Source organism: Bradyrhizobium sp. CCBAU 45321 (genome assembly GCF_028128975.1).
GTDB classification, from domain to species: domain Bacteria; phylum Pseudomonadota; class Alphaproteobacteria; order Rhizobiales; family Xanthobacteraceae; genus Bradyrhizobium; species Bradyrhizobium yuanmingense.
Genome location: NZ_LFKZ01000017.1, coordinates 1 through 55,866, shown reverse-complemented (window position 1 = coordinate 55,866; position 55,866 = coordinate 1). Strand labels below are relative to the sequence as shown.

Genomic DNA, 55,866 nt, shown 5'->3' with positions numbered 1-55,866 from the left:
GCCCGAACGCGGCTGCCGGCATCGCCGCCAGCTTCAGCGCGCACATCACCAGGATGCTCAGCTTCTCGCCCTTCACCTCGAAAGCGGGGCCGGTTGATGCCAAGCGATCAGTGCGGCTCGAAGGGGGGCATCCGCAACGTTGCTCAAAGCCGGCTTTGTCCGCGGCCACCGTAGCTCCTCCATTCGCAATGCGCTATCGGTAGCGAGCCAATGACGTTTGATGGACAAGCAAGCAGGCGGAAAAGATCGTGAGTTTTTTCGAGCGTCTCAAGACGGCCGCGTCCACTGAGTGGCGGGCCTATACGGAGCATCCCTTCACGAACGGATTGGCGGACGGCTCGCTCCCCGAAGCGGCGTTTCGTCACTACCTCGTTCAGGACTATTTGTTCCTCATCGAGTTTGCTCGCGCCTACGCGCTCGCGGTCTACAAGTCGCCCAGGCTTGCCGACATGCGTGAAGCCACGGCCGGCCTGTCGGCCATCCTCGATGTCGAGATGAACCTGCATGTGAAGCTCTGTGCCGAATGGGGCCTGTCCCCGAGCGACCTTGAACAAGCCCCTCCGGCGGCCGAGATGCTGGCCTATACGCGCTATGTGTTAGATGCGGGAATGCGCGGCGATCTGCTGGCGCTCAAGGTCGCGCTTGCTCCTTGCGTGATCGGGTACGCGGAGATCGCAACGAGGCTCGTCTCGCGCCCCGATGCCGACGCCGCGACGAATGCCTATCGCGTCTGGATAGACGAATACGCCGGCGGGCCGTACCAGGAGGTCGCGGCCAAAGCGCGGACGCATATGGAGCATCTCGCCGATCTCTACGCCACGCCGGCCCGCGAGGCCGAGCTGATTGCGATCTTCAAGGAAGCCACCCGCCTGGAGGCAGACTTCTGGGAGATGGCCTGGCGCGCCGGCAAGGCTGTCGCATAGCGGTGTCGGCCGCCTACTTCCCTCCCGCCACCACCCACACCACCACCGGCAACGTCAACGCCGCCAGCAGCGTCCCGAGCGCCACCGCGCCCGACACCGGGTTTACCAGGCGCTGATACTGCACCGCGAAGATGTAGGCGTTCGCGCCGGTCGGCATCGCCGCGAACAGCACGACGACGCCGGCGGCGATGGGTGGCAGGTCGAGCAGTCTGGCCAGCACGAACGCCGCGGCCGGCATGGCGAGCAGCTTGAGCGCGCACATCACCAGGATGCTCAGCTTCTCGCCCTTCACCTCGAAGCGGAACAGGTTGATGCCGAGCGCGATCAGCGCCGCCGGCGAGCCCGCCTGCGCCAGCAGCTCGATCGTCTTGTCGACGACGGGGGTGAGGCCGAGTCCGGCAAGGCGCCAGACCACGCCGAAGCCGATCGCCAGCATCAACGGGTTGCGTGCTAGGTCGGCGATCACGGGCCAGATGATCGCGAGCGGTGAGCCCGTCTGCTTGCGGCTGACCAGCTCCATCTGCAGGATGCCGCAGAGCCAGAGCAGCGGCGTGTTCACCGACAGAATCAGCGCCATGGGTCCCGCCGCCTCGTTGCCGAGCGCGGAGAGCACGAGGGGAATGCCGAGCATCACGATGTTGCCGTAGACCGAGCCGATCGCGAACACGACGCCGTCCTCGCTGCTGCCGCGCCGCCCGCGCAGGAGTGCGGAGATCATGAGCGCCGCGATCCAGGTCAGCGCCAGCGCGCCGTAATAGGCGCCCCACATTCGCCAGGGGCTGACGTCGGGGAATTCCGAGACGACGATGGTGCGGAAGAGGAGGGCAGGGATCGCGATGCTGAAGGCGAACTCGCTGATGCCCTTGTGAGCGCCCTCCGAGACGAAGCGAAACAGCACAGCGGCATAGCCGGCCGCGATCAGCGCAAACACCGGCGCGACGATCAGCAAGGTGGCCATGCGCCTCTACGACCCCAGCCCAATGATCCTCCGCGCCATCCGCACATTGGCATAGTCGATCATCTTGCCGTCCAGCGTCACCGCGCCCTGGCCTTGCGCTTCGGCTTGCTCCATCGCCTCGACCACCCGCCGCGCCTGGGCCAGCTCCCCGTCCGAGGGCGTAAACGCGCGCAGCGTCGGCTCGATCTGGTCGGGGTGGATCACCTGCTTGCCGTCAAAGCCCATCGCGGCGGCCTTTTGCGCGCTGGCCTCGGTCAGCCCAGCATCGCGGAACGCGCCGCAGGGGCCATCGATCGCCCGCAGGCCGTGCGCGCGGGCGGCGACCAGCAGGCGCATCATGGGATAGGCGAACAGGTCGAGCGGCGCTGTGGCGTAGCCGCTTTGCGCTGAGCCGACGTGGCGATAGCCATCCGGCGAGATGCCGATGTCGGAGGTGCGGGCGCCGAGCGAGGCCGCGAGGTCGCCGACACCGAGATGCAGCGCGGCCACGCTGTCGTGGCACGCGGCGAGGGCGTCGACATTGACGAGGCCAAGCGCCGTCTCGATCAGCAGCTCGAGCGTAACAGGCGCGGCGCGATCGGACGCGGCTGCGCGCAGCTGATCGGCCATGGCGACGATGTCGCTCACCCGCTCCGCCTTCGGCACGATCACAGCATCCAGCCGGGGCAGGGCCGCCAGAGCGCGGATCTCCTCTGCGATGAACGGGCTGTCGACGGCATTGAGCCTGACCGCGACATGCTTGCTGCCCCAGTCGAGCGAGGATAGCGCGCGGGCGGCCTCCGCCAGCGCAACGCCCCTCTCGGCGGGCGGCACGGCGTCCTCGAGGTCCATGAACACCGCGTCCGCCAATGATGCCGCAGCCTTGGCGACGAGACGGGCGCGATGCGCGGGAACGGCGAGATAGGCCCGCGTCGGCCGGAGCGAGACCATTGTCACGCCTCCTTGCTGAGGCCGAGTTCGCCGAGGATGGCCTCGTTGTGCTCGCCGACATCAGGCACCGGATCCATCCGCGGCGTCACGCCGGGAATGGTGAGCGCGGGCAGGAAGCTCATCAAAGGTCCGCACGGCGATCCCACGCTTTGCACCCGCGCGCGGGCATGAAGCTGCTCGTGCTGGAGGAAGGCCTCGACCGAGTTCAGATGCGCATTCGCAATCGCGGCCTCATCCAGCAACCGCAGCACCTCCTCGCCGGTCATGGCTGCAAAGCGCTGCTCGATATGCGCTTGCAGCTCGTCGCGGTTCTGCATGCGTAGCGGATTGATGCGGAACTTCGGATGGTCGGCGAAGTCGGCGTCGCCGAGCACGATCCGGCACAGCGACCGCCATTCCCGATCGTTCTGGATGCCGAAAAAGATCGTGTTGCCGTCGCCGACGCGGAACGGGCCGTAAGGCGCGATCGTCGCGTGCTTTGCGCCGGTACGTGGCAACGGCCGGCCGGTGCTTTGCGTGTAGAACGCGGGATAGCTCATCCAGTCCGTGATGGAATCGAACAGCGAGGCCTGGAACGCCGTGCCCTTGCCGGTCCGTTCGCGCCGATACAGCGCCATCAGCACGCCGTTCAGGATGTACATGCCGGTGGCGATGTCGACCACGGAAAGCCCGACCTTGGCCGGCTCCGCCTCGGTGCCGTTGATGGCGAGCACGCCGGCCTCGCACTGCACCAGGAGATCATAGGCCTTCTTGTCGCTGTAGGGGCCGCCGGTCCCATAGCCCGAGACGTCGCAGGCGATCAGGCGCGGGTACTTGCGCAGCAGCGAAGCGGCATCGAGGCCGAGCCGCTCCGCCGCGCCGGGCGCGAGGTTCTGGATGAACACGTCGGCTCGCGGCAGCAGCGCGTCGAGCACCTTGCGGCCCTCGGGACTCTTGATGTCGATCGCGAGGCTTTCCTTGGAACGGTTGGTCCAGACGAACTGGCTCGACATGCCGTTCATGACGTGATCGTAGTCGCGGCAGAAATCGCCGCTGCCCGGCCGCTCGATCTTGATCACCCGCGCGCCCCAATCGGCGAGGTGCCGGCTCGCCAGCGGCGCCGCAATCGCCTGCTCCAGCGAAACCACCGTCACACCCGACAGCGGCAGCTCCGCTTCATTCCCCGTCATGTGATTGTCCTCCTCGTGTGCGCTTTTCGACCAGCGCAGGAGACAGGCCGGCCACCCCACGCGCATCTTTTTGAGGGTGACATGATGCCCCTGTTTTGCCCGACAAGTCAAATTTGGCTTCGAAAAATCCTAAAATTTGGCTACGTGAGTGTTTGCAATGACTTGGCTACTGTGCATGGGGTTGTTTTCGCACTTTTGGTTTGGGGCCGACAGCGGCGCCTTCGTTTCGTTTCCCGGAACTGCCGGGGCTCCTGACCTGTTGCCGAGAGCGCACACGTGCCGGCTTTCGCACTTGCCCTCGGTTGCCAACGAACTGCCGTTCACCCACTATTCGCACTGACTCGTGATGTGGGGGGATCGATGCCGGCGTTTCGCTTCAAGTCCTTTGCAAAGCCCTTGGCCGTTGCAAGCCTCGCGCTTGCCCTGGCCATCCTGGCGCTGCCGCGCGCCGGTTTCGCCTACACCCAGGAGGAGCAGCAGGCCTGCACGCCGGATGCGATGCGGCTGTGCGGCGAGTTCGTCCCGAACGTCGACGCCATCACCGCCTGCATGATCAAGAAGAAGGCGCAGCTCTCGCCGCAATGCGCGGTGTTCTTCCGCCGCGGACCGGCGCCGCGCGAGCAGCGCGCCGGCAAGCCGACCCAGATCGCGCCCAAGGCTGCGAAGAAGACCGCCAAGCCGGCGCCGAAGAAGAAATCCAGCCAAGGCTGAGCGCCCAGCGACCAAAAGGCTGAGCGCCCAGCGACCAAGGCTGAGCGCCCGGCAGCGCGTTCCCGGTTTGAAACTCCGAGGAAGGCGCGCAATCGCGCGCCTTCCTCGTTCCGGCCCTGACATCGGCTCTGCGGGCAGCCAGCGGACTCGTTTTGTTCGCACGACGCGCGGGCTTGCGTCGATCGACGGGGCCGCCTGAAAAGATGCGCGGGCAGATTTGCGCGGCAAGGTTGCATTCCACTTTGTCCCGCGCGTTGCTCAAAAAACGCACAGACGCGCGCACGAGCGGCATTTCGATGCGGCCCGTGTCTCCGTCCTGCGAAGCAGTGTGACTCAAAAGCCAACACGTCTTGTTATTTCGTGGCTGTCGCGCAGCTCCCGACAAATTTTTCTTTCACGAATCAGCGCACTGATTCATTTTCGCGGCCTGGGGTCAATCTGGAGGCGGAAGGTATGAACGTCATTGTTTTTGCATCACGTAAAGGCGGTTCGGGCAAGAGTACCCTCGCCGCGCATCTCGCCGCGCAGATCAAGGCGAGCAAGCAGGTCATGCTGGTTGACGCCGATCCGCAGGGCTCCCTGACGCTGTGGCACAAGCTCCGCGGCACCAACGAGCCCCCGATCAAGGCTGCCGTCAACTCCGTCAGCGGCATCGTCTCCGCAGCCAAGCGCGACGGTTATGAATGGGTGTTGATCGACACGCCGCCGAACCTGTCGGCCGTCGTCGACGACGCGATCAAGAATGCCACCATGGTGGTCATCCCGGCGCGTCCCGGCGTGTTCGACGTCAACGCCGTGCAGGAAACCATCCAGATGTGTCGCGCCGCGCGCAAGCCCTACGCGGTCGTGCTCAACGGCGCCCCGGCCAAGCGCGACGAAGCCGAAAGCCCGATCGTCACCATCGCCCGCGAAGCCCTAGCGAAATTCCGCGCTCCGGTGTGGGGCGGCCAGATCACCAATCGTTCGGATCTGCTGATGGCGCTCAGCCACGGCGAAGGCGCGCGCGAGTATCAGGCCGAGAGCCGTGCGGCTCAGGAAATCGCCAGGCTGTGGGCGGCGATCGAGCGTTCGGTGAAGGCTATCCGTGGCACCGCGTCGGCCTCCGGCGCAATGCACAAGCAGGCAGCTTAATTTTCATTGGTCATTCCGAACGGCGAAAAACGCGCGGGAATGTCCGCGCGTTTTGCGTTTCTGGGCTTGTCCTCACGCCACCATCAGCATGTAGAACACGATGACCGGCGACAGGGTCAGGATCACCGACCAGATGCCGACGGCCCAGAGAATGTCCTCGGTGCTGAAGCCCTGCTGTTCGGCGTCGAAATGCGACGCCATTTCATTCTGACTATTCACAAACGCCCCCGCGATTTCTTCGCTATGGGCGTCGGTGATAGCAGCGATGTTTTAAGATCCGGATCGCATCTGCCCGTGCATTTTGAACACAGGTGCTACCACGGATTAACCATCCGGTACGCCGGCCTCAGCCGACCAGCCAGACGCGAAACAGCAACACCGGCATCAGGCCGAGCATCACGGCCCAGAACCCGAACGACGAGACGACGAGAATTCCCTTCAAGAGATCGGCGGGCGCGAACTGGCTCGCGGCCGTTGGCCGGGTGCGATACCCCATGGTCATTTCCCCTTCGGTAACTTTGGACAGAACGATAGGCGCAGTCACGTAAACGAGACGTGGATGCGGATTGCGGCAGCTGCGAAGGCCGTTGGGGCGCGGTTAACCACGCGCAGCGCTCTCCCGCTCCCGCCGGCCGTCATTCCGGGGCGCGCGCAGCGCGAACCCGGAATCCATTCATGGGCGCGCGCGCCCACCAACTCCGCCGCGCCATGGATTCCGGGTTCGCGACTTCGTCGCGCCCCGGAATGACACGGAGGTGGCTTGAAGAGAAAGCCACTACGCCGCGATCGTCATCCGTCGCTCGATCTCGCGATCGATCGTTGCCGCGAGCTCGCTGCTCACTTCCACCATCGGCAGGCGCACCTCCGGGCTGTCGATCAGGCCGGATCGCCACAGCCAGTACTTCGCCGGCGCGGGGCTCGGCTCGGCGAACAACAGCCGCGTCAGCTCGGCGACCTCGTCCCAGCGCGCCTGCGCCGCATCGTGGTTGCCGCGCTTGTGCTCGCTATAAATTGCCGCGAAGGTCTCGGTCTCGACATGGGCTGAGAGCACGATGCCGCCGTCAGCGCCGTCACTGAGCGCCTCGAAATAATTGGCGTCCTCGCCGGTGAGCACGCGAAAGCCCTTCGGCCGGTCGCGCAAGAGCGCGATCGATTGCTCCCGGCTCGCGCCGCAATCCTTCAGGCCGACGATGTTCTTGTGCTCGGCAAGGCGCAGCATGGTCTGGTTGGTGATGTTGACGGCGCAGCGATAGGGAATGTTGTAGAGCGCGATCGGCCATGCCGCGTGGTCGGCGAGCGCCTCGAAATGCGCCAGCAAGCCGCGCTGCGACGGCCGCACATAATAGGGGCTGGCGATCAGGTAACCGTCGATCGGCCAGTCCGCGGTCTCGTCGAGGCGCTCCTGCAGACGCGAGGTGTCCGCGCCCGACAGTCCGAGGCAGATCGGCAGGTTGCGGCCGGCGGCCGCCATCTCCGCCCGCACCACGGCGACGAGACGTTCGAGCTCGGCTGCGCGCAGCGTCATGCCTTCACCGGAGGTCGCGCCCAGGATGAGGCCGTCTGTGCCGTGCGCGCAATAGTGCCGGGTCAGCCGCCGCAGCGACCTCTCGTCCAGCGCGCCGTCCTGGAACGGCGTCACCAGCGGCAACCACAGCCCGTGCAAGTGATCTCGTAGTCCGGTCATGTTTCCATCTCCTTCTCGGGAAAAATGCCTGAGACGGAGGGCACATGAAAAAACCCCGTCCAGGCGGCGGGGTTTTCGAAGATTTGCAGCGATGACGAAGTCGGCTAGCGCGCGCAAAAATCCGAGGCCCCGGGATGGGGCCCTTTTTTCGAGACGATGGCCTCGAACGAGATTGCGCACGACTTCGTGATCATAGGCCAATGATGCGGGGTAGGCGTGGAACTGTCAATACACGCGCAGGGCGAAGCAATATTTTGACGAAAAAAAGCCGGACCCGAGGGCCCGGCTTAGGTATTGGCCACGTGAGGCCGACACAATCACCTTCCAAGAGGGATTACTGAACTCCCGCGCCACTGGAGGAGGGGGACAAATGCGCAACGCGAAGGCTCAGCGTGCAAACATTATGAGCTTGCCGAGTGCCTTGCAGCAACAGCCGAGGCCGCATGTCAGTCATGCGGAAATCAGGACGGCCAGCGTTGCGCCTTGCTCACCACGAAGTCACGGAACACCTGTACGCGCGCGACCGTCTTCAACTCCTCGGGATAGACGAAGTAGGTGTCGAGCTGGATCGAATCCGACTCGCCGAACAGCTGCACGAGCTTGCTCTGCTCCTCGACGAGGTAATCGGGCAGGGCGGCAATGCCGAGGCCCTGCGCGCAGGCGCGCACGAGACCGAGGATGTTGTTGACCTTGAAATAGGCCTCGCGCGGACCCGAGCCGTTGCGCCCGGCTTCGATCAGCCAGTTGCGGTTCTGCAGGTGCGGCGCGAAGTTGCCGTCCGAGAGCGTGATGATGCGGTGGGAGTCGAGCTCCTCCAGCGTGCGCGGCGTGCCGAAGCGCTTGATGTATTCCGGCGAGCAATAGGCGTGGAAGCCCATCGCGAACAGCTTGCGCTGGATGAGATCCGGCTGCGTCGGCTTGCGGGTGCGGATCGCGACGTCAGCCTCGCGCATCGACAGATCGAGCTCCTCGTCGGTGACGATCAGCGAGATGCGGATCTCCGGATAGAGCGCGGTGAACTCGCCGAGCCGCGGGATCAGCCAGTTGATGCCGACGCCGGGCGTGGTGGTGATCTTGAGATCGCCGCTCGGCCGCTCGCGGCTGTCGGTCAGCTTGGCGCGCGCCGCCTGCAGCTGCATGAACACGTCATGCGCGGTGCGGAACAACAGGTCGCCCTGCTCGGTGAGGATCAGCCCGCGGGCGTGGCGGTGGAACAGCGAGACCGAGAGCTCCTGCTCCAGCGCCGAGACCTGGCGCGACACCGCCGATTGCGACAGGCCGAGCTGCTCGCCCGCATGCGTGAAGCTGCCCGCTTCCGCCGCGGCGTGAAACACCTTCAGCTTGTCCCAGTCCATATCCGTAAATCCGTCGCGTGTTCGGGGCATGATTCTATTCCGCTGCCGCGCGCTCGCTGGCGCGAAGGGCCAAGAAACGTTCGGCTTCGAGTGCGGCCATGCAGCCGAGGCCGGCGGCCGTCACGGCCTGGCGATAGGTTTCGTCGGCGACGTCGCCGGCGGCGAACAGGCCCGGCACCGAGGTCGCGGTCGAGTTCGGGGCGACCTCGATATAGCCGGAGGGTTTCAGCTTGACCTGATCCTTGACGAGCTCGGTCGCCGGCGCATGCCCGATGGCGATGAAGATGCCGTCGGCCTTGACGTCCGTCAGCGCGCCGGTCTTGACGTTCTTGAGACGGACATGGGTGACCTTATTGGGGTTATCGGTGCCGCAGATCTCGTCGACCGCGGCGTCCCAGATCACCTTGATCTTCGGATGCTTGAACAGGCGCTCCTGCAGGATACGCTCGGCCCGGAAATGATCGCGACGATGCACGATCGTGACCTGCGAGGCATGGTTGGTGAGGTACAGTGCTTCCTCGACCGCGGTGTTACCGCCGCCGACCACGATCACCTCCTTGCCACGGTAGAAGAAGCCGTCGCAGGTGGCGCAGGCCGACACGCCGCCGCCCTGGAACTTGGCTTCCGACGGCAGCCCGAGCCAGCGCGCCTGCGCGCCGGTGGCCAGGATCACGGTCTCGGCGAGATAGACGTCGCCAGAGTCGCAGGTGAGGCGGAACGGCCGCTGCGCCGTCTCCAGCTTGGTCACCAGGTCGGAGACGATCTTGGTGCCGACATGGACCGCCTGCTTCTCCATCTGCTCCATCAGCCAGGGGCCCTGGATCACGTCGGCGAAGCCTGGATAGTTCTCGACGTCGGTCGTGATGGTGAGCTGGCCGCCGGGTTGGATGCCCTGGATCAGGATCGGCTCAAGCATCGCGCGCGCGGCGTAGATCGCGGCGGTGTAGCCAGCCGGGCCGGAGCCGATGATGACGACCTTTGCATGAACAGGAGCGGACATTTCGATGGACGCCTTTCACGGGGGATTTGCAGCGCGGGCGCGGAATGTGCCGGGAGGCCTAGCGGAGGCGCTGAAATATCAGAGCTAATCTAAGCAATCTGGCGAGCCATGCAAGAATTGCATTCCCTATCGGCGGATTTTTCCAACAGGGAACAAAAGTCGATTGCGCTGCACGCGCAATAAAATTGCGCCGGCGGTGAGGATTGCGCTATGAGGATTTCGACAAATCACCCAATACCGCCGCAAAGGCCAGGAGTTCCAATCACGTGTCGCGGAACCTAGACGAGATCGACCTGAAAATTCTCACAGAGATTCAGGCCGACGGTCGAATCACCAATGTCGAGCTGGCCAAGCGCGTCGGCATCTCGCCGCCGCCCTGTCTGCGCCGCGTCCGGGCGCTGGAGGAGGAGGGTTACATCCACGGCTATCGCGGCCTCCTGGACGCACGCAAGCTGGGCTTCGACGTCACCGTTTTCGCCGCCGTGCACCTGTCCAGCCAGGCCGAAGGAGATTTGCGCGCGTTCGAGGAGTTCGTCCGCGCCGAGCCCCTGGTGCGGGAATGCTGGATGCTGTCCGGCGAGGTCGATTTCATCCTGAAATGCGTCGCCCCCGACATGGCGACCTTCCAGGATTTTGTCACGCACCTCACCGCGGCGCCGCATGTCCGCAACGTGCGCACGTCATTGGTGCTGCACAATTCGAAGTACGAGGCGGCCGTGCCGCTCGAGGTGAAGGGACGGCGGTAGGTCGCGCGAACTCGTGCCCCGGACGCAGCGCAGCGCTTCTTCAGCGGTGCGCTGCAGAACCGGGGCCCATCTCACCGCGTGCCGTGCTGCCTTCTGGGTCCCGGCTCTGCGCAGCAACGCTAAGGGCGTTGCAGCGCGTCCGGGACACCAGACGCAGAAACAAAAAGGCCGCGCACTGCGCGGCCTTTTCGAAACGTCAGCAGGCGCAGCGGCAAGTCCTTACCGCCACTCCACCTTGGTGATCTCGTACGCCTTGGCGCCGCCCGGCGTGTTGACCTCGACCGTGGCGCCCTTCTTCTTGCCGATCAATGCGCGTGCGAGCGGCGAGGTGATCGAGATCCGGCCCTTCTTGGCGTCCGCCTCGACCTCGCCGACGATCTGCCACACCGTCTTCTTCTCGGTGTCCTCATCGACCAGCGTCACGGTGGCGCCGAACTTGATGGTATCGCCGGAGAGCTTGGAGATGTCGATGATGTCGGCGCGCGCGAGCTTGTCCTCGAGCTCGGCGATGCGGCCCTCATTGTGCGACTGCTCTTCCTTCGCGGCATGATATTCCGCGTTCTCCGACAGGTCTCCGTGCGAGCGCGCCTCGGCGATATGCTCGATGATCCGCGGACGGTCCACGGACTGGCGCTGCTTCAATTCTTCCCCGAGCGCGACAAAGCCGGCCTGGGTCATCGGAACCTTTTCCATCGTCTCTCTCGTCCTTCGATCGTGCGCCCCAGAATGCGGATGGGCGCCGCAACCTTGATTCGTCAGTCCTCCAGAGCCCAAAGAGGGGCTGCCGGACCTTGACAGATATGGGCTTTAGCGCCGGAACAGAACTACCACCTGGCCGGACAGTTCCTCCGGCCATTGTGGCTTCATTGCCAATCACTTAGCGGAAGCTTCGCTGCCGCTAGCGATCAGGTTTCCGAAAAGTAGCTCTGCAGGGTACGAACCTCAAGGTCCCCGCCCAAATAGGCGCGGATGCCCTGCGCGGCCGCCACGGCCCCGGAAAGAGTGGTGTAATATGGCACTTTATGCAAGAGGGCCGCGCGCCGCAGCGAGCGGCTGTCGGCCAGCGCCTGCGGGCCTTCGGTGGTGTTGAAGACGAGCTGGACGTCGCCATTGGTGATGGCATCGACGATGTGCGGCCGCCCTTCCAGCACCTTGTTCACCTTCTCGGTCGGGATGCCCTGATCGGTCAGGAAGCGCGCCGTGCCCGACGTCGCCAGCACCTTGAAGCCGAGCGAATGCAATTCGCGCACGGCATCCGCGATGCGCGTCTTGTCGCTTTCGCGCACCGAGACGAACACAGTGCCCTTGCGCGGCACCCGCGTGCCGCCGCCGAGCTGACTCTTGGCGAAGGCGACCGCAAACGAGCGGTCGATCCCCATGACCTCCCCGGTCGAGCGCATCTCGGGGCCGAGCACGGTGTCGACGCCAGGGAAGCGCGCGAACGGGAAGACCGATTCCTTGACGCCGACGTGCTTGAGCGCCGCCTTCTTCAGCTTGAAATCGGCAAGTTTCTCGCCGGCCATGATGCGCGCGGCGATCTTGGCGACCGGCGTGCCGATCACCTTGGCGACGAACGGCACGGTGCGCGAGGCGCGCGGATTGACCTCGAGCACGTAGATCTCGCCGTCCTTGATGGCGTATTGCACGTTCATCAGGCCGATGACGTCGAGGCCGAGCGCGAGCTCGCGGGTCTGCCGCTCCAGCTCCCCGATCATTTCCGCATCGAGCGAGTGCGGCGGCAGCGAGCAGGCGCTGTCGCCGGAATGGATGCCGGCTTCCTCGATGTGCTCCATGATGCCGACGATGAAGGTGTCCTTGCCGTCGCACAGGCAGTCGACGTCGATTTCCGTGGCGTCGGACAAATAGCGGTCGAACAGCAGCGGGTTCTTGCCGAGCACGGTGTTGATCTGCCCGGTCTTGTCGTTGGGATAGCGCGCCTTGACGTCGGCCGGCACCAGCTCCGGCAGCGTGCCGAGCAGATAATCGTTGAGCTGGTTCTCCTCGCGGATGATCTGCATCGCGCGGCCGCCGAGCACGTAGGACGGGCGCACCACCAGCGGCAGGCCGAGATCGGCGGAGACGAGGCGGGCCTGCTCGACCGAATAGGCGATGCCGTTCTTCGGTTGCTTGAGGCGCAGCTTGTCGAGCACGCGCTTGAAGCGGTCGCGGTCCTCGGCGAGGTCGATGGCGTCGGGCGAGGTGCCGAGGATCGGCACTTCGGCGGCTTCCAGCGCACGCGCCAGCTTCAGCGGCGTCTGGCCGCCGAACTGCACGATCACGCCGTGCAGCGTGCCCTTGCTGCGCTCCTTGGCGATGATCTCCAGCACGTCCTCGGCGGTCAGCGGCTCGAAATAGAGCCGGTCGGCGGTGTCGTAGTCGGTCGACACCGTCTCCGGATTGCAGTTGACCATGATGGATTCGTAGCCGGCGTCATGCAGCGCGAAGCAGGCGTGACAGCAGCAATAGTCGAACTCGATGCCCTGGCCGATGCGATTGGGACCGCCGCCGAGAATGATGACCTTCTTCTTGTCGGACGGCGCGCTCTCGTCCGCGGGCAGGCCGGCGAACGGCGCCTCATAGGTCGAGTACATGTAGGCGGTCGGCGAGGCGAACTCGGCCGCGCAGGTGTCGATGCGCTTGTACACCGGGTGGACGCCGAGCGCGTGGCGCTTCGCCTTGACTTCGGCCTCCGTCGTCTCGGCCAGCACGGCGAGCCGCGCGTCGGAGAAGCCCATGGCTTTCAGCGTGCGCATGCCGAAGGCGTTGCCAGGCAGGCCGTTCTTCCTGACCTTGTCCTCCATCTCGACGATGCCGCGCATCTCGGCGAGGAACCACGGATCGATCTTGCAGGAGTTGAAGATGTCCTCGTTCGACCAGCCGAGCCGCATGGCCTGGGCGACCTGGAGGATGCGGTTCGGCGTCGGAGTGCCGAGCGCGGCGCGGATCGCGTTCTTGTCGTCGTCGCGGCCGAGGCCCTCGATCTCGATCTCGTCGAGGCCGGTCAATCCCGTCTCGAGCCCGCGCAGCGCCTTTTGCAGGCTTTCCTGGAAGGTGCGGCCGATCGCCATGACTTCGCCGACCGACTTCATCGAGGTGGTCAGCGTGGTCGAGGCGCCCGGGAATTTCTCGAAGGCAAAACGCGGCACCTTGGTGACGACGTAGTCGATGGTCGGCTCGAACGAGGCCGGCGTCGCGCCGCCGGTAATGTCGTTGGCGATCTCGTCGAGCGTGTAGCCGACCGCGAGCTTGGCGGCGACCTTGGCGATCGGAAAACCGGTGGCTTTCGAGGCCAGCGCGGAGGAGCGCGACACGCGCGGATTCATCTCGATGACGACCATGCGGCCGTCTTCGGGATTGACGCCGAACTGAACGTTGGAGCCGCCGGTCTCGACCCCGATCTCGCGCAGCACCGCCAGCGAGGCGTCGCGCATGATCTGGTATTCCTTGTCGGTCAGCGTCAGCGCCGGCGCGACAGTGATGGAATCGCCGGTGTGCACGCCCATCGGATCGAGGTTCTCGATCGAGCAGACGATGATGCAATTGTCTTTCTTGTCGCGCACCACCTCCATCTCGTACTCTTTCCAGCCGAGCACGGATTCCTCGATCAGCACTTCGTTGGTGGGAGACGCGTCAAGGCCGCGCTCGATGATGTCGAGGAACTCTTCCTTGTTGTAGGCGATGCCGCCGCCGGTGCCACCCATCGTGAAGGAGGGGCGGATGATCGCGGGCAGGCCAATCTCAGACAGCGCCATCATGGCCTGGCCGAAGGCGTATTCCTGGTAGCGCTTGCGACGCTCGCTCTCGCCGAGCGTCCATTGCCGGTCGAGCTCTTCGAGCTCGGCGCCCGAAGCTTTTGCGCGCGCCGCCTGATACTTCTCGCGGAACGACTTCTTCAGCTCGGAGGCGTTGGCGAGCCGAGACTTCGGCGTCTCGAGCCCGATCTTGGTCATGGCCTCGCGGAACAGCTGGCGGTCTTCCGCCTTGTCGATGGCATCGGCGGTGGCGCCGATCATCTCGACGTCGAACTTCTCCAGCGTGCCCTGCCGGCGCAGCGACAGCGCGCAGTTCAGCGCGGTCTGGCCACCCATGGTCGGCAGCAGCGCGAAGCCGCCGGGGACGACGTGACGTTCCTTCTCGATGATCTTGGCGACGATCTCGGGCGTGATCGGCTCGATATAGGTCGCATCGGCCAATTCCGGGTCGGTCATGATGGTGGCCGGGTTGGAATTGACGAGGACGATGCGATAGCCCTCCTCCTTCAGCGTCTTCACCGCCTGGGTGCCCGAATAGTCGAACTCGCAGGCCTGGCCGATCACGATGGGACCGGCGCCGATGATCAGGATGGTCGAGATGTCGGTTCGTTTGGGCATCACCGCTCACGGGCTGGGATCTGGGCACAAAAAAAGGGCGCGCTTGCCGCGCGTCCCCATTTGGCGAGAGCGCGGGGTCTCCCTCGCGCGCGGGTGGGTCTTAAACCAGTTTTTGGAGCGGCGAAACCCCGAAAAACGCCCATCAACCGCCAATTTTCAGGGGTTGGGACTCTGCCGAGCGCGCCCGGCTTCGCCCGTTGGGCTTCGCTGCGGCAGCCTTCGCTACGAAGGGCTTGCCGAAGCCGAAGCTGGCGAAGCCAGCGAAGGCTGGAGACCCGGCCTGGATTTGAACCAGGATGAAGAGCGATGCACCGCCCCCGCGTAGACATTTCCGCCACCGGGCCATCAGGATTATTCCCGATCGGCGTGCGCCAGGCCACCTCAGCTGATCGTTATGCTTAACGGATCAGAGGCGGCCTCGCGATGAAGGTCATGCGCCAGCGGTTGTGCCCGATATTGCTGTGGGCGCGCTGGACCGCGAAGCCCGCCGCCTTCAGCTTGGCCGTGATCTCGTCCTCGCTGTAGCGCTGCAGTCCGATCTTCGAGCGCAGCTGGCGATAATCCGACAGCGCGGTGCTGATCAGCCCGATCAGCGCGTCCTTCAGAAATCCGTGACGCAGGCCGAACCCGAGCAGCGCCATCACATCCCTGACCATGCCGACATTGGGCTGTAGAACGTCCCCCAGCACCAGCTTGCCGGAGGGTTTCAGGATGCGGCGGATGTTCAATAGCGCCGCATCGAGCTCGTCCGGCGTCATGTATTGTGCGACCGAGTTCATCACGACGAGATCGATCGACAGATCCTGCATCTTGCGGACGTCCTCGAGCGAGCGGACGCGGATCTTGGTGTTTGGGGCGAACCGCGCGATCAGCCGGCCGCGCACGCCCGGCGCGGGCTCGGCCAGGATCAGCATGCCGCAGGCGGCTGCCACCTGGCTCGCCGACAGCGCTTCGCCGCAGGCATAGTCCAGCACCGTCGCATCGGGCGAGGGGATGTAGCCGATGATGTCCCGCGCAATGATCTGGAAGTGCAAGTCGCGATGCAGCTTGCTGACATAGATCGTATGCGTGGAGTCGTAATAATCGATCCAATCGTCCATTGGTATCCCGCCCAGGGGTTCCTATCTAGGAACCGCGCTGCCCACCTTGCGTTAGGGGTGCGGCGGCGCGCCGTCAATGTCCGCGTCCTAACAGGAAGGTCTCCCGTGAGCAAAACCAACAACAAGGTCTCGCCCGAACTCGATACCCCCACGGATCTGTCGCCCGACGGGGTCAAGAAAGTCTCTGAGGCGCTCAATGTGCTTCTGGCCGACGCGTTCGCGCTTTATCTGAAGACCAAGAATTTCCACTGGCACATCAGCGGGCGCCACTTCCGCGATTACCATCTGCTGCTCGACGAGCAGTCCGACCAGATCTTCGCCACCACCGACCAGCTCGCCGAGCGCGTCCGCAAGATCGGCGGCACCACGCTGAGGTCGATCGGCCAGGTCGCAAAGCTCCAGACCATCAAGGACAACAACGAGGACTACGTCCCGCCGCGCGAGATGCTGCGCGAACTGATGCAGGACAACAAGCACGTCGCAGCCGCGATGCGCAAGGCGCACGACGTCTGCGACGAGGCCGGCGACGTTGCCAGCGCCAGCATTTTGGAGAACTTCATCGACGAGACCGAGCGCCGCACCTGGTTCCTGTTTGAAGCCACCCGGCAGGAAGGTGGCAACGAGGCGTAGGCCAAGCTTTCGTAGGGTGGGAAAAACGAAGCGTGCCCACCAACAGGAGTGTGCGGATGGAGTGGCGGGCACGGCGCGCAGGGGCGCGCCTTTGCCCACCCTACCGCACCGCGCTCGTAGTTACCGCCACAGCCGCATCAGCGCGCCGTCCTTCCCGGTCACGGGATCAGCCGGCGGCAGCGCCACTTGCGGAATCGTCTTCAGCGCTTTCGCATGGTTCTCCGGCGTTGCGCGCGTGATCTCCATTTTTGCGCCTGGCGGATAGGCGCCGATCACGCAGAAATCATTGCTCGCCTTGATGCATTGATGGCCGGTGCCGGCGGGCAGGATCGCGACGTCGCCGGCCTTGATGTCCAGCTCCTGGCCATGATCGCCGCCGAAACGCACGCGCGCGCTGCCGCGCGCGACGCCGAGCACCTCATGCACCGTCGCATGATAATGCAGATAATCGTAGACGCCGTTGCGCCACGTCCCGCCCCAGCCGTTCGCTTCGAACAGATTCTCGATAGTCTCTTCCGGGCGCTTTGGGTCGAGCTTCACCGCGCCCTGGTAGACCAGGAACGGAAGGATGTTGTTCGGCACGAGCCCGTCATCCTCGAAAACAATGGCGAGCGGCTCGGCCTTGTCGCGGACGACGGACATGGCTGTGCTCCTGCGCAAGAATAGCAGGGATCAACCAAACGCGTACGGCGACGTTCCTCGTTCCACCGTCATTCCGGGACGACGCGCAGCGTCGAGCCCGGAATCCATGGCACTGCAGAGTCTGTTGCCAGATGGATTCCGGGCTCGCGCTACGCGCGCCCCGGAATGAAAAAGTCCGGGCGAGCCCGGACTTTTGTGGTGAAGTATTCGGGGAGAACGCGCCTTACGCCCTCTTCCTCTGCCGCATCAGGTCGGCGAAGCGCTGGAACAGATAGTGCGAGTCGCGCGGGCCGGGTGAGGCCTCGGGGTGGTATTGCACGGAGAATACCGGCTTGCCGTCGAGCTGGATGCCGCAATTGGACCCATCGAACAGCGAGATGTGGGTCTGCGTCGCGCCCTTCGGCAGCGTCGTCTCGTCCACGGCAAAACCGTGGTTCATCGAGGTGATCTCGACCTTGCCGGTGGTCTCGTCCTTCACCGGGTGATTGGCCCCGTGATGGCCCTGATGCATCTTCTTGGTCTTGGCGCCGACGGCAAGGCCCAGCATCTGGTGGCCGAGGCAGATGCCGAAGGTCGGCGTGCCCGATTTGATCACGTCGCGGATCACGGGCACGGCATATTTGCCGGTCGCGGCCGGATCGCCCGGACCGTTGGACAGGAACACGCCATCCGGCTTCATCGCCAGGATGTCTTCGGCCGGGGTCGTCGCCGGCACCACCGTCACCTTGCAGCCGACGCCGGCGAGCAGGCGCAGGATGTTGCGCTTGATGCCGTAGTCGATGGCGACGACGTTGAACTCGGGCTTGTCCTGCCTGCCAAACCCATTGTCCCAGGCCCAGGGCGTCTCGTCCCAGGTGAAGCGCTGGCCGCTCGTCACCATCGGCACGAGGTCCATGCCTTCGAGCCCCGGCCACTCGCGCGCTTCCTCCTTGAGGCCGTGCAGGTCGAACTCGCCAGACTTCGAGTGCGCGATCACGGCGTTGGGCATGCCCTTGGAGCGGATCAGCGCGGTCAGCGCGCGGGTGTCGATGCCGGAGAGGCCGATGATGCCGCGGGCCTTGAGCCAGGCATCGAGATGCTTGGTGGCGCGGTAGTTCGAGGGATTGGTGATCGCGGTGCGCAGGATCACGCCGCGCGCGCCGGGCGTCGCGGCCATGTTCACCGTCTCGATGTCGTCCTCATTGGTACCGACATTGCCGATATGCGGGAAGGTGAAGGTGATGAGCTGGCCGGCATAGGAGGGATCGGTCAGGATCTCCTCATAGCCGGTCATTGCGGTGTTGAAGCAGACCTCGCCGACGGCGTGGCCCTCGGCGCCGAGACCAAAGCCCTCCAGCACCGTGCCGTCGGCAAGCACGAGGAGCGCGGTCGGTTTGTGGTCCGGCCAGGCGGGATCGTTGTCATGTTGTGTCATGAGCCCGCTTCATAAGCCCCCCGCGTGTGCACGTCAAAGCGAGAGAAGGCCGATTCACATGCGTTTTTGCATATTTGACAGGCCTCCTCCCACCCTTAAGCTCGGCCGCACAATTTCCGGCAATTTCCTGGGCTTGCGAGGCAATAATGGACCAGACCACCCCCATTGTGCTGGTTCCGGGGCTGGCGTCCTCGGCCCGGATCTATGCGTCCGTGATCCCTGCGCTCTGGCGTTTCGGGCCGGTGACGGTCGCCAACCACATCCGCGACGACAGCATGGCGGCGATCGCCCGCCGCATCCTCGCCGATGCGCCGCCGCGCTTCGCCCTCGCCGGCCATTCCATGGGTGGCTACATCGCCTTCGAGATCATGCGCCAGGCCAGCGAGCGCGTGACAAAGCTCGCGCTGATCAACACGCAGGCGCGGCCCGACACGCCGGAAGCCACCGCACGCCGCCGTGCCCAGATGGAGCGCGCCAGACGCGGCGAGCTGCGCGCCGTGCGCGAGGAGAGTTTTCCGGAGCTCGTGCATCCGTCGCGGCGTGACGATGCCGGGATTCTCGCGCTCGTGCATGCGCAGGACGAGGACGTCGGCGTCGAAGGCTATCTGCGGCAGCAGAGCGCGATCATCGCACGGGTGGATTCGCGACCCTTGCTGGCGACGATCACATGCCCGACGCTGGTGCTGACGGGCGATGCCGACAACACCATCCCCAACGCCTTCTCCAAGGAGATGGCCGAGGGGATCACCGGCGCCAGGCTCGTGATCCTCGATCGCTGTGGGCACCTGCCGCAAGCCGAACAGCCGGAGGCGACCGTTCAAGCGCTGACCGAATGGCTCCGAACCGAGGTTGTCTGAAGGCCACGAACGGCCTAGATCAAGCGTTGGATATTCGAAGGGATCACGATCATGCTGCGCGACGACATCAACAATGCGGTCAAGGAGGCCATGAAGGCCAAGGACGAGCGCAAGCTGTCCACGCTGCGCATGGTCAACTCGACCATCAAGAACGCCGACATCGACGCGCGCGGCAGCGGCAAGCCGCCGCTGTCGGATGCCGACATCCTGGCGGTGCTGCAGAAGATGATCAAGCAGCGTCAGGAGGCGGTCGAGCTCTACGACAAGGGGGGGCGCGCCGAGCTTGCCGCGCAGGAGCGCGAGGAGATCGCGGTGATCTCGGCGTATCTGCCGAAGCAGATGTCCGACGACGACGTGAAGAAGGCGATCGCGGATGCGATCGCCGAGACCGGCGCGGGCGGCATGAAGGACATGGGCAAGGTGATCGCCGCGCTGCGCGCGAAATACGCGGGACAGATGGATTTCGGCAAGGCGTCCGGTCTCGTGAAGGCAGCGCTGTCGGGCTAAGTCGTCATTCCGGGGCGTGCGGAGCACGAACCCGGAATCCATCGGGCTTCCGACTCCGTTGCGAAATGGATTCCGGGCTCGCGCTACGCGCGCCCCGGAATGACAACAAGAACAAGGGGAGGCACGATGACCACCGTCAAGCCATTTCGCATCGCCATCGGCGACGACATCCTCGCCGACCTGAAGTCACGCCTCGCCCGCACGCGCTGGCCGGATGCGGAGCTGGTCGACGACTGGAGCCAGGGCGCGCCGCTGAAATGGATCCAGGAGATCTGCACCTGTTGGGCCAACGAGTATGACTGGCGCTCGCGCGAGGCAAAGCTCAATCGCTTCGCGCAGTTCACCACCGAGATCGACGGGCTGGACATCCACTTCATTCATGCGCGCTCGAAGGAGCCTTCGGCGCTTCCGTTGATCATCACCCACGGTTGGCCCGGCTCCATCGTCGAGTTCCAGAAGGTGATCGCGCCGCTCACCGATCCTGCCGCGCATGGCGGCAATCCCGCCGACGCCTTTCACGTGATCTGTCCCTCGCTGCCGGGCTTCGGCTTCTCGGGTAAGCCAAGGACCACGGGCTGGGGCGTCGATCGCATTGCCGCGACCTGGGCCAAGCTGATGGATCGCCTAGGCTACGCGCGTTATGGCGCCCAAGGCGGCGACTGGGGCTCGGCGGTGACGACCTCGCTCGGCGCGCAGGACCCCATTCATTGCGCCGGCATCCACATCACGCTCGCATTCAACGCGGCGCCGAAGGTCGAGGGCGAGCCGACGCCAGAAGAGAAACGGGCGCTGGTGGGCCTCAAGCATTATGTCGATCTCGATTCCGGCTACTCCAAGCAGCAATCGACGCGGCCGCAGACGCTCGGTTATGGCCTGACGGATTCGCCGAGCGGACAGGCGGCCTGGATCCTGGAAAAGTTCTGGGCCTGGACCGATTGCAATGGCCACCCCGAAAACATCTTCAGCAAGGACGAGCTGCTCGACAACGTCACGCTCTATTGGGCGACGCAGACGGCGACCTCGTCGGCGCGGCTCTATTGGGAGAGCTTTGGCAAGCGCCGCACCACGCCGGTGGTGAAGGTCCCGACGGGCGTCGCGGTGTTTCCAAAGGAGATCATCACGCCGGTGCGGCGCTGGATGGAGCCGAACTTCCATGCCATCACGCATTGGAGCGAGATGGAGAAGGGCGGTCACTTCGCGGCATTCGAGCAGCCGGAGCTGTTCGTGCGCGATGTCCGGAAGTTCTTCGCAACGGTGCGGTAGCCTCCGCTGTCATTCCGGGGCGACGCGCTAGCGTCGAACCCGGAATCCATCAGGCAGCGTTTTCCGGTGCTCCGATGGATTCCGGGCTCGCCCTGCGGGCGCCCCGGAATGACATCGCGGGGCTTGTCCCCTGCGTGCGCCGCCCTAGACTGCACAAGAACAACAAGATCCCGGGAAACGCCAAGCCCATGCTGACCGAAGCCGCAACCTACGACGAACTCGTCCGCAACTTCCGTTGGGATATCCCCGCGCGCTTCAACATCGCGGAAGCGTGCTGCGATCGCTACGCCGACGGCACCGGCCGGCTTGCGCTGATCTATGTCGACGACACCGGCGCCACCACCAGCACCACCTTCGACGAGATCGCGGAGATGTCGCGCCGCTTCGCCAATGTGCTGAAGGCGGACGGGCTTGTCCGCGGCGACCGCGTCGCGGTGTTCCTGTCGCAGTCGGTGGAATTGCCGATCGTGCATATGGCGGCGTTTCGCTCGGCCCTGATCTCGATCCCGCTGTTCGCCCTGTTCGGCGAGGACGCGCTGGAATTCCGTCTGTCGAATTCGCAAGCCAAGGCGATCGTCACCGACGAAGCCGGCTGGGAAAAGCTGTCCAAGATCCGCGACCGCCTGCCGGAACTGAGGAGCGTCTACATCGTCGGCGCGCGCGTGCCCGCCGGCACGACATCGTTCTGGGATGCGGTGAAGGCCGCTTCGCCCGACTTTACGCGCGCGGACACCTCGGCCGACGATCCCGCCCTGATCATCTACACATCGGGCACGACGGGTAACCCGAAGGGCGCGCTGCATGCGCATCGCGTCGTGCTCGGCCATCTGCCCAATGTGGAGATGTGCCACAACTTCTTGCCCAAGCCCGGCGATCTCATGTGGACGCCGGCGGATTGGGCCTGGATCGGCGGGCTCATCAACGGTCTGCTCGCGTTCTGGTACCACGGCATTCCCCTGGTCGGCCATCGCGCGCGGAAATTCGAGCCGCAGGCGGCGATGCAGATGATGGCCGATCTTGCCGTCCGCAACGTATTCCTGCCGCCGACGGCGCTGAAGCTGATGCGGCAGGCCGGCGTCAAGCATTCCGGCGTCAAGCTGCGCAGCATCTTCACCGGCGGCGAATCGCTCGGGGGGGAATTGCTCGGCTGGGTGCGCGAGACGTTTGGTGTCGACGCGCATGAGGTGTTCGGCCAGACCGAGTGCAACCTCGTGATCGGCAGCAATGCTAACCTGTTTCCGATCCGCCCGGGTTCGATGGGCAAGGCGACGCCGGGCTTCGATGTCCGCATCGTCAACGACAAGGGCGAGGAATTGCCGCGGGGTCAGCGCGGCATCATCGGCGTGCGCCAGCCGTGCCCCGTCACCATGCTCGAATATTGGCGCAATCCGGAGGCGACCGCGAAGAAATATGCCGGCGACTTCCTGCTCACCGGCGATCTCGGAGTGCAGGACGAGGACGGCTATTTCTGGTACGTCAGCCGCGAGGACGACGTCATCACCACCGCCGGCTACCGCGTCGGCCCTTCCGAGATCGAGCACACGCTGATGAAACATCCGTCGGTGGCCATGGCTGCGGTGGTCGGCATTCCCGATCCGATCCGTACCGAATCGATCAAGGCCTGGATCGTGCTGCGTCCGGGCTTTGCCGGCAGCGACGCGCTCGCGCGCGAGATTCAGGACTTCGTCAAGGTGCAGCTTGCCGCGCACGAATATCCGCGCTTCGTCGAATTCGCGGAGACGCTGCCGATGACGGCGACCGGCAAGGTGCTGCGCCGCGAGCTGCGGGCGAGAGGCTAGCTTCCAATCATGGCAAAGACGTCTCAAGCCGCGGGGCTTCACCGCGCCTCGCTTGTAAAGCTGCACGAGCTCGATACGGCGCTGGAGCTCATGTATTACGGCTGGCGCGGCATGACGCTTGAGGCGGACGCATATCTGGCCAAGCAGGGCCTGTCGCGTCCGCACCATCGCATCCTCTACGTTGTGGCGCGCCGGCCCGATATCGCCATCGGCGCGCTGATCGAGATCCTCGGCATTTCGAAGCAGGCCCTCAACCGGCCGCTCAATCTGCTCCTCGAGCGCAAGCTCCTGACCTCAAAGCGCGCGCCGGAGCAGCACCGCTCGAAATTGCTGCGCCTGACGGAAGCGGGGCGGCGCATCGAGCAACGCGCCTCGGACCACGAGCGCCAGGTTCTGCGCGAAGCGTTCGCGCGCGCCGGGGCGAGCGGTGCGGCGGGATGGATCGGCGTGATGGAGGCGATCGCCGACAACAATTGACCGAAGTCTCAAGTCAACATAGTTGACATGAGGCGCGCGCTTTGCCACCTTCCTGGCCGCAAGCCGAAGGGAGGATCCGTGTCGTGAGCGGACAGGCAATGGACCGCGCGGCCGCCGCAAGCTTCGTCGCGGCATGGTGCGCGAACTGGTGCAAAGTGGACATCGACGCGGTCGTCGCCCATTTTGCCGACGATGCGCAGATGCGCAGCCCTCTCGCGCTCACCCTGACGGGGTCTCCGACCGTCACCGGCGCCGAGAACATTCGCGCCTACTGGCGGAAAGCCTACGGCCACATCGAAAGCGCCGACCTGAAGATCCTGGACTGGAGCTGGGACGAGGCGATCGCGCGACTGACGGTGTGGTGGCAATTGGGCGATACGCGCGCCAGCGAATTCATGGACTTCGACGATGCGGGCCGTGTGGTGCGCAGCGAAGCCTTCTACGGGAAATGACCATGCGATTTTCGGATATCGTCCTGCTCCTCAACACGCTCTGGTTCGTGGGCGCGTTCATCCAGTTCAGCATCGCGCAAACCAACACGTTGAAGATCCTGCTGCCGCGGGAGGAGCGCAGCAATCCGATCGCGCCGACCCTTGCAGCAAGCGTCGCGTTCCTCGGCGGCATGAATCTGCCGATCGGGCTCTTGTCGCTCTATCTTCTGGCCGCCCGTCCGTCCTTCTTCCAGCCGGTCGAAGCGCAGCTCGCGCTGTTCCTGTTCTTTGCCGCCTGCCATTTCAGCCAGTTCGCCTATAACGTCCCGGTGCTGATGCGCGGTGGCCGCGTCGGGGTGGCCTATTGGCCGGTGTTGAAGGGCCCGATGCTCCGGATCTTCGTCATCGACGCGGCTCTGTTCGCTGCCAATATCGCAGTGGCGCTGCAGCTCACGATCGCGTCCTGATCTAGAGCATGATCCGGAAAAGTGTGAAGCGGTTTTCCGAACAGATCATGCTCAAACAACAATCTAAAGCGCGATGGCGATTCATCCTAACCGCATCGCGCTTTAGCGCGGCGGCTCCGCAAGGGCCGCGCGCAGCATCGCGGCGAGCTCCTTGCGCCGGAACGGCTTGGTCAGAATGCGCGCGTCGATCCCGTCGGGCGTCTTGACCGGATCCTGACTGTAGCCGGAGGTGAAGAGCACCTTGAGACCGGGCCGCAGTTGAACGGCCTGCCTCGCCAGCTCCGGCCCGAACATGCCGCCGGGCATCACGACGTCGGTGAACAGCAGCTGGATGTCCGCGGACTGGCGCAGCACGTCCAGCGCCGCGGGTCCGTTTGCCGTCGTGATGACGCGGTAGCCGAGCGCTTTCAGCTCGTTCTCGACATAGGCGCGCACCATGTCGTCGTCCTCGACGACGAGAATCGTCTCGTATCCCTCGGGTGCGGCGACACGCGCTGGCGGCGACGGCTCCTCTCTCGACGACGTCGGCAGGCGAGGAAAGAACAGCCGGACCACGCTGCCTTGACCCGGTTCGGACTGCATCTGCACGAGTCCGCCAGATTGCCGCGCAAATCCGTAGACCATGCTGAGGCCAAGGCCGGTCCCCTTGCCGACCTCCTTGGTGGTGAAGAACGGCTCGAACGCGCGCTGCAACACCTCGCTGCTCATGCCGGACCCGGTATCCCTCACGGCCAGCATGACGTAGTCGCCGGGCCGCGGCTCGCCGTTGACGTCGAGGTCGGATTCACGGAGCGATGCATTCCGCACCTCGACCATCAGCTTGCCGCCGTCAGGCATCGCGTCGCGCGCGTTGAGCACGAGGTTGAGCACGGCCGTCGCCAATTGGCCGGGATCGACGCTGGCGAGCCAGAGATCCGGTGCGAACGTGAAGCTGGATTCGATATGCTCGCCCAGGGTCCGCTGCAGAAGCTGCTCCATGCCGGTCACCTGCTCGGCGATGTCGATCTCGCGCGGCCGCAGCGGCTGCTTGCGCGCGAAGGCGAGCAGGCTCCGCGTCAGGTCGGAACCCCGTTCGGCGGCGGTCGCAATGTCGTCGGCGATCCGGCGCAATTCCTCGTTGCCCGCAAGCCTGTCGGCGAGGTGCTCGGAATTGCCGAGAATGACGGTCAGGAGATTGTTGAAATCGTGCGCCACGCCGCCCGTGAGCTGGCCCATGGCTTCCATCTTCTGTGACTGGCTGAGCTTGTGGCTGAGATCGGCAATGGCGGCGCGCTGCTGCTCGAGCGATTCGGCCGTGCTGTTGAGCAGCGTCATCAACCCGCCGAGCTCGCCCCCCGGGTGGGGCTCCGGAATGCGCGCGCTGAGATCGCCGTGCCCGAGACTCTTTGCCATGGCGGCGAGCCGTCCGACCTGCCGTCCGATGCTCACCGTCGTAAGGATCCAGAGGCCGGCGAGGAGCAGCAGCGAGGCGACCGCCAGGATCGCCATGTCCTCGTAAAGCCGGCGGTTCGCTGCCGCGATCAGTCCGTCCTTGGACCGCCCCACCAAGATATAGAGTCCGGCCTTGCGGATCGCGGGCGAGCGGGCAACGCCCCAGATCTGCGTGCGGCCGTCGCGATCGGCGATCTCCCGGAATGGTTCGCCGTCGGGATCTGCCGCGAAGCGGAACAGGTCGGAGCCCGCAATGGAGCCGCCGATGGGTACGCTCCAGCCGCCGCGCTTGGGGGCGGCCAGGACCGTGCCCTTGGCGTCGACGAGCAGGATGTCCTTCTCGGCGAGCAGCCGCTTGTCGTGAAACTCCGCGAATTTGTTCAGGTTGAAGGACGCCAGCAGCACGAATTTCAGCGCGCCTGTATCCGATCGCACCGGATAGGCGATCTGCAGCACCGACAGTCCGGTGAGGCGGCCGAACACCGGTTCCACCGCGACGAGGCCGTGAAGAGTCTTGACCTCTTTGAAATAGCCGCGGTCGTTCAGGTCGAGCGTGCGGTTGGTCCGCAGCGAGTCGCAGAACAGCCTGCCGTCGGGATCGATGGTCAGGATACCCGTGAACTGCGGATATTCCTCGCGGACATCCGACAGAAACGCCGAGCATGCCGCCTTGTCGCGCGTGTCGAGGTCGCGGGCACGGGCGAGCCCGTAATGAAGCTGGGCAGTCCCCTGGATCTTCTCGCCGAGATCGCTGGCGATGTCGTCGGCGGATGCGGCGAGATTTGCCAGCGCCGCGTCGATCTCGCTCGTCCGGTTCTGCACGAAGCGCAGCCCGACCAGAATCGCCGGCACGAGCATGGCCGCGATGACGAGGATAAGTAACCGGGTACGCAGGCTCATCGGTGGGCGATCGGCTCTCGGGCGACGGTATTCTGAGGTGCAATTTGCGGCACGATCATCTGCCCCGTCCATAGCGGTCGGTGCAAAATCGCGCGAAAGGCTAACGATTTCGCCGTGCGAGCATCGTCTTTTCGCTGCCACCCTTCGCGCCGGCCGGCATCAAGTTGCGCCGCCGCGCGGCGGCGCTAATATCGCGGTATGCGCGCGACGAAGATCGCGCCGATCTGCGGAGGAAGCTGATGTCCATCTCGGGCAAGGTCGATCCGGTGGTGCGTCCCGTGGCGGCGGTCGACATCGCCGAGGCGCTGGCCCTGGGCCTGCGCGATTTCCAGGCGCTGCCGCTCTACGGTCTCTGCTTCGGCGCGCTCTATGCCGCCGGCGGCATCGTCATCATGCTCTGTCTCACCGCCCTCGGCATGGTCTACCTGGTCTATCCCCTCGCTGCCGGTTTTGCGCTGATCGGACCGTTCGTTGCGATCGGCCTCTACGAGGTCAGCCGGCGCCGCGAGCGCGGCAAGCCGGTCTCGTTCGCTGCGATCTGGTCCGCGATCCGCTCGCGCAGCGAGATCGGCTGGATGGCCTTCGTGACGTTGTTCGTGTTCGTGGTCTGGATGTACCAGGTGCGGCTCCTGATCGCGCTGCTGCTCGGCCTCAACGCCTCGTTCTCGAGCTTGCAGGAGTTCATGACGGTGGTGCTGACGACCAGCGAGGGCCTCTTGTTCCTGGCCATCGGCAACGCGGTCGGGGCCGTGCTGTCGCTGATCCTGTTCTCGCTGACCGTGGTGTCGTTCCCGCTGCTGCTCGATCGCGAGGTCGATTTCGTCACGGCCATGGTGACGAGCGTGCGCGCGGTGGTGACGAGCCCGCTGCCGATGATCTCGTGGGCCGCATTGATCGTGATGCTGTTGATCGTCTCGGCGCTGCCCTATTTTCTCGGGCTGGTGGTCACGCTGCCGGTGCTCGGGCATGCGACATGGCACCTGTACCGCCGGTTGGTGGCGCCGGTGTAGGCCGTCGCCCCCGCGAAGGCGGGGGGCCCATAACCCCAGGGAGAAGTTGGGGCGCGAAGTCGTAACCACGAGTCTTCGCCAAACTTCATCCTGTGGTTATGGGTCCGGGGCTCGCGCTTCGCGCGCCCCGGGACGACAGCGGAGATTGCCTCGCTCAAGGCACCTTGATCCCCATCGCCTTCAGCGCCTCCAGCAACCGCACCGGCGGGGACATCTCGATATGCGGCGCCTTGCCGGTCTCCAGCAGGCTCTTCAATCCGGAGAGGATCGCGGGCCAGCCGGTGCGGCCGCCGGAAAGGATGTCGTCGCTGAGCTCGCGATCATGGCGCTGGCTCAGGGTGAGGCGCACGGCTTCGCCGGCCTGCTCGATCTCGTAGGTGACAATGGTGGTGCCGAGCTTTTCCACGAGGTCCGGCCAATTGACGTTCCAGCTCACCGTCAGCCTCCTCGGCGGATCGTATTCGAACACTTCACCGCGGATGTGCTCGGAGCCGTCGGGCGCATGCACGACGAAACTGCCGCCGAGCTTCGGCTCCATCTCCACCGCAAAGCCGGAAAAATATTTGCGGCTGAACTCGGCGGACGTCAGCGCCTCCCACACCTTCTCCGGCGTCGAGGCGATGTAGATGGTGTAGACGATCAGCGGCTTGAATTGATCGAGGTTCATCGTTCATCAAATCCTTCGTTGAGCGGACTCACTCGTTGCCGTTCTCCAACTGACGTTTCAGCTCGTTGAGCGCGGCGAGCCTGCTGCGTTCGAACTTCCTGATCCAACGTTCGCCGATCTGATGGATCGGCACCGGGTTGAGGTAGTGCAGCTTCTCGCGTCCATGCCTGATGGTGGTGATGAGGTTCGCTTCCTCCAGGATGGAAAGGTGCTTGGTGACGGCCTGTCGCGTCATCGCAAGCCCCTCGCAGAGCTCGTTCAGTGTCTGGCCGTTCCTGGCGTGAAGCCTGTCGAGCAGTGAACGTCGCGAGCTATCCGCGAGCGCCTTGAAGACCTCATCCATGGCGGTGAGAATAGGCAACTAAATGGTTGCGTGTCAAGATGGAACGGCTCACGCGACTTCCGTTCCAGCTTCGGCCATGCATTAATGCGTCCGAACCGCAGCGAGTCCTCCCATGATGTCCATGCAAGCCTACCTCGCCTTCGTCGCCGCCTGCATTGCGCTGGCGCTGCTGCCGGGGCCGATCGTCACCCTCGTCATCGCCAATGGCCTGCGCCACGGCACGCGTGCGGCGCTCATCAACGTGGCCGGCGCGCAGGCCGGGCTTGCCATCGTCATCGGCATCGTTGCGATCGGCCTGACCTCGCTGATGGCGACCATGGGCTACTGGTTCGACTGGGTGCGCTTTGCCGGCGCCGCATATCTGATCTGGCTCGGCATCAAGCTGATCTGGGAGCCGGTCGAAGGCGTCGATGTCGACGCGCCGCCTCCGCCGCCGCGCGGCGGCTTCTTCCTGCAGGGATTCCTGGTGCTGCTGTCGAACCCCAAGGTGCTGGTGTTCTTCGGCGCTTTCATCCCGCAATTCATGGACATGAGCCAGCCGCATTTCCCGCAGGTCGCGCTGCTGGGTGCCACCTTCATGGTGACGGCGGTGATGACCGATGCGCTCTACGCGATTGCCGCCGGGCGCGCCCGAAAATTCTTCTCGGCGCGGCGCACGCGGATGGTGTCGCGCATCTCAGGCGGCTTCATGATCGGCGGCGGCATCTGGCTGGCCCTGACGCGGGCGAAGTGACCGCTTAACTCATTCCCTGCTCGCGTAGCGCGGCCTCGATCTCGCGCAGGATCCGCGCCAGCCGCTCGGCCCATTGCTGCTGGCCGCTCTCCTCAGTGATCAGGTCCTGGCGGATCTCGATGCCGGTGTTGACGAGGCCGCGCGCCTCGCCGTGGATTGGAATCGTGTAGTCGGTGATGTCGCTCACCGCATAAGGCTGGTTGTCGCCGACGACGAGCGCGCTCTCGCCCCGCAAATGCTGCAGCATCAGCCGCGGCAGCACGGTGTCGCGGTGATAGAGCGTGCCGATGTGCCAGGGCCGCGGCTCGCCGTAAAAAACCGGCGTGAAGCTGTGCAATGCCACCAGCACGGTCGGCCTGCCCGCCCTGATGCGCGCATCGATCGCCGCGCCAATCCGGCGGTGATAGGGATCGAAGATCTCGCGCCGGCGCATCTCCTTGGCCGCGGCCGACAGATCCTCATTGCCGGGAATGGCGGTCGCCTCGGAGATCACGGGAATCGAGCTTGCAACGCCCGGCGGTCGGTTGCAGTCGATCACCAGGCGCGAATAGCGCTGCGCGATCAGCTGCGCATCGAGCATCTCGGTGAGCCGCTCGGCGACGCCGGCGATGCCGATGTCCCACGCGATGTGCCTGTCGAGATCGCGGTCCGCGACGCCGAGATCGCCGAGCGCGCGCGGCAGCACCCGTCCGTAATGGTCCGCGGTGAGCAGGAACGGCGATGTGCCTGCCGTATTCACCTCATGCACGGGCGGAATGTCGCCCTCGCCGAGCAGCTGGTCGGTTGCGTCGGCTATGTCCAAAGCCATCCTGATTTGCCTATGGAATGACAAACTGTGTAAACGGAGTAGCGGTATCGCACCGATGCCGCAACGTTGGAACGGCATGAGCTCGGATAGACTTTTCGTTTACGGCACCCTGATGCGCGGCTTCGACCACCCCATGGCGCGGCTGCTCGCCGGCCATGCGGAATTCATCAGTGAAGCCACCTGCCGCGGCCGGCTCGTTCTGGTGAAGCACTATCCGGGATTGCTGCTCTCCGAGGCGCCGACCGACATCGTCCATGGCGAGTTGTTTCAGCTGCGCGTGCCGGACGAGCTCCTGCGCGAACTCGACATGTACGAGGCCTGCGGCGAGGGCTTTCCCGAGCCGACGGAATATCTGCGACAGATGATCGAGGTGACGCTGCCCGACGGCGCCACCGGGAAGGCCTGGACCTACGTCTACAATTGGCCCGTCACCGATCTGCCGCGCATCGCATCCGGGCGCTTCCTGGAGCATTAAAGGCTTGATGAAATTAGGTTCGATTGTTGCAACGACGGAGGTGGGCTCCCTCTCACGCTTGCGGGAGAGGGCTGGGGAGAGGGTGCTTCCGCAATGGGACAATCCCCAAGAGGAGAAAGCCCTCACCCGGCGCTTCGCGCCGACCTCTCCCGCAAGCGGGAGAGGTGAGCGAGCCGCGGCAATCGATCCAGACTAAAGCCATCCCGCTTTCAAGCCGACAGCACTTCCTTCACCACGCGCACGTCGACCTCGCGCTCGACATAGGTCCATTCCTCGGTCCGCCGCAGCATCGCCACCAGCTCCTCGAACAGCGAGGCGTTCGCGGGCGCGAATTCGAACCAAGTCAGGAAATCGAAGGGGCCGCCGAGATCACGGCAATGATAGAGCTGGCGCGCGATCGCGGGCAGAAAACGAAGACTGCTGGCAATGTGGTGCGACTTGTCCTCGAAAATCTTGCGGCGCTCTTCCTGGGTCAGCTCCCACCAGGCCTGCGATTTGCGGATCGGAATCAGCGCCGCGCTGGTGGCCTCCAGCCGGCCGAGGCCGGCCTGCACGGCGACGAGCTGCTGCTTCTCAGGCCTTTCGGTGTAGCGCAGGCTGCTGGCGACGCCGACCAGCCGCCAGGCATTGCGCGAGGGCACCAGTGGCAACGAGACGGCCTCGCTGTCGGTCACCGACAGCGCCGGCACGAAGGGCAGGGACTCGCCCGTCACAGGCGAGAGCGAGGTCACCCGCCAACCCCCGGTCTGGCCGCCCCGAAAGGTCCTGAACATGGCCGTATGGAAGCGTGGAACCGGGCGCGGTTCAAGCTTTCTGTCATTCCGGGGCGCGCGCAGCGCGAGCCCGGAATCCATTTCTCCCCGCATTCCGGCGGCGCAATGGATTCCGGGCTCGCCCCTTGCGGGGGCGCCCCGGAATGACGGCCCTGTGCATAGGTCGAATAAGCCGGATAAGCCCGACAAACCTGGCCTTTGACCGGGCCGTCCCTATATCCCTGATCCTTCGCCCGACTCAAACGCTCGGCTAAACTCGCCCCATGCGCTTCACACCCCAGTTCCTCGACGAGCTTCGTGCCCGGCTTTCGGTCTCCGAGGTCGTGGGCAAGCGCGTCAAGCTGAAGAAGGCCGGGCGCGAGTGGAAGGGGCTGTCGCCGTTCCAGCAGGAGAAGACGCCGTCCTTCTACGTCAACGACCAGAAGGGTTTTTATCATGACTTCTCCTCGGGCAAGCACGGCGACATCATCAGCTTCGTGATGGAGACCGACGGCCTGCCGTTCGCGGAAGCCGTGGAGCGGCTCGCCAATATGGCGGGCCTGCCGCTGCCGGCGGTGACGCCCAACGCCGCGCGCGAGGAGCAGCGGCGGCGCTCGCTGCATGACGTGATGGATCTCGCGGCGAAATTCTTCGCCGAGACGCTGGCCTCGCGCGTCGGCGCGAAAGCGCGCGGCTATCTCGCCGACCGCGCCATTTCGCCGGCGACGCAATTGCAGTTCCGCCTCGGCTATGCCCCGCCCGATCGCTTCGCGCTGAAGGAGCATCTCGGCAAGCTCGGCGTCTCCGTCGAGGACATGATCGAGACCGGCCTGTTGATCGGCGGCGACGATATCCCCGTTCCCTACGATCGCTTCCGCGATCGCGTGATGTTTCCGATCACCGATCTGCGCGGCCGCGTCATCGCGTTCGGCGGGCGTGCGCTGGAGAAGGACGTTCCGGCCAAGTACCTGAACTCGCCGGAGACGCCGCTCTTCCACAAGGGCGACAATCTCTACAACCACCAGACCGCGCGCAAAGCCACCCATGACGGCAATCCGCTGATCGTGGTCGAAGGCTATGTCGACGTCATCGCCATGGTCACCGCCGGCTTTGCCGGCAGCGTCGCGCCGCTCGGCACCGCGCTCACCGAGAGCCAGCTCGTGCTGCTCTGGAAGATGGCGGACGAGCCGATCCTCTGCTTCGACGGCGACCGCGCCGGACAGAAGGCGGCCTATCGTGCTGCCGATCTTGCGCTGCCATTCCTCGCGCCCGGCAAGAGTCTTCGCCTTGCGCTGCTGCCGGAAGGGCAGGACCCCGACGATCTCGTGCGCTCCGGCGGGCGCGGCGCGATCGAGGAGGTGATCGGCGCCGCCCGTCCGCTCGCCGACATGATCTGGTCGCGCGAGCTCGAAGGCGGCAATTTCGCCACGCCCGAACGGCGCGCCGCGCTGGAGGCCCGCATCAAGGATCTCACCAACGGCATCCGCGACGAGGTGGTGCGGCGCTATTATCGCGACGAATTCGTCGAGCGGCTGCAGCGCACCTTCGCGCCCGAAGGCGGGCGCGGCTTTGGCGGCCGGGGCAATTTCCGCCCCGGTGGCGGCCGCCCGTTCCAGCCGCGGGGCGGGGCGAATCGATTCGGCGGCCAAGGGTTCGGCGGTCGCCGCGGCGCCCCGGGTCCGACCCTGCTGCCGTCCGGCCCCTACCAGGCGGCGAGCCCGCAGCTGGCGGCAAGCCCGATCCTGCGGGGCCAGCGCAGCGCCATCTCCCGCCGGGAGGCCCTGATCCTGCAATGCCTGATGAACCACCCCTGGCTGCTGCACGAGCATTTGGAGGAGGTCGCCGCCCTGGAGCTGGCCCATCCGGAGGCCCACAAGCTCCGGGCTGCCATCATCGCCGCTTTCGCCAACGACCATCACCACTCGCCGGACCCCGGCGAGCAGGCCGAAAAGATGCGGGGTGACCTCGCAAAGGGCGGATTTTCTCAAACTCTTCAAAGGGTTGAGAATGTCATCACGACCCAGGCGGTGTGGGCCGCCCGCGAGGGCGCGGCGAGGGATGACGTTCTTGCCACCTGGCACCAGCTCGTTGCCTTGCATCGGCAATGGCATTCACTACTTAGAGAGCTGAAAGACGCCGAGCTGGCCTTGGGGGAGGATCCCAGCGAGGCCAATTTGGCGTGGCTGCGTGACGTCAAGGCTCGGATAGGTGAAGTCGACGGTACCGAGGCCCTGATCGAGGGTTTTGGCGAGCTGTCGGGCCGGCTCCAGAAGAGCATGTGATGAAAGAATCATGCGGACGGCTGCGGCTGGAACCGCTAAAAGACTCGCCAAATCCTAGGTTTGGCGGCAAAAACAGGGTTAATCGAGGCTTAACGGTCTTGTAGCACTTTGCCAAGAGGCGGCCGCAGGCATAACAGACGCGTCAGGAATGAATCCGCGCAATCGCTGTTGGCACTACACCTGCATCCGCTGCGACAAAGAGGCTGACGAAGCGTTAGGCAATTCCGGCGAGAGAAAGTTGGGGGTGGCGAGAGGTTTGTGCGCCGCCCTTTCCGTGTCGAGAGCTGCCGAAGCGAGAGCGTCGAGCAACAGGTTCATGTGAATTCACGCGAAGGCGCGGGCATGCGTCTCGCATGAAGCGCGTTTAGGAGCAATGGATGGCCACCAAGGCAAAGACGCTGCAGGCGAAGGACAAGGAAAAAGACGACAAGGCAGCGGATGCGCCGGAGAAGGATTCCCAGGACGCGCCCTCGCCCTTGCTCGACCTGTCCGACGCCGCCGTGAAGAAGATGATCAAGCAGGCCAAGAAGCGCGGCTTCGTGACCTTCGATCAGCTCAACGAAGTCTTGCCGTCCGACCAGACCTCGCCCGAACAGATCGAGGACATCATGTCGATGCTCTCGGACATGGGCATCAACGTCACCGAAGCCGACGACACCGAAGGCGAGGAGGAGAAGGACGAGGGCGACGACGAGACCGATAACGAGCTCGTCGAGGTCACCCAGAAGGCCGTCACCGAGGTCAAGAAGAGCGAGCCGGGCGAGCGTACCGACGATCCCGTGCGCATGTATCTGCGCGAGATGGGCACGGTCGAGCTGCTCTCCCGCGAAGGCGAAATCGCGATCGCGAAGCGCATCGAGGCCGGCCGCGAGGCGATGATCGCGGGCCTCTGCGAAAGCCCACTGACATTCCAGGCCATCATCATCTGGCGCGACGAGCTCAACGAGGGCAAGATCTTCCTCCGCGACATCATCGATCTCGAAGCGACCTATGCCGGCCCGGACGCCAAGGGCGGCATGAACGCCGCAATGATTGCAGGTCCTAATGGCGAGGGCGGCGAAGCGCCCGCCGAGGGCGGCGAAGCCACGGCGTCTGCAGCCGCACCCGCCCATGTCGCGCCGCCCGCCGCGCCTCCGTCGCCGACCCCGTTCCGCGCCGCGCCGGCCGGCGGCGGTGCTGATGCCGGCGAGGAGAAGGATCCGGGCGAGGCCGCGGCCGAATCCGACATGGACGACGACGAGTTCGAGAACCAGATGTCGCTCGCGGCGATCGAGGCCGAGCTCAAGCCGAAGGTGGTCGAGATCTTCGACCGCATCGCCGACAGCTACAAGAAGCTGCGCAAGCTTCAGGAGCAGGACATCCAGAACCAGCTTCAGAACGAGTCGCTCTCGCCGCACCAGGAGCGCAAGTACAAGAAGCTGAAGGACGAGATCATCGTCGAGGTGAAGTCGCTGCGCCTCAACCAGGCGCGTATCGATTCGCTCGTCGAGCAGCTCTACGACATCAACAAGCGCCTCGTCTCGCACGAGGGCCGCCTGATGCGCCTTGCCGACAGCCACGGCGTCGCGCGCGAGGACTTTCTGCGCAACTACACCGGCTCTGAGCTAGACCCGCGCTGGCTCAACCGCGTCTCGAAGCTCTCGGCCAAGGGCTGGAAGAACTTCGTCCACCACGAGAAGGACCGCATCAAGGACCTCCGCCACGAGGTGCATCAGCTCGCCGCGCTGACCGGCCTCGAGATCGTCGAGTTCCGCAAGATCGTGCACTCCGTGCAGAAGGGCGAGCGCGAGGCCCGCCAGGCCAAGAAGGAGATGGTGGAAGCCAACCTCCGTCTCGTGATCTCGATCGCCAAGAAGTACACCAACCGCGGCCTGCAGTTCCTCGATCTGATCCAGGAAGGCAACATCGGCCTGATGAAGGCGGTCGACAAGTTCGAGTACCGCCGCGGCTACAAGTTCTCGACCTACGCCACGTGGTGGATCCGGCAGGCGATCACCCGCAGCATCGCGGACCAGGCCCGCACCATCCGCATCCCCGTGCACATGATCGAGACGATCAACAAGATCGTGCGCACCTCCCGCCAGATGCTCAACGAGATCGGCCGCGAGCCGACCCCGGAAGAGCTCGCCGAAAAGCTCGGCATGCCGCTAGAGAAGGTCCGCAAGGTCCTCAAGATCGCCAAGGAGCCGCTCTCGCTGGAGACGCCCGTCGGCGACGAAGAGGATTCGCATCTCGGCGATTTCATCGAGGACAAGAACGCGATCCTGCCCATCGACGCCGCGATCCAGTCCAACCTGCGCGAGACCACCACGCGCGTCCTCGCCTCGCTCACCCCGCGCGAAGAGCGCGTCCTGCGCATGCGCTTCGGCATCGGCATGAACACGGATCATACGCTGGAAGAAGTGGGGCAGCAGTTCTCGGTGACAAGAGAGCGTATCAGGCAGATCGAGGCGAAAGCGCTGAGGAAGTTGAAGCATCCAAGCAGGTCGCGGAAGCTGCGGAGCTTTTTGGATAATTGATCCAGGCATCCATCAAACGAAAGCGGCGGGCACAGGCCCGCCGTTTTTTTGTGTTCTATCCGTTTGAGGAGTTCAGTCAGGCAAAGAGGCTCATTTGCTTCTCAATCGGCCTATACTTTCGGTGCGAGAGTCGCATCGATCTTCGTGCGCCATTGAGGTGGCAATAGAATTGAGGAGGATGAAAGTCGTCGATAATTTCCCGAATTCTGGCGAGCGGTAAAGGTGCTTCCATTTCCATTACGTCCGCTAGAACTAAGCCATATGCGACCTTGCAGCCCTGAAAATATGCCTCGAATTCCTCGCGTGATATGCCGGTCTTTGACCCCAATTTCTTCCAGAGTTGCGATGGAGGCGCGGCCTCTATTCGGTCGAGGCGTGCATAACCAAGAATTGCCGCCGTCGGAATCGTTGCATAGATCCAAATCCGGCAACCAGGCTCTACGTTGAGCCGCCTCTTTCTTAGCTCAACGGTCTTTGTTCCACCAAAAATGCTTTCCGCGTGCCGCGGTTTAAGCGAGATCAAAATTTCGTTCGCATCAGTCATCGGGAAACCCGGCCTGAACAATTGAAACTAATTGTTTGGCCGTTATCGGCGTCGCAGACACAAAGTTTGCTCCGCTGACGCAACCTAGCTCGCGCAGTTTTTTGAATGAGACGGGTTTGTTCAGTACGAGGAGGTTGTCGAATGTTGTCGCAAGAATTCTATCGGATTTAGTCAAGGCTTCAATGTCGTCAACGACGCCACCTCGTTGAAGAAGTTCCGGTGCGTTGTTCGCGGGGATCGAGGTCACGTCCACAATCCGTCCCAAAGCAACAATCGCTCCGCGTCCCTTTCCGCCTCTTGAAGATTCGTAGAACGCGATAATCGATCCTCGAATCATAGCACGTGCAGCTCTGACTGTGTTGAAATAAGTCCGGCGAAATAAGAACTGCGCTTCCGGAACATCCAAAAACGTATACTGAGCGTCGGTGCCGAGGAGATCTGCGGCAAAGGTGGGAGTAATTGGAACGACGACCGCTTTGCGTTGAGGTAGGGCTAAGAGGGTGGGGGACAGAAGGGTTTCGAGTTCGAAAAGCCCCACCGTTCTCGGTGTGCCGTTGATTGAAACGGTTACTTCCGGTTTGTCATATCTAGGACACTTCTCTTGAAGAGTCATGCCTGAAAGGCGCTCGATGACTAATCTAGCATCCGTCCACGTCGTGCTTGTAATGGGGGTGCCTAGTGAAACTTTGAAGAGGCCTGATTGCTCATGCGCTTGCTGAAATCCCTGCCCCAGCGCGATCCTTCGTGTGATTGGCTGTGAAGATATGTCCATTAGGAGCAGGCTGCGTGCTCCACTTATGGAGCAGAGTTGCACTTGTTCTGAGATGAGGAAGTCTGCAATTGTCGATGAAAACGGATGCTCTTGATGAACGCAAATAACGCTATGGGTTGGTCGTTCCAAAGCAGGAGCTGGATCAAGGAGGCTGACCGCAACCAATCCCTGATTGTCAAAAACCGCAGAACGTCGGCATTTAGAAATGCTGATGTATCCCTCAGTCGAGACGCCTTCACGTTTGAGAAACGTGGTCACCTCTTCGATCGTGGGCGTCTGAATACGAAAGCCTTTCGTTGATTTGGATGGTGCGGGCGCGATCTCGTTAGGCAAGTCAAGAAGGTGGACGAATTCTGATAGGCCAATCACGTCCAAGCTGAAATTCCTCATCAAACGGTCGCGAGCCGCCAGAACCTTCTCATCGCTTGTTATGTAACCAGATACGCCTGCCGCCACGGCATGGGCCAAATGTGCGATGTCTGACTCGTCCGTCGATTTTAGCTTGCCTGCCGCTGATCGTTCGGGGAAGACAAGCGGGGCAATGTGAGGCTTTAAGCTCTCGATTTTCGCTTTTTCCTGTACGGGCAACGTGGGAATTGTTTTCGCTAGGGACAAAATCGGATCATTAGTTAGATTATTCGACTTTCGCTTGAGTTCAGCAAAAAGCTCGTGACTGGCTGCAACTCTGATCTGGTGCTTGAGCGCAGCTTCAAACACCGCAATCGCATCTTGTGAACGCGCTCGGACCTTCACCGCATCAAAGAATACGTTGAGATCGATAGCATAGATGGGGATTTCCGGAGACCTCTTCCTTGGAAGCATTTCGAGGGCTGTCGCTACCTTGGAATCTACCATGTAAGAGATTAGGCTTGGCGTATCTAGTTGAAGTATTCGCACATTGATTTTTCTGTTTCGAGTCTTGCCGCCAGCTTTCAGGCGAGAGGAAACGAAGCCGTGCTTTTCGTAGAACGAATTGGCGCCCGTCAAGTCTGTGGCAACATTCGCGACTATATTCAAATAGCCTTCATTTTCGCCTTGAGCGATAAGTGTTCTAAGTAATGTGCTTGCATGCTGGTGCCGTCTGTAGCGCGGGGCTATAGCAATTTGTCGAACACGCAGGATTGGAAAAATTCCACCAAAGAGTAAGTGGCCGGCATAGGACGTTTCATCTCCATCCTGTACGAGCAAGAGTATTAGTTTACGTTGCCGAGCGGCTTCCTCATACGCGGGTTGCGGCAAGAAGCCGAGCGCATCGCGCTCTCGGTCTGCTTGCGCTCTTATAAAATCCAGGAACGGAGAGATGTCTGCAAAATCTCGTCGAATAAAAAAGTGCTTTGCCATAAAGTTGCTACCCTGCGTTGACGTTCCTTGTTTCCTCTCTTTTTTATTGGATGGCAAGCAATTCCAGGCGGTTGGTTTCAGCCTCGACGTCGCGAGGGTCGACACCAATGCTCCGACGATGCCTATCCACCTCGCTGTCTACTACAACACCCGCTGTCCCGTCTGTGACGCCGGCATCGACTGGCAGCGCAACAAGCTGCTGGCGCTGGTGCGCGCGGGTCGGATCGAGTTCAGGGACATCAACGAGCAGCCCGACGCGCTGGCGCAGCTCGGCGCTTCGCTCGACGACATCAGGCGTCGCCTGCATGCGACTGACGAAGCCGGACGCCTTATCGTCGGCGCGGATGTTGCGATTGCGCTCTGGCGGCTGACGCCGGGGCAGGGTGGCTTGCGGTGCTGTTCGGCAACCGCGTGGCGCTGCCGGTCACGCGGTTTGCCTATGACCGGTTTGCCGATCTGCTGTTTGCCTGGAATAGACGGAGCGGGCGCTGGTGAACGCCTGCCTGTGCCCGCCTACTTCTTCTTCGCCCCCACCCGCTCAATCCGCTTGATCTCCAGCGCCGGCTTGCCGCTCTTCTCCGCGATCTCGCGGTCCTGCTCCATGATGAAGGCGCGGGCGGGTTCGTCGCCGTCGAGGCCGCCGAGCAGCTCGGCCGGCACGCGGCGGTTGGAGCGTTGGGAATCGTCGGCGTAGACGACGTTGAAGAAGGCGAATTCGCCTTTGGGGTTGGTTCCGGGTTTTTTGGCCATGGCGGCTTGTCCTCGATCAGGACGCCGCAGTCAAATGACTTTCGGGATTATGACTTTCGGGATCGTCGCCACGCCCTTCCCAATAAACGGCGGGCCGAAGCCCGCCGTTTATCTTTTCAGCGTCGCCCGGGGCTGGCAGGGCGACAACCTGAGATAGAAGGCTATAGAAGGCGCGCTGGGATGGCAAGGCAAATCGTGTTGCCGTCGATGTCGCAGCGAGCGCACCAGATATGCGCTGGGTGATACAGCCCCGCATCGAAACAATTGTTTGGATTGCCAAATCAGTTTGTTCATCTCACTTGCCCTCGCAACGCAGCGAGAGGCGCGCAGGCGTCAACGTCTGGAGTCTCGCGACGTTGGCACAATAGCACTGTTTTGCCCGACAGTCAACGTTGATTCGGAAAAATAGCAAAAGGCCATCGCTTGACGTCTACTGTGCATGGGGTTGTTTTGCAGTTTTTGTTTCGGCGCCGTCGGTCGCGTGCACCGCTATGATCGATCTGGTCGCTTTGACGCGAATCCCGTTCCCGGGCATGATCCTCAGCGCTGCTTCGCACTGGGATTCTTGGGGGATTGCTCCACATGCTGAGACTGCTTCTCGCCGCCGCCGTCGTCGTGCTTCTCTCCGGCGGGTCGGCGCAGGCCGCCCGCTGCGGCGGCGACTTCAACGGCTTCATCGCCAGCATGGCGCAGGAGGCGCAGGCCGCCGGCGTCTCGGGGAGCGTAACCCATGCGGCGCTCGGTGGCGTGACACCCGACCCTGCGGTTCTCGCCTTCGACCGGCGCCAGCGCTACACCTTCAACAAGACCTTCGAGCAGTATGTCTCGACCCGCGTCGGCCCGGGCCGCATCAATGGCGGGCGCGCGATGCTGCAGCGGCATGCCGCGCTGCTGTCGCGCATCGAGCAGAAATTCGGCGTGCCCCGCTATATCCTGGTCGCGATCTGGGGGCTCGAGAGCGATTTCGGCAAAGGCGACACCGGCAAGCTGCCGGTGGTTCGCACGCTGGCGACGCTGGCGCATGATTGCCGCCGCACCGATCTGTTCCAGGGCGAGCTGCTCGCCGCGCTCAAGATCGTACAACGCGGCGACCTCCAGCTGCGCGATATGATCGGCGCCTATGCCGGCGAGATCGGCCAGACCCAGTTCCTGCCGTCGTCCTACATCAAGTACGGCGTCGATTTCGACGGCGACGGCCATGTCGACCTCCGCCACAGCATCCCCGACGTGCTGGCCTCGACCGCGAACCTCCTGCACACCAGCGGCTTCAAGATGGGCCAGCCCTATGGCGAGGGCACGCCGAACTTCGAAGCGATGCGCGAGTGGAACAGGGCGGTGGTCTATCGCAAGACGATCGGCTATTTCGCGGACCGGCTGATGGGGCAGTGACGGCGGCACTCCGCCGGCCACATCCGTCATTGCGAGCGCAGCGAAGCAATCCAGAGTCTTTCCGCAGAGACAGTCTGGATTGCTTCGTCGCAAGGGCTCCTCGCAATGACGGCGGAGAGACAACGTCTCTCCCAGCCTACGTCCCCTTCGCCATCTTCTCCAGCTTCCGCTGCAGCGGCGCCCAATAGGTTCCCGGGCGGAAGCGCTGCAGGAGGTCCATGAAGCGGGCGTCGTTGCCGATCAGGATGCGCGGCTCGTTGCGCTCGATGCCCCTGATGATGCGCAGTGCCGCGTCCTTCGGCGAGGTCTTCGCCGCGTTCTCGAACCGTTCGATCGATTGCGCGCGGCGGGCATTGTCGGTGATGCCGACGCCGGTGCGGGCGTTGCGCGCGATCGCGGTGGCGATGCCGCCGGGATGCACGACCGACAGCTTCACCGGGCTGCCCGCGACGCTGAGCTCGTGCCGCAGGCTCTCCGAGAAGCCGCGCACGGCGAACTTCGCCGCGGCATAGGCGGATTGGCCCGGCGGGGCGATGATGCCGAAGATCGAGGAGAGGTTGACGACGTGCGCCTCGCTCATCGTCTTCAGGTGCGGCAGGAAGGCGCGCGTGCCGTGCACCACGCCCCAGAAATTGATGTCGAACAGCCAGTCCATCTGGGCCTGGTCGATCTCCTCGAACGTGCCCATCAGCGCAACGCCGGCATTGTTGATGACGATGCCGAGGGAAGGATGCGCGGCGATGGCTTCGCTCGCGAACTGCGCGATGTCGCCGGCCTCGCCGACGTCGACGCGATGCAGGCTGACCTTGCGCGTTGTTCCGATCTCCGCCGCGAGCGCCTTCAATCCGCTCTCGTCGCGATCGGCCAGCGCGAGGTCGCAGCCGCGCTGGGCGAGCTCGATCGCCAGCGCCCGGCCGATACCGCTCGCGGCTCCCGTGATGGCGGCGGCGCCTCGAATCTTCGTCATGATGTTCCCCGTCAAGCCCCTGATGCGGGAACTATGCTTTACATTTTTTCAGAATGGAACCGAACCGTATCCGGCCTCCGTTTTTAACATTCGTTATGGAGGCATGCATGAGGAGCCGCCGATGGGACAAGCGACGCCATTACGCGCGACAGCGCTGATCGTTGAAGACGACGCCATGCAGCGGGAGATGCTTTGCGTCCTGCTGGAGGAGAGCGGCTATCAGGTCATCCAGTGCGAAAGCGCCGAGGCCGCCGAGCGCGTGCTCGACAAGAACGCCGGCGCGCTCTGCCTGATGCTGACCGACGTCCAGCTGGCCGGCCGCATGAACGGCGTCGAGCTCGCACATGTCGCCAAGCACCGCAATCCCAAGCTCGACGTCGTCGTCACGTCGGGACGCCCGTTGAAGCAGCCCTTGCCCGACGGCGCCAAATTCTGGGCCAAGCCCTGGGCGCCGCTCGACGTGCTGCGCGAGGCCGAGATCGCTCAGCTGTCCTGACGCGCCCGCTTTCTCGCAGCGCGCTGCGGTGATAAGGTCGGACCATGACCTGGTCCTTCCTGCTCACCTCGCTCATCGTCGTCGCTTCCCCCGGCACCGGCGTGCTCTACACGCTCGCCGCAGCGCTGACCCGCGGTTCGCGCGCCAGCGTGGCGGCCGCCTTCGGCTGCACGCTCGGCATCGTGCCGCACATGGCGGCGGCGATGCTCGGTCTTGCCGCCGTGCTCCACACCAGCGCGCTCGCCTTCGCCGCGCTGAAATGGTGCGGCGTCGCCTATCTGCTCTATATGTCCTGGCAGGCGCTGCGCGAGACCGGGGCGCTGGCGGTTGGCGGCGACATCCGCGAGCGGTCGAGCAGCCGCGTCATCGTCACCGGCTTCCTGATCAACATCCTCAATCCAAAACTGTCGATCTTCTTTCTCGCCTTCCTGCCGCAATTCATTGCGGCAGACGAGGCCCATGTGCTGGCGCGCATGCTGGAATTGAGCGGCGCCTTCATGGCGATGACCTTTGCGGTGTTCGTCCTCTACGGCTTCTGCGCCGCCGCGGTGCGCGAGCGCGTCATCTCCCGCCCGGCCGTCATGGCCTGGCTGCGCCGCTCCTTTGCCGCCGGCTTCGCCGCGCTCGGCGCCAAGCTGGCCTTGTCGGAGCGGTAGGTCTTCGTCACCTCTCTCGCAATAAAAAAGCGGGCCTTGCGCCCGCCGCCTGCGATCGATCCGACGCCCGGGCGGAGCTCGCTCCACCCGGGCAAAGAAACAGAAGCCTCGTTACTTCTTCTTCGCCTTCTTGGCCTTTTTCGCCTTCTTCTTCGCCGCCTTCTTCGCTTTCTTAGCCATAGTATCCTCTCAAGGGTTAATGGTGGAACGCGACACGAGGGTGCTCGGCGGAGGGCCAGCCTCGCAACATCCTCGACGACAAACTCAGCAGATTCGGAGCCGGCTGCCCCGCGTCGTCACATCCGTGTCATCCTGTTATCCACAGCTCAGATGCATTTTCGGGTGATTTTTGGCGCGAATCCGCTCCACGCGTCAGCACGGCCATCGGCCGCGACAGCCTTAACGATCCGGCAATAGCCGCGTGCCGTTCATGAATCCAAAACCAAGGGCGCGTTTTCGCGAGCCGCAGTGAGACTCCATTAAGCGCAACCATCGCATTGTCTTCCGCAAGAAAACGGGGATGGGTCATGGACGGACGGCTGCCGGGATCGGGGGGCGGGACGCTGCGCGTGCTGTACGCGTCATGCTGAACGTACCGACATTGTGGACGGTCTTCGTCGTCAACTTCCTGGCGCTCGGCGTGATCTGGGCCTACGTGACGCGTTCCTATCCGAATTTCGCGGCTGCGCGGTTCTGGATGGCATCGGCCTTCGTCGGTGCCGCCGGCGCGATGACGGCCTTGATCCGTCTGTTCGTCGCCTCTCCCCTGCCGCTGCTGCTCGGCGCCGGCGGCGTCATCGCTGCGAGCTGCCTTGCCGCCATGGGCATTCAGCGCTTCTACGACCGTCCGGTCTCGTGGCGCCTGATGACCGCGACGGGGTGCTTGAGCCTTGTCGGCGTCGTGCTCTTCATGGTCGGCTTCGAGCACATGCAGCTGCGCATGCTGAGCTACACGTTCGGTCAGGCCCTGCCGCTGATGCTGGCGCTGCGTCTGTTGTTGTCGCCGGAAGGCCGCGTCAGTCCGGGCGCCAAGCTGTCCGGCATCGTCATCCTCAGCATCATCGCGATTCTGCTCGCGCGCACCGTGGGCAATATGCTTGGCTATGATCTCTCGGCGCGCGCCGGCGGCCAGGCCCATGCGATCATGGTGCTCGGGCTGCTGTTCCTGTCGATGACCCTTAATTTCGGCTTCCTGCTGATGGCGATGGACAGCTTGCGAGGCGAGGTCGCCGACCTCGCGCTGCTCGACGATCTCACCGGCGTGGCCAACCGGCGGCATCTGCTGAAGCGTCTGTCGGAGGAATGCGCACGGTCGGAGCGCAGCGGTGAGCCGTTCTCGCTGCTGCTGATCGACCTCGACGGCTTCAAGACCATCAACGACACCCACGGCCATGCCGCCGGCGATGCCTGCCTCAGGCACTTCACCCTGACGGCGCAGACGCGACTGCGGCCCGGCGACATGCTCGCCCGCACCGGTGGCGACGAGTTCTGCATCGTGCTGCCGTCCTCGTCGCTGCGCGAGGCTGCCGCGATCGCCCGCCGCGTGCTCGAAGTCTGCCGTCAGGACGCCGCCAGTTGCAGCGGCCGCGACATTCAGATTGCGATCTCGATCGGTGTTGCGGAGTGGGACCGCGGCATCGGGCAATTCCCGGACCGCCTGATGGCCAATGCCGACCACGCCCTCTATGCCGCCAAGAAGAACGGCAAGAACGATTTTGCGGTCTATGACCCCGCCCCGCGGCTGTCGCCCGAGTCTGTCGGGACGGTGAGGACATTCGCGTAAAGCCTGTTAGGCTCGAGGTCGCATGGGACCTTGCATGATGACGTTTCGCCTGCCCGTGGCCGTCCTGGTCGCTCTCCTTCCGATCGTCCCCGCCGCTGCTGCGGATGCCGAACTCGCCAGGCTCGCGCGCGCCTCCGGCACGCCCGACATCCCCGGCTTGAAGATCGTCTGGCTGGCGCCGTGGGGCGACGTCGCTAGCGCAAGATCCTGGCGCAACATCATCGTGCACCAGACCGAGGGACCTGCGGGCTCGGCCCGCGGCGGCGCGCAGGCGCAGGCGAAGAACCCGACGCGGCGCGGCGTCACGGTCTGGGTCGAGACCGACGGCACGGTCTATTGGGCGGTCGCCGAGAACCTCGTGCCGACCCACGGCGATGGCGCCAACCGCAACGACAACAAGTACATCGACAATCGTCCGACCTATCGCCAGGTCCTGCGCGACAATTCGATCGGCGTCGAGTTCGCCGGCAATTATCCCGACGTGACGACGGGGCCGACGGCGGCACAGGTCGCGGCGTGGAAGATCCTCGTCAAGGTGCTGCGCGCGCGCTACGACATCCCGCTCGAGCGGGTCTACGCGCACAACTGGATCGACTACAAGGACGCCCGCTATTGCGAAGGCTGCACGCTCGCGACGATGGCAAGGCAATGGGGGGAATAGGCGGTGTGCCCACACGCACCGCTATCGGGCGCAGTTCGCATCACACCAACAAAAAAGCCGGCGTTGCCGCCGGCTTTTCGTCTCTCTCGATCCGCCAATCTCTGGCGCTGAACCGCCGCGCTTAGTGCGCGGCTTCCAGCGCGGCCTGTTCGGCCTTTGCGATCGTGCCCTTGACCGCGGACTGCACCTTCTCGAAGGCGCGGACCTCGATCTGGCGGACGCGCTCGCGCGACACGCCGAACTCGGCAGCAAGGTCTTCCAGCGTCATCGGCTCATCGGCGAGGCGGCGGGCCTCGAAGATGCGGCGTTCGCGCGGGTTGAGCACGCCCATGGCGCCGTTCAGCGCGTCACGGCGGTGATCATACTCCTCGTGCTCTGCCATCATGGCTTCCTGGTTGGGCGTGTTGTCGACCAGCCAGTCCTGCCATTCGCCGGCTTCGCCGTCGTCGCGGATCGGTGCGTTGAGCGACGCATCGCCACCGAGTCGGCGGTTCATGTCGATCACGTCCTGATCGGTGACGCCGAGGCGCTTGGCGATCATCTTGACCTGGTCGGGGCGGAGATCGCCCTCGTCCAGCGCGTTGATCTTGCTCTTCGCCTTGCGAAGGTTGAAGAACAGCTTCTTCTGGTTCGCGGTGGTGCCCATCTTCACGAGCGACCACGAACGCAGGATGTACTCTTGAATCGACGCCTTGATCCACCACATGGCGTAGGTGGCGAGACGGAATCCCTTCTCGGGTTCGAATCGCTTCACCGCCTGCATCAGGCCGACATTGCCTTCCGAGACGACCTCGGAGATCGGCAGGCCGTAGCCGCGATAACCCATGGCGATCTTGGCCACGAGGCGGAGATGGCTGGTGACGAGTTGGTGTGCCGCGTCGCGATCGTCATGCTCGCGCCAACGCTTGGCGAGCATGTACTCCTCCTGCGGTTCCAGCATCGGGAATTTGCGGATCTCGGCGAGGTAGCGAGAAAGGCCGGATTCTCCATTGAGGACCGGCAAAGCAGCGGTACGGGCCATAGTGCGCCCTCCAAAAGGTTCAGGCCCCCGATAGCGGCGGGCCAGGCAGACGACCGCTGTGTTAAAGCCGGCCGTAGCTGCGATGTTCCGCGTTGGTCATTTCAACGCAGACGCAATATACCCCATCGGGAGTCAAAAAGGGAAGGATTGCTGACGTCACGTCCCCGTGTGGCAGCTATAACTTTTTGTAATGTAAAGGCTTTCTGAAGCGGCCTGCGTCATAGCGCCGCCTGGAGCGCCCGTTCCAGGAGAAGCAAATCCTCCGGCAAAGGCGCCTCCCAGTGCAGTAATTCTCCCGTCCTCGGGTGCTCCAACACCAGCAGGTAAGCGTGCAAGGCCTGACGCCCCAGCGCCGCCAAAGCCGCCTGCGAGTCGGGGCCGAGCTGGTTGGCCTTGGTCTTGAAATGCGGGCCATAGACGGCATCGCCCATCAGGGGGTGGCCGATATGGGCGAGATGGACGCGGATCTGATGGGTGCGGCCGGTCTCGAGCTCGCAGGCGAGCAGGGCGGCGACGCCCTTGCCGTCGCGTCCATGAAAGCTCTCCAGGATTTCCCAATGCGTCACCGCCTCGCGGCCACCCTGGCGCACGGCCATCTTCTCGCGTGCATGCGGATGCCGGTCGATCGGCGCATCGACGGTGCCGCGGTGCCGGTTCGGCACGCCCCAGGCGAATGCCATGTAGCCGCGCCGCATCGCGCCGGTGCGGCCGTGATCGGCGAATTGCGCCGTCAATGAAGCGTGGGCGAGATCGTTCTTGGCAACCACCATCAGCCCGGTCGTGTCCTTGTCGAGCCGGTGCACGATCCCGGGCCGGCGCACGCCGCCGATGCCGGAGAGCGAGGCGCCGCAATGGGCGATCAGCGCATTCACCAGGGTGCCGGTCTCGTGACCGGCCGCGGGGTGCACGACGAGGCCCTTGGGCTTGTTGAGGACGACGATGTCGTCGTCCTCGAACACGATATCGAGGGCGATGTCCTCCCCCTTGGGCTCGGCGGGCGCCGCTTCCGGCACGTCGATTATGATCGTATCGCCGGATGCGACGTGATAAGCGGGGTCGCGGACCGCGGAGGCCTTCAGGTGCACTGCGCCCGCCAGGATCAGGGCTTTCAGCCTCGATCGCGACAGCTCCGGCAGGCGCGCCGCCAGCACGCGGTCGAGCCGGGCCGAGCCCTCGGAGCCTTCGACCACAACCTCCAACCTTTGCGCTGACCCAGGGCTTTCCATGACGACGTCTGATACCGCTGTTCCCGAACCGACCCCCGAGCAGGCCGCGCTGTTCGCGCGGGCGCGGCGGATGATGCTGATCGCGGGGTTGACCACGGCGCTGGCGTTCTGCGCCGTGCTGATCGCGGTGGGCTACCGCCTTTTCAAGTCGGAGGGAAGGGCGGTCGAAGCGGCAAGCGATGTCACTGCCACCCTGCCCAAGGGCGCGAAAATCGTCTCGACCGGGGTCGCCGGCGACCGCCTCGTAGTGACGCTGGATCTCGGCGGGGTCATCGAGATCCGCACCTTCGATGCCCTTACCCTGAAGTCGGCCGGACGGCTGAAATTCGCCAATGAGCCGTAAAAGGCCCCTCGGGGTCCTTGCGGCGGACAAATTTCGAGGCTATTGGCTAGCCCTCACGCTCCCTTCGTCTAGCGGTTAGGACGCGGCCCTCTCAAGGCTGAAACAGGGGTTCGATTCCCCTAGGGAGCGCCAGATAATTCAACAACTTAGAACCGCGATAGAGAAGTCGTCGAATATCCGTTGAATAAGCGTCGGCGGCCGTTGGCGAACCCCGACACGCAGATTCAGTGATCCGACCACGCAGGTTCGCGCGCATAGATCCCGCAGCTCCGTGATGAACCGGATGTTCTTTGAGAGGATCTATCCGGCGTCGCCTTTGCCCTTGCCCTCGACTTCCTCGATGGCCTTCTTGATTGCTTGGCCACGTGCCCAAGCATCGCTGGCATCACCCTGGCGCCTCGCCCGGTTTTCCTCTGGCGTGTACATGATGGTAGAGAGCCCGGCCTCGATATTCCGCTGGTATTCGCCGGACTCGAAGTGGTCGAGCCTGAAACTCTCGTAAGGCAGCCGTCCTCCTACCGGCCTCTTAGGCGCCAACTTTAAATCCAGATAGGCGGTCAATATCATCCGGTATAGGGGCGCCGCAAACATGTGGAGCGGCTGCTTCGCAGGAGCCACGGTCAAACGGCCTGGCGGAATCGGATTGCCGTGCAGGGCGTCATTCCGCAGCGAGTTGATTTCGCCGAACAGCCAAACCGGTAGGCTGCGGCGCCGACCGTTCTTGTCGCCGAACACCTGGTACTTCTTGTCCGAGCAGGCTGAGAGATTCCATGTGATGCTTTCGAGGGCGGCATAGACGCCCTTGAAGGCCTGGTTCTTCGCCGGATAGAGGATTTCAAAAGCGCTCGCCCACAACGCCGCTGATCGGACGACGTCGTAGAGGTTAGTATCTGCGCCAGCCGGGAGCTTGGCGGCGGCGTTTGCCATGTTGAGCGAGCGAAACAGCCGCTCATCCTCGACAGCCGGGCGGTCGGTCGCGAAGCACCGCTCCCAGCGCTTCAATAGCTCATTGAGTAGCAGCATATCGACGTCGCGGCGGTCGAGCTGATGAAAGGAAAGGGCGGCCATTGTCTGGCCGCGGAGCAGCTTCACTTCGTAATATCCGAGAAGCGATGGTGTCTGCGTGATGAGACCTTCTCCTCGGTTGTCTACCATCCAAGGATAAACAGCGAAGGTGTCGGAATACATCGGCCCCTGGCCGTGGCCGAACCTATGCGTCTTCGCCCAGCTCAGGGGAATGACCGACATCGATACGAGGTCGCGAAAGCCGGATATGGCGCTAATGGAGCGGTAGGTGTCGGGCTTGTCCTTGCGCCAGATGATGGTGCTCGGCTCGACGGCGTCGCCGAATTCGGTCTTGAACCGCTTTAGGAAGCTGCCCATGCGGGGCTGCTTCTCCTTGATGGCCTCGATGCGGAAGTCATCGGTGGGCACGAGCGCAAATCCCTCGACTTCGATCGGGAATTTGACCTGGACGTTCGGCAGGCTGAACATCGGCCACCAGAGCGGCGGCCCCTTCGCTTTAGGTGCTCGGGACATTGAATGCCAAGACCGTCAAAAATACCTCGCGGTTATGGTCCGCGGGATTGCCAAAAATGTATCTTAGGCGAATATCACCATCTTTGGTCGGCCCGCGTTTCTTGTGAGGATAAGCGTCCGTTGTTTCTTGAATGCTCTTCAGGACGCTGGAAAAGTCCTTATTGCGGCTGAAGATAATTACGGCGGCCTTAGTATCCCGCCAGCTCAAATACCCAAGCAGTTGGTCGATCGTCTCTGTGAACGCCTTCGGACCGCTCCAAAACTTACATTCGGCGATGAAGATGTTGCGCCCTTCGACCCGGATGAGGATGTCGGTCTTGCCGGTGAAGTTAAATGTCTCGCCTGAAGCCGCACCCTCGAACTGACCGTTCAACTGGACCAGGAAATGTTGCCGGATATCTTCTTCGCCCATCGATGCGAAGGCAGACGGGCTACGCTCCATAACGAGTGTCATGTTCTCGATGATCTTCAGTATTTCAGAATAGGTCTGGTCATCGAGCATCGGCTCGGGCTTGAACGTAGCCAGGGCTGCCGGTTTCGGAATGGTCGGCACGATCTTCTTGCGCATCACTGGCGCGACATAGGTCTTGGGAGCGTCCGCGCGACCCTTCAGTTTAAATCCGAGGTTCGCAACCGAGTTGCGGTCCTTCAGGACTTTGACCTTTCGGGCTTCAATGGCCTCGCGCAGGCGCACCTTGATCCGCTCATTGAAGGGCTCGGCGGTAGCTCGCTGCCAGGTCAAGTATCGCTCGATGTCGTCCAGCACCCCATTCAAGGCTTTGTTAGCCTCTTCGGGCTTTAACTCACGATTCGAATGCCTGACGACAACGTGGTTCCCACCGATTTGTGCGCGCGGCGGACCGCTGTCAAAAGTCGTCGGCTGGACGTCGAAGAGCCCTCGGTCTCCCGTGTAGGGAACGGTCAGTTCGACGATGCTGCCCTGTACCGTGCGGCGTCCGTCGCTCCCACCATAGTCGCGAGAAAAGTAGTCGTAGACTTCAACAGGCCCTTCGGAGTGCTCAGCCTCGGCGTTGGATCGATCGAGGACTGGAACGTTGAGGCGGTATTTCTCCGCTAGCTCTTCGACCAGGTCCTCGGTGGGCGTGTTGAGAAGAACGTTATCGTTGATACCAGCGGGCGCTGCCGTGGCACTCTGCTCCTGGCGGTACATGAGATCGTGCATGCCAATTTTATTGAACAGCAGCTCAGGTTGGCCGTAACGCATCTGGGGGTCCGTTAGCGAATCTGGGAGACAGCAATATACTCCTCCCTAATCCTCAATGGAGTAGGGATTGCGAGACATCTGTGGGTTGAGTGTATAATCGGGCCTGGCCAAGCGCGGGCGCGTGCCCGATTGCCTTTGCGCCTTTGGGGCTTGGATAATGCAAAAAGTCGGCAGCGCTTTAGTGCTCAGTGCCCACGATCTCGTGGGCAATCTTTATTGCACGCACTTGACCAGCGTCGATCTCAAGGTCACACAGGGTTTGCTGCCTAAACCTGTGCGCTGGGACCCGCTCCTCGACATTTTGCGCGAGCGCGGCCAGAAGCACGAACAGGCCTTCCTCTGTCACTTGAGGGCTAACGGCTTCGAGCCGTTCCTGATCGAGGGCGTCGATGTTACGGATGATGCCGTGACCCAAACGCGCGAAGCGATGCAGGCTGGTCACGCGATCATCGTCCAGGCAGCCGTGCGCGACGGGAACTGGGTAGGACGCGCCGACATTCTGCGGCGAGTGGAAACACCAAGTGCCCTGGGGGACTGGTCCTACGAGATCATCGATACCAAGCTTGCCCGCGAAACTAAGGGCGGCACCATCTTGCAGCTATGCCTCTACGCGCAGCTCCTTGCTGCCATGCAGGGCGTCGAGCCGGAGTTCGTCTACGTCGTAGCGCCATGGTCTGACTTCCGTCCGCAGCAATTCCGTGTTGCCGATTATATGGCGTTCTTTCGCAAGGCGCAGTGCGCCGCTCAGAGGGCAGTGGACGGCGGTATTGACACTGCCAACACTGTCTATCCTGATCCGAAGACCCATTGCGACGTATGTCGCTGGGAGCCGCAATGCGATGCGCGCAGGCGCGCCGATGACCATCTCTGTCTGGTGGCGAACGTCTCCGCGCCACAGATGAACGAGCTGCGCACTAATGGCATCGCGACAGTCAAGGCGCTCTCTGCAATGCCTGTTCCTCTGTCGTGGAGCCCGAAGCGGGGGTCTGTTGCCAGCTACGTTAAGGCAAGGGAGCAGGCGCGTGTTCAGGTTGAAGCGCGTGAGACCGGTACTTTGCGCCACGAACTGCTCGATTTTATCCCTGGAACGGGCCTCTACCTTTTGCCTCCACCGTCTCCGGGCGATGTCTTCTTTGATATCGAAGGAGACCCGTTCATCGGCGAAGGCGGTTTTGAATATTTGTTCGGCTATCGCTACCGCGACGCGGTGGGTAGCGACCATTACGAAGCGCAGTGGGCATTCGACCGCGCGTCCGAAAAGACGATCTTTGAGACGTTCATGGACTTCGTCACGGCAAGGCGCGCCGACTTCCCGCAGATGCACGTCTATCACTACGCGCCCTATGAACCCGGCGCGTTGAAGCGCCTCATGGGGCGCTATGCCACGCGACAAACAGAGGTAGATAATCTTCTGCGCGGCAAGGTGATGGTTGACCTTTATTCGGTCGTGCGTAATTCGATCAGGGCAAGCGTCGAGAGCTATTCGATCAAGAAGCTGGAGCCATTCTACGCCTTTACGCGCATGATGCCGCTCCAGTATGCAAACGTGGCGCTGGCGGCTATTCAGGCGGGCCTGGAACTGGGCGATACGCGGTCGATCGATGAGTCGGCACGCCAGGCTGTGGCCGCATACAATCAGGACGATTGCAATTCCACAGCGGCCTTGCGGGATTGGCTCGAGCATTTGCGCGCGCAGGCGATTTCAGATGGTGCCGCGATTGATCGGCCAGAACCGGGCAGTGATGGTCCAAGCGACGATATCGCGGACCATGAAGCGCGCGTCAAAGAACTGATCGGCCGGCTGACGCACGAAATCCCGATCGACCCCGTCGAACGTACGCCGGAACAGCTTGGCCGCTTTATTCTGGCGCACTCGCTGGACTGGCATCGGCGGGAGGAAAAAGCGATCTGGTGGGAGTATTTTCGGTTGGCGGCGCTGACGGCCGAGGAGCTGCTTGATGAAAAGGCGGGCCTCAGCAGCCTGGAATTCGTAATGACGGTAGAGCGAAGCAAACAGGGCATTCCCACAGATCGGTACAGGTTTGCCCCGCAGGATACCGATATTCGCGACGAAGCTGACCTATATGCCCTGGGAGGAGAGAAGTTCGGGTCGGCCGCCGCCATCTCCCAGGACGACCTCACGATCGATATCAAGAAGTCCAAGAAGACGGCGGATATCCATCCGGACGCCGTCTTCGAGCACACGCATATTCCCACGAAGGAGCAACAGGAATCGCTTCTGCGCCTTGGCACCTACGTCGCCGAACACGGTATCGAAGGCGTGGGGGAATATCAGGCGGCGCGTGACCTTCTGCTTCGATTGCCGCCGCGGCTTGGTACCGCGCCGCTCCGCATCGAAAGCGAAGGCACTCTGGAGGGTGCGCTTCGGATCGCTCCTGCGCTTTCAGGCGGTGTCCTACCGATCCAGGGGCCACCCGGCACCGGGAAGTCCTTCACCGGTGCGCACATGACTTGTCGTCTGCTCAAAGACGGCAAGCGCGTCGGCGTCACCGCTAACAGCCACAAAGTCATTCGCAATCTGATCAACAAGGCGATCGAAGTGGCACTGGCCACGGGACAGGCCGTCAAGGCCGGGCATCGATGCCCGGACAAAGGCTCTGAAACCGATGACGTACTTGTTTATTCTGATAATCCTAGGGCGATTGCGGCGATCAGCTCCGGCGAAATCGCTATCCTGGGCGGCACGTCATTCTTCTGGGCGCGCGAGGATGTGGCGAACAGCGTTGACGTTCTCTTCGTTGATGAAGCCGCGCAGATGTCGCTGGCCAATGTTCTGGCCGTTTCGCAGGCCGCTCCCCAGGTCATTCTGTTGGGCGATCCCCAGCAGTTGGACCAGCCCATGCAGGGATCGCATCCGGACGGGACCGGCGTATCAGCGCTTCATCACATCCTCGCCGGTCGCCAGACGATTGCCCCTGATCAAGGCCTCTTTCTGGAGGAGACCTGGCGGATGCACCCGGCGATCACCGCCTTCCATTCAGAGCTGTTTTACGACAGCAAACTGCACGCGGTGCCTAAGTGCGCGCAGCAGAATGTGACCTCAACCGGGGTATTTCTCGGAACAGGGCTGCGGTACGTGCCGGTTCCTCATACCGGCAACCAGTCCAGTTCGAGCGAAGAGGCTGAAGCGGTTGCCCGGATCGTGACCGCTTTGCTGTCTTCAGGAACGCAGTGGACGGACAGGGACGGCAAAACCATAGTGCCGGAGCTTTCTGATATTATAATCATCGCTCCCTATAACGCGCAGGTTTTTGAAATTCAGCAACGCATTCCCGGTGCGCACGTCGGCACCGTCGACAAATTCCAGGGGCAAGAGGCCGCCATCGCGATTTATTCTCTAGCGACATCATCTCACGCCGATGCGCCGCGCGGAATGGAATTTCTCTACAGCGCCAATCGCCTGAACGTTGCGATTTCTCGTGCGAAATGTCTCGCGATCATGGTCGCGTCTCCGGCTATCTTCGAGGCCGAATGCAAAACACCGCGCCAAATGCAACTGGCGAACGCGTTCTGTCGTTACCTTGAACTGGCACAGACGATCACCCTCTAGTCGAGACAACGCGCTCGCCTGCCGACCCTCCCGCATAATCAAAGTTGATGCCGAAGCATAGACTGCGAGCGCCGATTTCTAGACATTTAGCCATTCGTCCGTGGTCCTGGCCACTACGGGGTGCGCGGCCTACTCGACACTCATCCTGCCAGAAACTGTCGCCGTGGTTCAGAAGCTGTGTGGCCCGCCGGCACCGAGTGGGCAGCTAGGCTGCGCCTGTAGAGGAGGCCGTACGGCGTACAGACTTAAGTCTTTGGAAGATTTGGCGAAAGAAGGGCTTGCCGCGGCCCGCGCCTAGCGTCACTCTGGTTGCAAAAGGGGCGGGTGCAATGGCGTCGGGGCAGGGGCTACAGACCAAGATTTTGCGGCGAGCGAAGTCGCCAGAAGACTATACCGTGTATCGGGCCGCGCTGGAATGGGGGCTGATGGACCCGATCGTGATTGAGAGCCGAGACGATTTTAAATCGGAGTTCCGCTGGAAGGAGCGCCTCGATCCTTTCCATCACCAAGTCCAAAACCTCATCACCTTCTGCCGACGTCTGCCGGTGACCCTGCTGGCGGACGATGTCGGTCTCGGCAAAACCATATCGGCGGGACTCGTGGCGAGTGAGCTTATCGCCCGAAATCGCGTTGCTAAGATCCTAATAGTTGCCCCCAAACTGCTTGGCCCTCAATGGAAGGATGAGCTTGGGACGAAGTTCGATATCCCGGGTGAGGTTGTCACCGGAAGCAAACTTGTTTCCGCTGAACCTGACGACGTGGGGGCCGTCATCACGACATATCATTCGGCGCGCTCGCATTTGGACAAGATTCCTGACGACCGATTTGACATGTTAGTGCTGGACGAAGCCCACAAGCTTCGCAATCTCTATGGTGTCGATCCCACACCGCAGGTCGCAAAAGTCTTTCATCGAGCTCTTCAGCAGCGCCGCTTTCGCTATGTGTTGATGCTGACGGCGACTCCGATCCAAAATCGGCTCTGGGACCTCTATTCACTGGTCGATCTGCTTAGCGTTGCGCGCGGTCACGAAAACCCCTTCGGCAATGAAGGTATGTTCGCCCGCCGTTTCATCGACGACAAACGCGAGAGCGCGCGGA

General features: G+C 63.3%; 51 protein-coding genes, 1 tRNA gene and 1 pseudogene. 27 read left to right on the top strand and 26 right to left on the bottom strand.

What is annotated here, in order from left to right:
- Positions 1 to 248 precede the first annotated feature (248 nt).
- Complete coding sequence (tenA, locus tag ACM43_RS06170; protein WP_271538932.1) at positions 249 to 923, top strand: thiaminase II; 675 nt, start codon at positions 249 to 251, stop codon at positions 921 to 923.
- Positions 924 to 936: 13 nt separating this feature from the next.
- On the opposite strand, the gene ACM43_RS06165 is transcribed toward tenA, so the two are convergent.
- From ACM43_RS06165 to ACM43_RS06155, 3 genes are read right to left on the bottom strand one after another with little or no spacing between them, the layout of a single operon-like run.
- Positions 937 to 1,881 (bottom strand): AEC family transporter, encoded by a 945-nt coding sequence (locus tag ACM43_RS06165; RefSeq protein WP_271538930.1) that lies wholly within the window; start codon positions 1,879 to 1,881, stop codon positions 937 to 939.
- A gap of 6 nt (positions 1,882 to 1,887) precedes the next feature.
- A complete protein-coding gene (locus ACM43_RS06160) occupies positions 1,888 to 2,811 on the bottom strand; it encodes an HpcH/HpaI aldolase/citrate lyase family protein (RefSeq protein WP_271538928.1) in 924 nt (307 codons plus the stop codon).
- Positions 2,812 to 2,813: 2 nt separating this feature from the next.
- Entirely contained in the window at positions 2,814 to 3,980 is a 1,167-nt protein-coding gene (locus ACM43_RS06155; protein ID WP_271538926.1) for a CaiB/BaiF CoA transferase family protein, read from the bottom strand.
- A gap of 360 nt (positions 3,981 to 4,340) precedes the next feature.
- Here ACM43_RS06155 and ACM43_RS06150 point away from each other — a divergent pair, with 360 nt between their 5' ends.
- Both ACM43_RS06150 and ACM43_RS06145 read left to right on the top strand, forming a co-directional pair.
- Complete coding sequence (locus ACM43_RS06150) at positions 4,341 to 4,691, top strand: hypothetical protein (protein WP_036009533.1); 351 nt, start codon at positions 4,341 to 4,343, stop codon at positions 4,689 to 4,691.
- Positions 4,692 to 5,144: 453 nt separating this feature from the next.
- A complete protein-coding gene (locus ACM43_RS06145) occupies positions 5,145 to 5,822 on the top strand; it encodes a ParA family protein (protein ID WP_025032179.1) in 678 nt (225 codons plus the stop codon).
- 72 nt (positions 5,823 to 5,894) lie between these two features.
- Here ACM43_RS06145 and ACM43_RS06140 read toward each other — a convergent pair whose 3' ends face one another.
- From ACM43_RS06140 to trxB, 5 genes are all read right to left on the bottom strand, one after another.
- Entirely contained in the window at positions 5,895 to 6,023 is a 129-nt protein-coding gene (locus tag ACM43_RS06140; RefSeq protein ID WP_260345777.1) for a hypothetical protein, read from the bottom strand.
- A 145-nt stretch (positions 6,024 to 6,168) separates the two neighbouring features.
- A complete protein-coding gene (locus tag ACM43_RS06135; RefSeq protein WP_167361666.1) occupies positions 6,169 to 6,318 on the bottom strand; it encodes a hypothetical protein in 150 nt (49 codons plus the stop codon).
- A gap of 279 nt (positions 6,319 to 6,597) precedes the next feature.
- Positions 6,598 to 7,506, bottom strand: coding sequence for a 4-hydroxy-tetrahydrodipicolinate synthase (dapA, locus tag ACM43_RS06130; protein WP_271538921.1), 909 nt, complete (start codon positions 7,504 to 7,506; stop codon positions 6,598 to 6,600).
- Between the two features lie 461 nt (positions 7,507 to 7,967).
- A complete protein-coding gene (locus tag ACM43_RS06125) occupies positions 7,968 to 8,891 on the bottom strand; it encodes a LysR family transcriptional regulator (protein ID WP_025032176.1) in 924 nt (307 codons plus the stop codon).
- 4 nt (positions 8,892 to 8,895) lie between these two features.
- A complete protein-coding gene (gene trxB / locus ACM43_RS06120) occupies positions 8,896 to 9,861 on the bottom strand; it encodes a thioredoxin-disulfide reductase (protein WP_157285046.1) in 966 nt (321 codons plus the stop codon).
- Between the two features lie 266 nt (positions 9,862 to 10,127).
- Between trxB and ACM43_RS06115 the strand changes: the two genes are divergently transcribed.
- Complete coding sequence (locus ACM43_RS06115) at positions 10,128 to 10,607, top strand: Lrp/AsnC family transcriptional regulator (protein WP_271538919.1); 480 nt, start codon at positions 10,128 to 10,130, stop codon at positions 10,605 to 10,607.
- Positions 10,608 to 10,826: 219 nt separating this feature from the next.
- Here the strand turns inward: ACM43_RS06115 and greA are convergent, their stop codons facing one another.
- The 3 genes from greA to ACM43_RS06100 form a co-directional block, all read right to left on the bottom strand.
- Positions 10,827 to 11,300: a transcription elongation factor GreA gene (greA, locus tag ACM43_RS06110; protein WP_036009537.1), complete on the bottom strand. Its 474-nt coding sequence runs from the start codon at positions 11,298 to 11,300 to the stop codon at positions 10,827 to 10,829.
- A gap of 212 nt (positions 11,301 to 11,512) precedes the next feature.
- Entirely contained in the window at positions 11,513 to 14,977 is a 3,465-nt protein-coding gene (gene carB, locus ACM43_RS06105) for a carbamoyl-phosphate synthase large subunit (RefSeq protein ID WP_271538916.1), read from the bottom strand.
- Positions 14,978 to 15,375: 398 nt separating this feature from the next.
- Positions 15,376 to 16,077, bottom strand: a complete 702-nt coding sequence (locus tag ACM43_RS06100; RefSeq protein WP_271538914.1) for a class I SAM-dependent methyltransferase — start codon at positions 16,075 to 16,077, stop codon at positions 15,376 to 15,378.
- 105 nt (positions 16,078 to 16,182) lie between these two features.
- On the opposite strand from ACM43_RS06100, the gene ACM43_RS06095 reads away from it, so the two are divergent.
- Entirely contained in the window at positions 16,183 to 16,707 is a 525-nt protein-coding gene (locus tag ACM43_RS06095; RefSeq protein ID WP_057027720.1) for a Dps family protein, read from the top strand.
- A gap of 120 nt (positions 16,708 to 16,827) precedes the next feature.
- Here ACM43_RS06095 and ACM43_RS06090 read toward each other — a convergent pair whose 3' ends face one another.
- Both ACM43_RS06090 and carA read right to left on the bottom strand, forming a co-directional pair.
- On the bottom strand, positions 16,828 to 17,349 hold the full coding sequence (locus ACM43_RS06090; protein ID WP_157285043.1) for a cupin domain-containing protein: 522 nt from the start codon (positions 17,347 to 17,349) through the stop codon (positions 16,828 to 16,830).
- 223 nt (positions 17,350 to 17,572) lie between these two features.
- On the bottom strand, positions 17,573 to 18,763 hold the full coding sequence (gene carA, locus ACM43_RS06085; RefSeq protein WP_271538908.1) for a glutamine-hydrolyzing carbamoyl-phosphate synthase small subunit: 1,191 nt from the start codon (positions 18,761 to 18,763) through the stop codon (positions 17,573 to 17,575).
- Positions 18,764 to 18,909: 146 nt separating this feature from the next.
- Here carA and ACM43_RS06080 point away from each other — a divergent pair, with 146 nt between their 5' ends.
- The 7 genes from ACM43_RS06080 to ACM43_RS06050 all read left to right on the top strand — a co-directional run bounded on the left by ACM43_RS06080 (position 18,910) and on the right by ACM43_RS06050 (position 24,564).
- Positions 18,910 to 19,620, top strand: a complete 711-nt coding sequence (locus ACM43_RS06080; protein ID WP_271538906.1) for an alpha/beta fold hydrolase — start codon at positions 18,910 to 18,912, stop codon at positions 19,618 to 19,620.
- A 51-nt stretch (positions 19,621 to 19,671) separates the two neighbouring features.
- Positions 19,672 to 20,127: a GatB/YqeY domain-containing protein gene (locus ACM43_RS06075; protein ID WP_225174196.1), complete on the top strand. Its 456-nt coding sequence runs from the start codon at positions 19,672 to 19,674 to the stop codon at positions 20,125 to 20,127.
- A 126-nt stretch (positions 20,128 to 20,253) separates the two neighbouring features.
- A complete protein-coding gene (locus ACM43_RS06070; protein ID WP_271538901.1) occupies positions 20,254 to 21,390 on the top strand; it encodes an epoxide hydrolase family protein in 1,137 nt (378 codons plus the stop codon).
- Positions 21,391 to 21,578: 188 nt separating this feature from the next.
- Positions 21,579 to 23,189 (top strand): acyl-CoA synthetase, encoded by a 1,611-nt coding sequence (locus tag ACM43_RS06065; RefSeq protein ID WP_271538899.1) that lies wholly within the window; start codon positions 21,579 to 21,581, stop codon positions 23,187 to 23,189.
- A gap of 9 nt (positions 23,190 to 23,198) precedes the next feature.
- Positions 23,199 to 23,666, top strand: a complete 468-nt coding sequence (locus ACM43_RS06060) for a MarR family transcriptional regulator (RefSeq protein WP_271538897.1) — start codon at positions 23,199 to 23,201, stop codon at positions 23,664 to 23,666.
- A gap of 98 nt (positions 23,667 to 23,764) precedes the next feature.
- Positions 23,765 to 24,118, top strand: coding sequence for a nuclear transport factor 2 family protein (locus ACM43_RS06055; protein WP_036009556.1), 354 nt, complete (start codon positions 23,765 to 23,767; stop codon positions 24,116 to 24,118).
- Between the two features lie 2 nt (positions 24,119 to 24,120).
- Positions 24,121 to 24,564, top strand: a complete 444-nt coding sequence (locus tag ACM43_RS06050) for a hypothetical protein (protein WP_036009558.1) — start codon at positions 24,121 to 24,123, stop codon at positions 24,562 to 24,564.
- Between the two features lie 102 nt (positions 24,565 to 24,666).
- Here the strand turns inward: ACM43_RS06050 and ACM43_RS06045 are convergent, their stop codons facing one another.
- Complete coding sequence (locus ACM43_RS06045) at positions 24,667 to 26,895, bottom strand: ATP-binding protein (protein ID WP_271538893.1); 2,229 nt, start codon at positions 26,893 to 26,895, stop codon at positions 24,667 to 24,669.
- A 239-nt stretch (positions 26,896 to 27,134) separates the two neighbouring features.
- Here ACM43_RS06045 and ACM43_RS06040 point away from each other — a divergent pair, with 239 nt between their 5' ends.
- Positions 27,135 to 27,905 (top strand): DUF2189 domain-containing protein, encoded by a 771-nt coding sequence (locus ACM43_RS06040; RefSeq protein WP_271538891.1) that lies wholly within the window; start codon positions 27,135 to 27,137, stop codon positions 27,903 to 27,905.
- A gap of 154 nt (positions 27,906 to 28,059) precedes the next feature.
- On the opposite strand, the gene ACM43_RS06035 is transcribed toward ACM43_RS06040, so the two are convergent.
- The gene (locus tag ACM43_RS06035; protein WP_271538889.1) at positions 28,060 to 28,572 is read right to left on the bottom strand and encodes an SRPBCC family protein; all 513 of its coding nucleotides are present in this window, start codon (positions 28,570 to 28,572) and stop codon (positions 28,060 to 28,062) included.
- 28 nt (positions 28,573 to 28,600) lie between these two features.
- A complete protein-coding gene (locus ACM43_RS06030; protein WP_271539814.1) occupies positions 28,601 to 28,915 on the bottom strand; it encodes an ArsR/SmtB family transcription factor in 315 nt (104 codons plus the stop codon).
- Positions 28,916 to 29,027: 112 nt separating this feature from the next.
- On the opposite strand from ACM43_RS06030, the gene ACM43_RS06025 reads away from it, so the two are divergent.
- The gene (locus tag ACM43_RS06025; RefSeq protein ID WP_081494564.1) at positions 29,028 to 29,648 is read left to right on the top strand and encodes a LysE family translocator; all 621 of its coding nucleotides are present in this window, start codon (positions 29,028 to 29,030) and stop codon (positions 29,646 to 29,648) included.
- Positions 29,649 to 29,652: 4 nt separating this feature from the next.
- Here the strand turns inward: ACM43_RS06025 and ACM43_RS06020 are convergent, their stop codons facing one another.
- Entirely contained in the window at positions 29,653 to 30,456 is an 804-nt protein-coding gene (locus ACM43_RS06020) for an N-formylglutamate amidohydrolase (protein WP_271538888.1), read from the bottom strand.
- Between the two features lie 76 nt (positions 30,457 to 30,532).
- Between ACM43_RS06020 and ACM43_RS06015 the strand changes: the two genes are divergently transcribed.
- Positions 30,533 to 30,931 (top strand): gamma-glutamylcyclotransferase family protein, encoded by a 399-nt coding sequence (locus ACM43_RS06015; protein WP_271538887.1) that lies wholly within the window; start codon positions 30,533 to 30,535, stop codon positions 30,929 to 30,931.
- Positions 30,932 to 31,140: 209 nt separating this feature from the next.
- On the opposite strand, the gene ACM43_RS06010 is transcribed toward ACM43_RS06015, so the two are convergent.
- Positions 31,141 to 31,704 (bottom strand): chlorite dismutase family protein, encoded by a 564-nt coding sequence (locus ACM43_RS06010; protein ID WP_157285031.1) that lies wholly within the window; start codon positions 31,702 to 31,704, stop codon positions 31,141 to 31,143.
- 263 nt (positions 31,705 to 31,967) lie between these two features.
- On the opposite strand from ACM43_RS06010, the gene dnaG reads away from it, so the two are divergent.
- Entirely contained in the window at positions 31,968 to 33,965 is a 1,998-nt protein-coding gene (gene dnaG / locus ACM43_RS06005) for a DNA primase (protein ID WP_271538885.1), read from the top strand.
- Positions 33,966 to 34,342: 377 nt separating this feature from the next.
- Positions 34,343 to 36,484 carry an RNA polymerase sigma factor RpoD gene (gene rpoD / locus ACM43_RS06000; protein ID WP_157285029.1) on the top strand — a complete coding sequence of 714 codons (2,142 nt, stop codon included), beginning with the start codon at positions 34,343 to 34,345 and terminating at the stop codon, positions 36,482 to 36,484.
- 76 nt (positions 36,485 to 36,560) lie between these two features.
- On the opposite strand, the gene ACM43_RS05995 is transcribed toward rpoD, so the two are convergent.
- Entirely contained in the window at positions 36,561 to 37,028 is a 468-nt protein-coding gene (locus ACM43_RS05995; protein WP_271538883.1) for an ASCH domain-containing protein, read from the bottom strand.
- Entirely contained in the window at positions 37,021 to 39,141 is a 2,121-nt protein-coding gene (locus ACM43_RS05990) for a GNAT family N-acetyltransferase (RefSeq protein WP_271539813.1), read from the bottom strand. Before ACM43_RS05990 ends, ACM43_RS05995 begins: the two co-directional genes overlap by 8 nt.
- A 118-nt stretch (positions 39,142 to 39,259) precedes the next feature.
- On the opposite strand from ACM43_RS05990, the pseudogene ACM43_RS05985 reads away from it, so the two are divergent.
- Positions 39,260 to 39,636: pseudogene (locus ACM43_RS05985) on the top strand (thiol-disulfide oxidoreductase DCC family protein).
- A gap of 18 nt (positions 39,637 to 39,654) precedes the next feature.
- Here the strand turns inward: ACM43_RS05985 and ACM43_RS05980 are convergent.
- A complete protein-coding gene (locus ACM43_RS05980; RefSeq protein ID WP_157285020.1) occupies positions 39,655 to 39,891 on the bottom strand; it encodes a hypothetical protein in 237 nt (78 codons plus the stop codon).
- A 582-nt stretch (positions 39,892 to 40,473) separates the two neighbouring features.
- Between ACM43_RS05980 and ACM43_RS05975 the strand changes: the two genes are divergently transcribed.
- Entirely contained in the window at positions 40,474 to 41,280 is an 807-nt protein-coding gene (locus tag ACM43_RS05975; protein ID WP_271538882.1) for a lytic murein transglycosylase, read from the top strand.
- Between the two features lie 136 nt (positions 41,281 to 41,416).
- Here ACM43_RS05975 and ACM43_RS05970 read toward each other — a convergent pair whose 3' ends face one another.
- A complete protein-coding gene (locus tag ACM43_RS05970) occupies positions 41,417 to 42,247 on the bottom strand; it encodes an SDR family NAD(P)-dependent oxidoreductase (RefSeq protein ID WP_271538880.1) in 831 nt (276 codons plus the stop codon).
- Positions 42,248 to 42,368: 121 nt separating this feature from the next.
- On the opposite strand from ACM43_RS05970, the gene ACM43_RS05965 reads away from it, so the two are divergent.
- The 4 genes from ACM43_RS05965 (at position 42,369) to ACM43_RS05950 (ending at position 45,843) form a co-directional block, all read left to right on the top strand.
- Positions 42,369 to 42,743, top strand: coding sequence for a response regulator (locus ACM43_RS05965; RefSeq protein ID WP_271538877.1), 375 nt, complete (start codon positions 42,369 to 42,371; stop codon positions 42,741 to 42,743).
- 44 nt (positions 42,744 to 42,787) lie between these two features.
- Complete coding sequence (locus ACM43_RS05960; protein WP_157285016.1) at positions 42,788 to 43,399, top strand: LysE family translocator; 612 nt, start codon at positions 42,788 to 42,790, stop codon at positions 43,397 to 43,399.
- Between the two features lie 583 nt (positions 43,400 to 43,982).
- Complete coding sequence (locus tag ACM43_RS05955) at positions 43,983 to 45,182, top strand: GGDEF domain-containing protein (RefSeq protein WP_271538875.1); 1,200 nt, start codon at positions 43,983 to 43,985, stop codon at positions 45,180 to 45,182.
- A gap of 34 nt (positions 45,183 to 45,216) precedes the next feature.
- Entirely contained in the window at positions 45,217 to 45,843 is a 627-nt protein-coding gene (locus ACM43_RS05950) for a peptidoglycan recognition protein family protein (protein WP_271538873.1), read from the top strand.
- 121 nt (positions 45,844 to 45,964) lie between these two features.
- Here the strand turns inward: ACM43_RS05950 and rpoH are convergent, their stop codons facing one another.
- Together rpoH and ACM43_RS05940 are read right to left on the bottom strand one after the other, a co-directional pair.
- A complete protein-coding gene (rpoH, locus tag ACM43_RS05945; RefSeq protein ID WP_157285013.1) occupies positions 45,965 to 46,864 on the bottom strand; it encodes an RNA polymerase sigma factor RpoH in 900 nt (299 codons plus the stop codon).
- Between the two features lie 218 nt (positions 46,865 to 47,082).
- On the bottom strand, positions 47,083 to 48,090 hold the full coding sequence (locus ACM43_RS05940) for an RluA family pseudouridine synthase (protein ID WP_271538871.1): 1,008 nt from the start codon (positions 48,088 to 48,090) through the stop codon (positions 47,083 to 47,085).
- Here ACM43_RS05940 and ACM43_RS05935 point away from each other — a divergent pair.
- Together ACM43_RS05935 and ACM43_RS05930 are read left to right on the top strand one after the other, a co-directional pair.
- Positions 48,089 to 48,433 carry a hypothetical protein gene (locus tag ACM43_RS05935; RefSeq protein ID WP_271538869.1) on the top strand — a complete coding sequence of 115 codons (345 nt, stop codon included), beginning with the start codon at positions 48,089 to 48,091 and terminating at the stop codon, positions 48,431 to 48,433. The genes ACM43_RS05940 and ACM43_RS05935 overlap by 2 nt on opposite strands.
- A 57-nt stretch (positions 48,434 to 48,490) precedes the next feature.
- Positions 48,491 to 48,565 (top strand) — tRNA-Glu (locus ACM43_RS05930).
- A 168-nt stretch (positions 48,566 to 48,733) separates the two neighbouring features.
- On the opposite strand, the gene ACM43_RS05925 is transcribed toward ACM43_RS05930, so the two are convergent.
- Positions 48,734 to 49,927 carry a hypothetical protein gene (locus ACM43_RS05925; RefSeq protein ID WP_271538867.1) on the bottom strand — a complete coding sequence of 398 codons (1,194 nt, stop codon included), beginning with the start codon at positions 49,925 to 49,927 and terminating at the stop codon, positions 48,734 to 48,736.
- A gap of 28 nt (positions 49,928 to 49,955) precedes the next feature.
- Positions 49,956 to 51,197: a hypothetical protein gene (locus ACM43_RS05920; protein ID WP_271538865.1), complete on the bottom strand. Its 1,242-nt coding sequence runs from the start codon at positions 51,195 to 51,197 to the stop codon at positions 49,956 to 49,958.
- Positions 51,198 to 51,354: 157 nt separating this feature from the next.
- Here ACM43_RS05920 and ACM43_RS05915 point away from each other — a divergent pair, with 157 nt between their 5' ends.
- Both ACM43_RS05915 and ACM43_RS05910 read left to right on the top strand, forming a co-directional pair.
- Positions 51,355 to 54,768 carry a TM0106 family RecB-like putative nuclease gene (locus ACM43_RS05915; protein WP_271538863.1) on the top strand — a complete coding sequence of 1,138 codons (3,414 nt, stop codon included), beginning with the start codon at positions 51,355 to 51,357 and terminating at the stop codon, positions 54,766 to 54,768.
- A 329-nt stretch (positions 54,769 to 55,097) separates the two neighbouring features.
- A partial coding sequence (locus tag ACM43_RS05910; RefSeq protein ID WP_271538861.1) for an SNF2-related protein occupies positions 55,098 to 55,866 on the top strand: 769 nt, incomplete at its 3' end.

What these genes read in the sequence shown, in the direction of transcription:
- ACM43_RS06165 (WP_271538930.1), bottom strand. Translation starts at nt 1,881, where the DNA reads ATGGCCACCTTGCTGATCGTCGCGCCGGTGTTTGCGCTGATCGCGGCC.
- ACM43_RS06160 (WP_271538928.1), bottom strand. Translation starts at nt 2,811, where the DNA reads ATGGTCTCGCTCCGGCCGACGCGGGCCTATCTCGCCGTTCCCGCGCAT.
- ACM43_RS06155 (WP_271538926.1), bottom strand. Translation starts at nt 3,980, where the DNA reads ATGACGGGGAATGAAGCGGAGCTGCCGCTGTCGGGTGTGACGGTGGTT.
- ACM43_RS06150 (WP_036009533.1), top strand. Translation starts at nt 4,341, where the DNA reads ATGCCGGCGTTTCGCTTCAAGTCCTTTGCAAAGCCCTTGGCCGTTGCA.
- ACM43_RS06145 (WP_025032179.1), top strand. Translation starts at nt 5,145, where the DNA reads ATGAACGTCATTGTTTTTGCATCACGTAAAGGCGGTTCGGGCAAGAGT.
- ACM43_RS06140 (WP_260345777.1), bottom strand. Translation starts at nt 6,023, where the DNA reads ATGGCGTCGCATTTCGACGCCGAACAGCAGGGCTTCAGCACCGAGGAC.
- ACM43_RS06135 (WP_167361666.1), bottom strand. Translation starts at nt 6,318, where the DNA reads ATGGGGTATCGCACCCGGCCAACGGCCGCGAGCCAGTTCGCGCCCGCC.
- dapA (WP_271538921.1), bottom strand. Translation starts at nt 7,506, where the DNA reads ATGACCGGACTACGAGATCACTTGCACGGGCTGTGGTTGCCGCTGGTG.
- ACM43_RS06125 (WP_025032176.1), bottom strand. Translation starts at nt 8,891, where the DNA reads ATGCCCCGAACACGCGACGGATTTACGGATATGGACTGGGACAAGCTG.
- trxB (WP_157285046.1), bottom strand. Translation starts at nt 9,861, where the DNA reads ATGTCCGCTCCTGTTCATGCAAAGGTCGTCATCATCGGCTCCGGCCCG.
- greA (WP_036009537.1), bottom strand. Translation starts at nt 11,300, where the DNA reads ATGGAAAAGGTTCCGATGACCCAGGCCGGCTTTGTCGCGCTCGGGGAA.
- carB (WP_271538916.1), bottom strand. Translation starts at nt 14,977, where the DNA reads ATGCCCAAACGAACCGACATCTCGACCATCCTGATCATCGGCGCCGGT.
- ACM43_RS06100 (WP_271538914.1), bottom strand. Translation starts at nt 16,077, where the DNA reads ATGGACGATTGGATCGATTATTACGACTCCACGCATACGATCTATGTC.
- ACM43_RS06090 (WP_157285043.1), bottom strand. Translation starts at nt 17,349, where the DNA reads ATGTCCGTCGTCCGCGACAAGGCCGAGCCGCTCGCCATTGTTTTCGAG.
- carA (WP_271538908.1), bottom strand. Translation starts at nt 18,763, where the DNA reads ATGACACAACATGACAACGATCCCGCCTGGCCGGACCACAAACCGACC.
- ACM43_RS06080 (WP_271538906.1), top strand. Translation starts at nt 18,910, where the DNA reads ATGGACCAGACCACCCCCATTGTGCTGGTTCCGGGGCTGGCGTCCTCG.
- ACM43_RS06075 (WP_225174196.1), top strand. Translation starts at nt 19,672, where the DNA reads ATGCTGCGCGACGACATCAACAATGCGGTCAAGGAGGCCATGAAGGCC.
- ACM43_RS06070 (WP_271538901.1), top strand. Translation starts at nt 20,254, where the DNA reads ATGACCACCGTCAAGCCATTTCGCATCGCCATCGGCGACGACATCCTC.
- ACM43_RS06065 (WP_271538899.1), top strand. Translation starts at nt 21,579, where the DNA reads ATGCTGACCGAAGCCGCAACCTACGACGAACTCGTCCGCAACTTCCGT.
- ACM43_RS06060 (WP_271538897.1), top strand. Translation starts at nt 23,199, where the DNA reads ATGGCAAAGACGTCTCAAGCCGCGGGGCTTCACCGCGCCTCGCTTGTA.
- ACM43_RS06055 (WP_036009556.1), top strand. Translation starts at nt 23,765, where the DNA reads ATGGACCGCGCGGCCGCCGCAAGCTTCGTCGCGGCATGGTGCGCGAAC.
- ACM43_RS06050 (WP_036009558.1), top strand. Translation starts at nt 24,121, where the DNA reads ATGCGATTTTCGGATATCGTCCTGCTCCTCAACACGCTCTGGTTCGTG.
- ACM43_RS06045 (WP_271538893.1), bottom strand. Translation starts at nt 26,895, where the DNA reads ATGAGCCTGCGTACCCGGTTACTTATCCTCGTCATCGCGGCCATGCTC.
- ACM43_RS06040 (WP_271538891.1), top strand. Translation starts at nt 27,135, where the DNA reads ATGTCCATCTCGGGCAAGGTCGATCCGGTGGTGCGTCCCGTGGCGGCG.
- ACM43_RS06035 (WP_271538889.1), bottom strand. Translation starts at nt 28,572, where the DNA reads ATGAACCTCGATCAATTCAAGCCGCTGATCGTCTACACCATCTACATC.
- ACM43_RS06030 (WP_271539814.1), bottom strand. Translation starts at nt 28,915, where the DNA reads ATGGATGAGGTCTTCAAGGCGCTCGCGGATAGCTCGCGACGTTCACTG.
- ACM43_RS06025 (WP_081494564.1), top strand. Translation starts at nt 29,028, where the DNA reads ATGATGTCCATGCAAGCCTACCTCGCCTTCGTCGCCGCCTGCATTGCG.
- ACM43_RS06020 (WP_271538888.1), bottom strand. Translation starts at nt 30,456, where the DNA reads ATGGCTTTGGACATAGCCGACGCAACCGACCAGCTGCTCGGCGAGGGC.
- ACM43_RS06015 (WP_271538887.1), top strand. Translation starts at nt 30,533, where the DNA reads ATGAGCTCGGATAGACTTTTCGTTTACGGCACCCTGATGCGCGGCTTC.
- ACM43_RS06010 (WP_157285031.1), bottom strand. Translation starts at nt 31,704, where the DNA reads ATGTTCAGGACCTTTCGGGGCGGCCAGACCGGGGGTTGGCGGGTGACC.
- dnaG (WP_271538885.1), top strand. Translation starts at nt 31,968, where the DNA reads ATGCGCTTCACACCCCAGTTCCTCGACGAGCTTCGTGCCCGGCTTTCG.
- rpoD (WP_157285029.1), top strand. Translation starts at nt 34,343, where the DNA reads ATGGCCACCAAGGCAAAGACGCTGCAGGCGAAGGACAAGGAAAAAGAC.
- ACM43_RS05995 (WP_271538883.1), bottom strand. Translation starts at nt 37,028, where the DNA reads ATGACTGATGCGAACGAAATTTTGATCTCGCTTAAACCGCGGCACGCG.
- ACM43_RS05990 (WP_271539813.1), bottom strand. Translation starts at nt 39,141, where the DNA reads ATGGCAAAGCACTTTTTTATTCGACGAGATTTTGCAGACATCTCTCCG.
- ACM43_RS05980 (WP_157285020.1), bottom strand. Translation starts at nt 39,891, where the DNA reads ATGGCCAAAAAACCCGGAACCAACCCCAAAGGCGAATTCGCCTTCTTC.
- ACM43_RS05975 (WP_271538882.1), top strand. Translation starts at nt 40,474, where the DNA reads ATGCTGAGACTGCTTCTCGCCGCCGCCGTCGTCGTGCTTCTCTCCGGC.
- ACM43_RS05970 (WP_271538880.1), bottom strand. Translation starts at nt 42,247, where the DNA reads ATGACGAAGATTCGAGGCGCCGCCGCCATCACGGGAGCCGCGAGCGGT.
- ACM43_RS05965 (WP_271538877.1), top strand. Translation starts at nt 42,369, where the DNA reads ATGGGACAAGCGACGCCATTACGCGCGACAGCGCTGATCGTTGAAGAC.
- ACM43_RS05960 (WP_157285016.1), top strand. Translation starts at nt 42,788, where the DNA reads ATGACCTGGTCCTTCCTGCTCACCTCGCTCATCGTCGTCGCTTCCCCC.
- ACM43_RS05955 (WP_271538875.1), top strand. Translation starts at nt 43,983, where the DNA reads ATGCTGAACGTACCGACATTGTGGACGGTCTTCGTCGTCAACTTCCTG.
- ACM43_RS05950 (WP_271538873.1), top strand. Translation starts at nt 45,217, where the DNA reads ATGATGACGTTTCGCCTGCCCGTGGCCGTCCTGGTCGCTCTCCTTCCG.
- rpoH (WP_157285013.1), bottom strand. Translation starts at nt 46,864, where the DNA reads ATGGCCCGTACCGCTGCTTTGCCGGTCCTCAATGGAGAATCCGGCCTT.
- ACM43_RS05935 (WP_271538869.1), top strand. Translation starts at nt 48,089, where the DNA reads ATGACGACGTCTGATACCGCTGTTCCCGAACCGACCCCCGAGCAGGCC.
- ACM43_RS05940 (WP_271538871.1), bottom strand. Translation starts at nt 48,090, where the DNA reads ATGGAAAGCCCTGGGTCAGCGCAAAGGTTGGAGGTTGTGGTCGAAGGC.
- ACM43_RS05925 (WP_271538867.1), bottom strand. Translation starts at nt 49,927, where the DNA reads ATGTTCAGCCTGCCGAACGTCCAGGTCAAATTCCCGATCGAAGTCGAG.
- ACM43_RS05920 (WP_271538865.1), bottom strand. Translation starts at nt 51,197, where the DNA reads ATGCGTTACGGCCAACCTGAGCTGCTGTTCAATAAAATTGGCATGCAC.
- ACM43_RS05915 (WP_271538863.1), top strand. Translation starts at nt 51,355, where the DNA reads ATGCAAAAAGTCGGCAGCGCTTTAGTGCTCAGTGCCCACGATCTCGTG.